The organism is Burkholderia puraquae (genome assembly GCF_002099195.1).
GTDB lineage: Bacteria > Pseudomonadota > Gammaproteobacteria > Burkholderiales > Burkholderiaceae > Burkholderia > Burkholderia puraquae.
In genome coordinates, this window is the sequence record NZ_NBYX01000004.1 from 284,214 (window position 1) to 340,477 (window position 56,264).

The 56,264-nt window shown below is 67.2% G+C and carries 54 protein-coding genes and 2 pseudogenes (2 of these 56 cut by a window edge); 15 read left to right on the plus strand and 41 right to left on the minus strand.

All coding sequences use genetic code 11. The features are described from left to right. The 3 genes from B7G54_RS10650 to B7G54_RS10665 form a co-directional block, all read right to left on the minus strand. Window positions 1-1,369 carry the 5' portion of an MFS transporter gene (locus B7G54_RS10650; RefSeq protein ID WP_085039062.1) on the minus strand. 95 nt of this gene lie to the left of the window's left edge, so only the first 1,369 of its 1,464 coding nucleotides appear in the window; it begins with the start codon at window positions 1,367-1,369; its stop codon lies beyond the left edge, outside the window. 382 nt (window positions 1,370-1,751) lie between these two features. Then, window positions 1,752-2,360 (minus strand): peptide chain release factor H, encoded by a 609-nt coding sequence (gene prfH, locus B7G54_RS10660; RefSeq protein WP_341866375.1) that lies wholly within the window; start codon window positions 2,358-2,360, stop codon window positions 1,752-1,754. After that, on the minus strand, window positions 2,360-3,508 hold the full coding sequence (locus B7G54_RS10665; RefSeq protein ID WP_085039065.1) for an RNA ligase RtcB family protein: 1,149 nt from the start codon (window positions 3,506-3,508) through the stop codon (window positions 2,360-2,362). Before B7G54_RS10665 ends, prfH begins: the two co-directional genes overlap by 1 nt. A 733-nt stretch (window positions 3,509-4,241) precedes the next feature. Between B7G54_RS10665 and B7G54_RS10675 the strand changes: the two genes are divergently transcribed. Next, window positions 4,242-5,111 (plus strand): RNA ligase family protein, encoded by an 870-nt coding sequence (locus tag B7G54_RS10675; protein ID WP_085039066.1) that lies wholly within the window; start codon window positions 4,242-4,244, stop codon window positions 5,109-5,111. A 41-nt stretch (window positions 5,112-5,152) separates the two neighbouring features. After that, the gene (locus B7G54_RS10680) at window positions 5,153-6,286 is read left to right on the plus strand and encodes an AAA family ATPase (RefSeq protein ID WP_085039067.1); all 1,134 of its coding nucleotides are present in this window, start codon (window positions 5,153-5,155) and stop codon (window positions 6,284-6,286) included. A 60-nt stretch (window positions 6,287-6,346) separates the two neighbouring features. Here B7G54_RS10680 and B7G54_RS10685 read toward each other — a convergent pair whose 3' ends face one another. Both B7G54_RS10685 and B7G54_RS10690 read right to left on the minus strand, forming a co-directional pair. Further along, window positions 6,347-7,030 carry a hypothetical protein gene (locus B7G54_RS10685; RefSeq protein ID WP_085039068.1) on the minus strand — a complete coding sequence of 228 codons (684 nt, stop codon included), beginning with the start codon at window positions 7,028-7,030 and terminating at the stop codon, window positions 6,347-6,349. A gap of 14 nt (window positions 7,031-7,044) precedes the next feature. After that, window positions 7,045-7,677, minus strand: coding sequence for a 5-formyltetrahydrofolate cyclo-ligase (locus B7G54_RS10690; RefSeq protein ID WP_085039069.1), 633 nt, complete (start codon window positions 7,675-7,677; stop codon window positions 7,045-7,047). 164 nt (window positions 7,678-7,841) lie between these two features. Between B7G54_RS10690 and B7G54_RS38070 the strand changes: the two are divergent. From B7G54_RS38070 to B7G54_RS10710, 5 genes and pseudogenes are all read left to right on the plus strand, one after another. Further along, window positions 7,842-7,991 (plus strand): annotated as a pseudogene (locus tag B7G54_RS38070) (MFS transporter); the annotation flags it as partial. Between the two features lie 277 nt (window positions 7,992-8,268). Further along, on the plus strand, window positions 8,269-9,369 hold the full coding sequence (locus tag B7G54_RS10700) for an NAD(P)H-dependent flavin oxidoreductase (RefSeq protein ID WP_085039071.1): 1,101 nt from the start codon (window positions 8,269-8,271) through the stop codon (window positions 9,367-9,369). Between the two features lie 195 nt (window positions 9,370-9,564). Further along, on the plus strand, window positions 9,565-9,936 hold the full coding sequence (locus tag B7G54_RS10705) for a GFA family protein (RefSeq protein ID WP_085039072.1): 372 nt from the start codon (window positions 9,565-9,567) through the stop codon (window positions 9,934-9,936). Further along, window positions 9,933-10,061 (plus strand): hypothetical protein, encoded by a 129-nt coding sequence (locus B7G54_RS39985; protein WP_279628065.1) that lies wholly within the window; start codon window positions 9,933-9,935, stop codon window positions 10,059-10,061. Before B7G54_RS10705 ends, B7G54_RS39985 begins: the two co-directional genes overlap by 4 nt. Before the next feature lie 102 nt (window positions 10,062-10,163). After that, complete coding sequence (locus B7G54_RS10710) at window positions 10,164-10,619, plus strand: MarR family winged helix-turn-helix transcriptional regulator (protein ID WP_085039073.1); 456 nt, start codon at window positions 10,164-10,166, stop codon at window positions 10,617-10,619. Window positions 10,620-10,667: 48 nt separating this feature from the next. Here the strand turns inward: B7G54_RS10710 and B7G54_RS10715 are convergent, their stop codons facing one another. The 8 genes from B7G54_RS10715 to B7G54_RS10750 all read right to left on the minus strand — a co-directional run bounded on the left by B7G54_RS10715 (window position 10,668) and on the right by B7G54_RS10750 (window position 15,232). Beyond that, window positions 10,668-11,390, minus strand: coding sequence for a GNAT family N-acetyltransferase (locus tag B7G54_RS10715; protein WP_085039074.1), 723 nt, complete (start codon window positions 11,388-11,390; stop codon window positions 10,668-10,670). A gap of 462 nt (window positions 11,391-11,852) precedes the next feature. Continuing rightward, window positions 11,853-12,188, minus strand: a complete 336-nt coding sequence (locus tag B7G54_RS10720) for a DUF4148 domain-containing protein (protein ID WP_085039075.1) — start codon at window positions 12,186-12,188, stop codon at window positions 11,853-11,855. 66 nt (window positions 12,189-12,254) lie between these two features. Then, complete coding sequence (locus B7G54_RS10725; RefSeq protein WP_085039200.1) at window positions 12,255-12,674, minus strand: organic hydroperoxide resistance protein; 420 nt, start codon at window positions 12,672-12,674, stop codon at window positions 12,255-12,257. A 349-nt stretch (window positions 12,675-13,023) separates the two neighbouring features. After that, the gene (locus tag B7G54_RS10730) at window positions 13,024-13,266 is read right to left on the minus strand and encodes a hypothetical protein (protein ID WP_085039076.1); all 243 of its coding nucleotides are present in this window, start codon (window positions 13,264-13,266) and stop codon (window positions 13,024-13,026) included. Between the two features lie 141 nt (window positions 13,267-13,407). After that, a complete protein-coding gene (locus B7G54_RS10735) occupies window positions 13,408-13,971 on the minus strand; it encodes an Hsp20/alpha crystallin family protein (RefSeq protein WP_085039077.1) in 564 nt (187 codons plus the stop codon). Window positions 13,972-14,021: 50 nt separating this feature from the next. Beyond that, on the minus strand, window positions 14,022-14,243 hold the full coding sequence (locus B7G54_RS10740) for a hypothetical protein (protein ID WP_244289319.1): 222 nt from the start codon (window positions 14,241-14,243) through the stop codon (window positions 14,022-14,024). A gap of 125 nt (window positions 14,244-14,368) precedes the next feature. Continuing rightward, window positions 14,369-14,776 (minus strand): Hsp20/alpha crystallin family protein, encoded by a 408-nt coding sequence (locus B7G54_RS10745; protein WP_085039078.1) that lies wholly within the window; start codon window positions 14,774-14,776, stop codon window positions 14,369-14,371. A gap of 15 nt (window positions 14,777-14,791) precedes the next feature. Next, window positions 14,792-15,232, minus strand: coding sequence for an Hsp20/alpha crystallin family protein (locus B7G54_RS10750; RefSeq protein WP_085039079.1), 441 nt, complete (start codon window positions 15,230-15,232; stop codon window positions 14,792-14,794). 251 nt (window positions 15,233-15,483) lie between these two features. Between B7G54_RS10750 and B7G54_RS10755 the strand changes: the two genes are divergently transcribed. Then, entirely contained in the window at window positions 15,484-15,867 is a 384-nt protein-coding gene (locus B7G54_RS10755) for a hypothetical protein (RefSeq protein WP_085039080.1), read from the plus strand. Between the two features lie 106 nt (window positions 15,868-15,973). After that, window positions 15,974-16,351, plus strand: a complete 378-nt coding sequence (locus B7G54_RS10760) for a hypothetical protein (protein ID WP_244289320.1) — start codon at window positions 15,974-15,976, stop codon at window positions 16,349-16,351. 463 nt (window positions 16,352-16,814) lie between these two features. Here B7G54_RS10760 and B7G54_RS10765 read toward each other — a convergent pair whose 3' ends face one another. Genes B7G54_RS10765 through B7G54_RS10775 form a run of 3 tightly spaced genes read right to left on the minus strand, consistent with a single transcriptional unit; the run spans window position 16,815 to window position 18,461 of the window. Next, window positions 16,815-17,378, minus strand: a complete 564-nt coding sequence (locus B7G54_RS10765; RefSeq protein WP_085039081.1) for a shikimate kinase — start codon at window positions 17,376-17,378, stop codon at window positions 16,815-16,817. Next, entirely contained in the window at window positions 17,375-18,022 is a 648-nt protein-coding gene (locus B7G54_RS10770) for a hypothetical protein (RefSeq protein WP_085039082.1), read from the minus strand. Before B7G54_RS10770 ends, B7G54_RS10765 begins: the two co-directional genes overlap by 4 nt. Window positions 18,023-18,050: 28 nt before the next feature. Continuing rightward, complete coding sequence (locus B7G54_RS10775) at window positions 18,051-18,461, minus strand: acyl-CoA thioesterase (RefSeq protein ID WP_021159585.1); 411 nt, start codon at window positions 18,459-18,461, stop codon at window positions 18,051-18,053. 381 nt (window positions 18,462-18,842) lie between these two features. Here B7G54_RS10775 and B7G54_RS10780 point away from each other — a divergent pair, with 381 nt between their 5' ends. Beyond that, the gene (locus B7G54_RS10780) at window positions 18,843-19,955 is read left to right on the plus strand and encodes a 3-deoxy-7-phosphoheptulonate synthase (protein WP_085039083.1); all 1,113 of its coding nucleotides are present in this window, start codon (window positions 18,843-18,845) and stop codon (window positions 19,953-19,955) included. Window positions 19,956-19,974: 19 nt separating this feature from the next. Here B7G54_RS10780 and B7G54_RS10785 read toward each other — a convergent pair whose 3' ends face one another. Next, the gene (locus B7G54_RS10785; protein WP_085039084.1) at window positions 19,975-21,342 is read right to left on the minus strand and encodes a glutamate--cysteine ligase; all 1,368 of its coding nucleotides are present in this window, start codon (window positions 21,340-21,342) and stop codon (window positions 19,975-19,977) included. A 109-nt stretch (window positions 21,343-21,451) separates the two neighbouring features. Continuing rightward, a complete protein-coding gene (locus B7G54_RS10790; protein WP_085039085.1) occupies window positions 21,452-22,288 on the minus strand; it encodes an AraC family transcriptional regulator in 837 nt (278 codons plus the stop codon). Window positions 22,289-22,442: 154 nt separating this feature from the next. On the opposite strand from B7G54_RS10790, the gene B7G54_RS10795 reads away from it, so the two are divergent. The 5 genes from B7G54_RS10795 to B7G54_RS10815 all read left to right on the plus strand — a co-directional run bounded on the left by B7G54_RS10795 (window position 22,443) and on the right by B7G54_RS10815 (window position 28,115). Next, the gene (locus tag B7G54_RS10795) at window positions 22,443-23,891 is read left to right on the plus strand and encodes an efflux transporter outer membrane subunit (RefSeq protein ID WP_244289321.1); all 1,449 of its coding nucleotides are present in this window, start codon (window positions 22,443-22,445) and stop codon (window positions 23,889-23,891) included. A gap of 9 nt (window positions 23,892-23,900) precedes the next feature. Next, complete coding sequence (locus B7G54_RS10800) at window positions 23,901-25,268, plus strand: HlyD/EmrA/EmrK family protein (RefSeq protein ID WP_085039087.1); 1,368 nt, start codon at window positions 23,901-23,903, stop codon at window positions 25,266-25,268. Further along, on the plus strand, window positions 25,265-26,803 hold the full coding sequence (locus B7G54_RS10805; protein WP_085039088.1) for a DHA2 family efflux MFS transporter permease subunit: 1,539 nt from the start codon (window positions 25,265-25,267) through the stop codon (window positions 26,801-26,803). Before B7G54_RS10800 ends, B7G54_RS10805 begins: the two co-directional genes overlap by 4 nt. Before the next feature lie 59 nt (window positions 26,804-26,862). Further along, window positions 26,863-27,294 carry a hypothetical protein gene (locus B7G54_RS10810; RefSeq protein ID WP_085039202.1) on the plus strand — a complete coding sequence of 144 codons (432 nt, stop codon included), beginning with the start codon at window positions 26,863-26,865 and terminating at the stop codon, window positions 27,292-27,294. 86 nt (window positions 27,295-27,380) lie between these two features. Beyond that, window positions 27,381-28,115: an autoinducer binding domain-containing protein gene (locus B7G54_RS10815; protein ID WP_106408959.1), complete on the plus strand. Its 735-nt coding sequence runs from the start codon at window positions 27,381-27,383 to the stop codon at window positions 28,113-28,115. Here the strand turns inward: B7G54_RS10815 and B7G54_RS10820 are convergent. The 23 genes and pseudogenes from B7G54_RS10820 to B7G54_RS10930 all read right to left on the minus strand — a co-directional run. Continuing rightward, a complete protein-coding gene (locus B7G54_RS10820; RefSeq protein WP_085039090.1) occupies window positions 28,038-28,820 on the minus strand; it encodes a glutamine amidotransferase in 783 nt (260 codons plus the stop codon). The genes B7G54_RS10815 and B7G54_RS10820 overlap by 78 nt on opposite strands. A gap of 55 nt (window positions 28,821-28,875) precedes the next feature. Beyond that, window positions 28,876-29,520, minus strand: coding sequence for a glutathione S-transferase family protein (locus tag B7G54_RS10825; RefSeq protein ID WP_085039091.1), 645 nt, complete (start codon window positions 29,518-29,520; stop codon window positions 28,876-28,878). Next, the gene (metC, locus tag B7G54_RS10830; protein ID WP_106408960.1) at window positions 29,514-30,698 is read right to left on the minus strand and encodes a cystathionine beta-lyase; all 1,185 of its coding nucleotides are present in this window, start codon (window positions 30,696-30,698) and stop codon (window positions 29,514-29,516) included. The genes B7G54_RS10825 and metC overlap by 7 nt, the downstream gene beginning before the upstream one ends. A gap of 59 nt (window positions 30,699-30,757) precedes the next feature. Then, complete coding sequence (locus B7G54_RS10835; RefSeq protein ID WP_085039093.1) at window positions 30,758-31,411, minus strand: pyridoxine/pyridoxamine 5'-phosphate oxidase; 654 nt, start codon at window positions 31,409-31,411, stop codon at window positions 30,758-30,760. A gap of 8 nt (window positions 31,412-31,419) precedes the next feature. After that, entirely contained in the window at window positions 31,420-32,322 is a 903-nt protein-coding gene (locus tag B7G54_RS10840) for an HpcH/HpaI aldolase/citrate lyase family protein (RefSeq protein ID WP_085039094.1), read from the minus strand. 49 nt (window positions 32,323-32,371) lie between these two features. Continuing rightward, on the minus strand, window positions 32,372-33,511 hold the full coding sequence (locus B7G54_RS10845; protein WP_085039095.1) for an acyl-CoA dehydrogenase family protein: 1,140 nt from the start codon (window positions 33,509-33,511) through the stop codon (window positions 32,372-32,374). Window positions 33,512-33,714: 203 nt separating this feature from the next. Further along, window positions 33,715-33,939: pseudogene (locus B7G54_RS10850) on the minus strand (helix-turn-helix domain-containing protein); the annotation flags it as partial. A 260-nt stretch (window positions 33,940-34,199) separates the two neighbouring features. Then, entirely contained in the window at window positions 34,200-37,388 is a 3,189-nt protein-coding gene (locus B7G54_RS10855; RefSeq protein ID WP_085039096.1) for a multidrug efflux RND transporter permease subunit, read from the minus strand. Between the two features lie 21 nt (window positions 37,389-37,409). Next, window positions 37,410-38,771: a TldD/PmbA family protein gene (locus tag B7G54_RS10860; protein WP_085039097.1), complete on the minus strand. Its 1,362-nt coding sequence runs from the start codon at window positions 38,769-38,771 to the stop codon at window positions 37,410-37,412. Beyond that, on the minus strand, window positions 38,771-40,222 hold the full coding sequence (locus tag B7G54_RS10865) for a TldD/PmbA family protein (RefSeq protein WP_085039098.1): 1,452 nt from the start codon (window positions 40,220-40,222) through the stop codon (window positions 38,771-38,773). The genes B7G54_RS10860 and B7G54_RS10865 overlap by 1 nt, the downstream gene beginning before the upstream one ends. After that, window positions 40,215-41,858: an ABC transporter ATP-binding protein gene (locus B7G54_RS10870; RefSeq protein ID WP_085039099.1), complete on the minus strand. Its 1,644-nt coding sequence runs from the start codon at window positions 41,856-41,858 to the stop codon at window positions 40,215-40,217. The genes B7G54_RS10865 and B7G54_RS10870 overlap by 8 nt, the downstream gene beginning before the upstream one ends. Further along, window positions 41,858-42,970, minus strand: a complete 1,113-nt coding sequence (locus tag B7G54_RS10875; RefSeq protein ID WP_085039100.1) for an ABC transporter permease — start codon at window positions 42,968-42,970, stop codon at window positions 41,858-41,860. The genes B7G54_RS10870 and B7G54_RS10875 overlap by 1 nt, the downstream gene beginning before the upstream one ends. Beyond that, the gene (locus B7G54_RS10880; RefSeq protein ID WP_085039101.1) at window positions 42,924-43,976 is read right to left on the minus strand and encodes a microcin C ABC transporter permease YejB; all 1,053 of its coding nucleotides are present in this window, start codon (window positions 43,974-43,976) and stop codon (window positions 42,924-42,926) included. The genes B7G54_RS10875 and B7G54_RS10880 overlap by 47 nt, the downstream gene beginning before the upstream one ends. Window positions 43,977-43,988: 12 nt before the next feature. Further along, the gene (locus tag B7G54_RS10885; protein ID WP_425266472.1) at window positions 43,989-45,854 is read right to left on the minus strand and encodes an extracellular solute-binding protein; all 1,866 of its coding nucleotides are present in this window, start codon (window positions 45,852-45,854) and stop codon (window positions 43,989-43,991) included. 296 nt (window positions 45,855-46,150) lie between these two features. Continuing rightward, window positions 46,151-48,943, minus strand: coding sequence for a TonB-dependent receptor (locus tag B7G54_RS10890; RefSeq protein ID WP_085039103.1), 2,793 nt, complete (start codon window positions 48,941-48,943; stop codon window positions 46,151-46,153). A gap of 336 nt (window positions 48,944-49,279) precedes the next feature. Then, a complete protein-coding gene (locus B7G54_RS10895; RefSeq protein ID WP_085039104.1) occupies window positions 49,280-49,855 on the minus strand; it encodes a helix-turn-helix domain-containing protein in 576 nt (191 codons plus the stop codon). A gap of 302 nt (window positions 49,856-50,157) precedes the next feature. Then, a complete protein-coding gene (locus B7G54_RS10900; RefSeq protein ID WP_085039105.1) occupies window positions 50,158-51,348 on the minus strand; it encodes a tetratricopeptide repeat protein in 1,191 nt (396 codons plus the stop codon). Between the two features lie 16 nt (window positions 51,349-51,364). Continuing rightward, window positions 51,365-51,796, minus strand: coding sequence for an ExbD/TolR family protein (locus tag B7G54_RS10905; protein ID WP_085039106.1), 432 nt, complete (start codon window positions 51,794-51,796; stop codon window positions 51,365-51,367). A 225-nt stretch (window positions 51,797-52,021) separates the two neighbouring features. Further along, the gene (locus B7G54_RS10910; protein ID WP_085039107.1) at window positions 52,022-52,444 is read right to left on the minus strand and encodes an ExbD/TolR family protein; all 423 of its coding nucleotides are present in this window, start codon (window positions 52,442-52,444) and stop codon (window positions 52,022-52,024) included. Between the two features lie 20 nt (window positions 52,445-52,464). Continuing rightward, window positions 52,465-53,379: a MotA/TolQ/ExbB proton channel family protein gene (locus B7G54_RS10915; protein ID WP_085039108.1), complete on the minus strand. Its 915-nt coding sequence runs from the start codon at window positions 53,377-53,379 to the stop codon at window positions 52,465-52,467. A gap of 86 nt (window positions 53,380-53,465) precedes the next feature. Continuing rightward, entirely contained in the window at window positions 53,466-54,164 is a 699-nt protein-coding gene (locus B7G54_RS10920) for an energy transducer TonB (protein ID WP_085039204.1), read from the minus strand. An 825-nt stretch (window positions 54,165-54,989) separates the two neighbouring features. Further along, window positions 54,990-55,475, minus strand: coding sequence for an aminoacyl-tRNA deacylase (locus B7G54_RS10925; protein ID WP_046545780.1), 486 nt, complete (start codon window positions 55,473-55,475; stop codon window positions 54,990-54,992). 111 nt (window positions 55,476-55,586) lie between these two features. Then, on the minus strand, window positions 55,587-56,264 hold the 3' portion of the coding sequence (locus tag B7G54_RS10930; RefSeq protein ID WP_085039109.1) for a cysteine synthase A. The gene runs 312 nt beyond the window's last position; only the last 678 of its 990 coding nucleotides appear in the window; its start codon lies off the right edge, out of view — the gene reads right to left on this strand; its stop codon occupies window positions 55,587-55,589.

The following is a 56,264-nucleotide window of genomic DNA, read 5'->3' on the forward strand; positions in this document are numbered from 1 at the left end:
CGCCAAACATCGCACCCGCGCCGTAACGGCCGAGCACCGGCAGCAACACGAACGGCAGCGCACCGCTGACGATCCGCGACAGCGCATAGGTAGTGCCGATCGCCGTCGAACGCACGCGCGCCGGAAAAATCTCCGCCTGGTACACGTGATACGCATTGCTGAACACGTTCGACGCGCAGGTCGTCAGGAACCCGAAGCCGACGATCAGCAGCGTATGCCCCGAGTACGCGAAGCACAGCCCGAACACGGCAATCGACAGGATCGACACGATCACGAGCGTGCGGCGTTCGATCCAGTTGAGCAGCGGTATCGACAGCAGCGAGCCGACCGGATAGCCGATGAACGACAGCGCAATGAACAGCGTACTGTCCGTCACGTCGAAGCCACGGCTCTTCACGACCGTACTGGCCAGCGTACCGAAGCCGTAATAGCCGAAGCCCTGGAACAGGTGAAAGATCGCGAGCATCAGGTAGCGCGCGCCGTACGGCTCGCGCCGCAGCAGCGCGATACGCTCGCCGAGACCAAGCGGCCGTTGCGGCTCGACCGGTTCCGCGAATTGCTCGGGCACGCGCACGCCGGTGCCTTCCGCGAAGCGCCGCAACGCCGCGTGCGCATCAGCCGTGCGACCCTGCGCGAGCAGCCAGCGCGGGCTCTCCGGCAACCGGTGCTGGACGAGCAGCACATACACGGCGCCGAGGCTGCCGATCGCGAGAATGATGCGCCAGCCGGCCACGCCGCCCACATGCAGCGGGTTGAGCCAAAGCGCGAGGAAGCCGACGAGCGGCACCGCGACATAGGAAGTCGTATAGGCCCAAGCGGCGAGCCGCCCGCGCTTTTCCTTCGGCAGGATCTCGGACAGGAAGCTGTCGGCGACCGGATAGATCGCACCGACGCCGATGCCGGTCAGGAACCGGCACGCGACGAGCATGTCGGCGTTCACCGAAAACGCGCCGACCAGCGAGAACGCGCTGTACCACGTGAGCGTCAGCAGGAACGCCTTGCGCCGGCCGATGCGGTCGGCGAGGCTGCCGAGGCACATCGCGCCGACGAACATGCCGATGAATGCCGATGCCAGCAGCAGCTTGAAATCGGTGCTCTGCCGGCTCAGCCCGTATTCGTTCTGCAACGCGGAACCGATCGTGCTGACGAGGAAGATCTCGTACATGTCGAAAAACAGCCCGACGCCGATCACCCAGACGACGAACCGGTGCAATGCGCCAACGGGCAGGTCGTCCATGAAATCGCCGAGCGTGATGCGGCGGGCGGGAAGGGCCGACGCATCGGTGCCGACGCCGGCGGCCGCGGCCGACGCTCGTGCGGACGCGGGTCCGCCCGCGTTGCCGCCGAGATCGAGGGAATGGCTGTTCATCGTGTCTCCTGATTATCGATACGCCGTGGCGCGGGGCCCGGCCGTTCGCGACCGGCGCGAGGCACCCGGTCGCACGACGTGGCGGCAGGCACCGCAACGCCCTTGAAAGGGCCGGATAGGTGGCCTGTACCGATCGTTCGACACATGGTGGGCAAATCCGCGGCACGTGATAATTGCGGATGTTTCAAGCGTCCTTTCCTGCGCAGAAAGGGTGCGGGACACGCGGCGGCCGGCATGGGTGCGGCAGGCCCGTGCAGCCTGCGTGGCGCGCGGTAATGCACCGGAACCGGTTGCGCTTTCGCGCAACCGGCAGGCCGGGAAAACCATGAGGCCGGTTGCATGGCCGCCGGCGCAACAACCGCCGGCAGCCACGCCGTCGCGCTCAGTCAGCCGGCACGAACGCCGCCCCGTAAAACACGCGCACGGGGTTGCCGCGCTCCAGCGCAAAGTGCTGCATCCGCCGCTGCCGTCGCGCATCGGAGGCGTGCCGGTCGGCTTCCTGCTGCAGTCGAACCTGCAGTAACTGCAGCGCCAGACGCCTGTTCGCGTGCTGGCTGCGCTCGCTTTCCACGCGCACCGACAGGCCGGTCGCGACATGGGTGGCACGAATCGCGGAGCTCGTCTTGTTCACATGCTGGCCGCCCGGCCCGCGTGCGCGCATCGCTTCGAACCGAACGTCGCCATCCGGCAGCGGCTGCGCGTCGGCACAGCGCGTGACGCCGATGAACCAGTTCTTGCGTGGATGGCGCAACCGGTATGGGCTCGCGCAAATCCATTGCAGCGTGCCCGTCCAGCGGCCCGCGAGCGCCTGCGCAGCGGCGCCGTCGAGATCGAGCAGCGCCGAGCGCAGCGTGCCGGGCCGTTCGCCCGGCTGCACATCGAGTACCGTGACGACGACGCGCTGCGCGTCGGCTTCCGCCTGCAGGCGCCGCAACGCATTGGCCGCGGCAAGCTGGCACTCCAGCGGGCCGTGCGCCGAAGAAATCTGCATCAGCATCGGCCAGCCTCCCCGGACGTCTTGTAGGTCAGCACGGGCGCAAGCCGCGCCAGCCTGCGCAGCAGGCCGGCCGCTTCGAGCGCGTCGACGACGCTGTCGATCGGCTTGTAGGCCTGCGGGGCTTCTTCGTACAGCAGTTCGCGATCTTCGCAGATCACGTGGCTGCCGAGCGGCGTGCGCGTGAGCTGCGACGGCGTGAAGCGCCGTTCGAGGCGCCCCTTGCAATCGCCGCGCGCCCACTTGCGGCCCGCACCGTGCGCCAGCGACGCAAGGCTGGCCGCATCGTCGGGCCGCACCGGTGCGACGAGGTAGCTGTAGTCGCCGCGTGACCCGGGAATGACGACCGGCCCCGCGTCGGCCGGTGTCGCGCCTTTGCGATGCAGCCAGCCCGGCTCGCCGTCGACGCTCGCACGGCTCACCAGGTTGTGGTTCACGTCGAGCACGCACCGGCCATCGGTGCGCCAGCGCGCCAGCATGCGCCGCGCGATCAGGTCGCGATTCGCGATCGCGTAGCGCAACGCCGCATCGTGACGCGCGAGGTACGCCGTGCACGCGGGATCCGTGTCGTCGAGGCCGTTGTAGCCGTGCTCGCGCATGTGCTGCTCGAGGATCGACTGGCCGAAGCCGCGCGACCCGCTGTGCACGAGCAGCAGCAGGCGGTCGCGATCGAGACCGAGTGCCTGGACGGCATCGGCGTCGTACACCGCGTCGATCCGCTGCGCCTCGGCGAAATGATTGCCGCTGCCGATCGTGCCGAGCGACACCGCGAACGCGTGATCCGCGAAACCGGCGGCCGCAATGCGCGGCTGCCAGCTTGCATCGGGCGTGGCGTCGATCGAGCCGAGCCGGCTCGCGAGCTTCGACGCGCTGACGCGCCGCGCATCGAGCGCGGTTTGCCACAGCGCCATCCCGCAGCCGATATCGCCGCCGATCAGCGCCGGATACAGCCGGCCCGTCGAGAAGAACGCGGCGCCCACCGGGTAGCCGCGTCCGGGGTGAAGATCGGGCATGCCGGCGACACGCCGCATGCCGGGGAGGGTGGCAGCGTGTTCGAGCTGCCGGATTGCCTCACCTTCGATCCAGGTGGTGGCGCAAGCGCACAGCGTGATGCGCTCGGCCAGGTATTGCATGGAATTGCCCATGGAGGTTTCCGTTCGATGAAAAGGAAGAACGGCGGGCCATGGCGCAGGCAGCGCACACATGCGCTGCCCGACATCGGAAGTCGGGAAGAGGGCGGCACGACCGGATCGGAACGACCCGGCTCATCGCCGTGACGGCGATAGGGTGTGCTGCGTGGCGTGAACGATGAAACGAACGGACGCGAAAAACCCGAACTACGACCCGCGACGGGAGGAGTGCTGGCGTGACGTCATGTTTTCTTCTCCTTGCGAGTGTGGGGTTGATCGGAATGGCGGCGACTCTAGCATGCACGCGACAGGTGCAGCAAGCGGGTAGCGCGGCGTTGCCGATCGAATCATCGCTCGATGTGGCGAAAAACACACACATAGGAATCCGGATCATTTCCGTATCGAAGGCATGCGCGGCACGCCACAGCAGGCATTCGGCGCATGCAGGCCATCGCAACGGATGCATCCAGCCGCGCTTGACAGCGCAAAAGCCGTTTCGTAGCATCCGCCTGCTTCATCCCTGAACCCTCATCGAATCGGTGATCCAAGTGCCCGCAAACATTCGTCCCTTCGCCTGATACGCCGACGACTGCCGTCCCGGCCGCGTGTCGTCCTGCCCGTTTCCGTCTGCCTCGCGGCGCCGGAATACTGATCGCAGGCATGCGCCCGGACACGCACTGACACCGCAACGCACACCCCATCGTTCGTTCACGTCGTCGGCTTTTTCCCTTGTTTCCGGAGAAAGACCATGACGCTGGATTTTCGCGCTTACGCGCAATCGCTCGACCTCGCCCGCTACCCGCGCACGCCGCACCTCGAAGGCTCGCGCCTGCAGGACGGCGACGAAGGTCACGACCACGTTCCCTATCGCACCCTCGCGGGCGCCCAACTCGTCGTCGAGGAAAAGCTCGACGGGGCGAACACGGGCATCAGCTTCAGCCCGGCGGGCGAACTGCTGCTGCAGTCGCGCGGCCATTATCTGGCCGGCGGCGGCCGCGAGCGGCAGTTCGGTTTCGTGAAGACCTGGGCAGCCGCCCATGCGGGCTGGCTGCTCGACCGCCTCGGCGATCGCTACGTGATGTACGGCGAGACGATGAGCAAGAAGCACGCGGTGTTCTACGACGCACTGCCGCATCACTTCTTCGAGTTCGACGTGTTCGACCGCGCGACGGGCCGTTTCCTGTCGACGCCCGCGCGTCGCGCGCTGCTTGCCGACGGGCCCGTGCTGTCGGTGCCCGTCCTGTACGAAGGCGTCGCGCCGGCGCGGCTCGCCGACCTGAAGGCGCTGCTCGGCCCGTCGCTCGCGAAGACGCCGGACTGGCGTCGCGCGTTCGAGGAAACGGTGCGGCGGCAGGGGCTCGACCTCGCGCGTGCATGGCAGCAGTGCGACAAGTCGGAGCGCTCCGAAGGGCTCTACGTGAAGGTCGAGACGGGCGACACGACGACCGCGCGCCTGAAGTGGGTGCGCCACGATTTCGTGCAGGCCATTCTCGAATCGGCGCGCCATCACTCGGAGCAGCCGTTCATCCCGAACCTGCTCGCGCCGGGTGTCGACCTGTATGCGCCGCGCCCGACGGTCACGTGGGGATCGATCCCCGCTGCGCACCCGAACACATGAATGCGGAACGGCCGTGCGCCGTTTCGAGAGGAGTCTTGATCATGAAGTACGAACAACTGCAGGCACTCGTGCCCGCGCCCGGCCGGCAGCCGGACTATCGCGCGTGCCTCGCGGCGTTTCCCGCGCTCGAACACGCGAAGACGACACCGCAGGAGCCCGCGCACCACGGCGAAGGCGACGTGTGGACGCATACGACGATGGTGATCGATGCGCTGCTCGCGCTGCCCGAGTACCAGGCCGCGTCGCGCGCCGACCAGGAAATCGTGTTCCTGGCCGCGCTGCTGCACGACATCGCGAAGGCCGGCACGACGGTCGTCGATCCCGTGACCGGTGCAATCGGCCATCCCGGCCACTCGCGCAAGGGTGCGATCGATGCGCGTATCGCGCTGTGGGATGCCGGCGTGCCGTTCGCGGTGCGCGAGGCGATCTGCCGGATGATCGCCGTGCACCAGGTGCCGTTCTTCGCGATGAGCGGCTCGCGCCGCGGCACGCCCGAGTTCATCGCGCGCGAGCTGTCGTGGCAGGTCAGCCTGCCGCTGCTGTGCCTGCTCGCCGAAGCCGATATTCGCGGGCGCATCTGCGCCGATACGCAGCGCGTGCTCGACAACATCGAACTGTTGCGCGAACTGGCGAGGGAAGAGGGCTGTTACGGCCAGCCGCGCGCGTTCGCCGACGCGCACACGGCGCTCAGCTACTTTCGCGGCGCGGACGTGCATCCCGACTATCCGCTGTTCCGCACGCCGGGCTCGCAGGTCGTCGTGATGTCGGGGCTACCCGCGTCGGGCAAGAACACGTGGGTCGCGCGGCATCATCCGGATCTGCCGGTCGTGTCGTTCGACGATGCGCGCGATGCATTGGGATTGCGTCATGGTCAGAACGAGGGCGCCGTCGCGCACCATGCGGTCGACGCTGCAAAGGCGCTGTTGCGAGAGCAGCGGCCGTTCGTATGGAACGCGACGAACCTGTCGCCGCTGATGCGCAAGAAGACGCTCGACCTGCTGTTTGCGTACGGCGCCGACGTGACGCTCGTCTACCTCGAACGGCCGCGCGCGGAACTGTTGCGCCGCAACGCGCGGCGCGACACGTCGCTGACGAACCGCGCGCTCGAGGCGATGCTGCTGCGCTGGGATCTGCCGCTGCCCACCGAAGCGCACGCGGTGCGGTACGAAGTCTGATGCGACAACGTCACAACACGAGCCGGTACGCCGCAAATCACCGCGGCGTACCGGCTCGCTTCATTTCAGCGCGGGGTTCTGCTGCGTCGCACAGGCGCGCAGTGCCGTGACGAGATCGGTCTTGCCGAGCTTCTCGAACAGATCGGCTATCTCCATCTGCGCGACCGGATCGCCTTCGCGCGCCGCGCGCCAGCGCAGCGACGCGATCATCCCGTTCATGCCCTCGCCGGGCGTTTCCCCGTCGTAGCCCGACATCGCCTGCAAGACATCCGCGAGCTTGTTGTAGCCGGCCGGCACGTGATGAACGAGCAGCCATGCAATCGCCGGCTGCGCGCCTTCCCAATCCTCGTCGTCGAGCGAACTGCTCGCCAGGCGCGCGGCCGCACGCCACGAACCGAGCGACGCGGCCTTCGCGTACGCCTTGTCGGCTTCGCGGCCGCGCGGCGACGGCGCCGCGTCGAACGCAGCCTGGGCTTCGGCCGACGGCGGCGGCAACGCGAGCGTCGGGCATTGGAACGCGCCTGCATCGGGTGCGTTGCCGGGCAGGCCCGCCCAGCGCACCTGATCCTTCAATGCGCGATCGAGCGTGGGCCGCACGTCGCTTTCCTTCATCGACGCGAATACCCAATCGGTACGGACATGGCGCGCGGCGTCCCAGTCGCTTTCGGCGACGGCCTGTTGCGCGAATGCGAGACAGGCGGCGAGAAAGCCGATCCGGAACATCGTGGGGGCACGGGATTTCATCGTGGAGTCCGGCCTCAACTCGCCACGATGATGAATGTGGTGATCGCGATCGGGAGCAGCGCGAGACCGAGCAGGCCCAGTGCGCCGTCCGCCGCCATCGCGATCGGCGACAACGCCAGCTTGGCGCCGCGGCCGACAGCCGTCAGCTTGTCCGTCACCCTGACCTCATACGGACGATTGAATGCCTGCGGAACCGACGCAGGCGTGACGTCGTTCGGCAGATAGCGCTTGCCGCTGATCTTGCCTTCCGACTCCAGGTAGGCACCGTCCTTCTTGAAACCGTCCGCGAGCGCGCGCTCGCGCACATCGGAGCCGGTCGGCGCATCCGAGTAGTCCAGCCTCATCGTGTACTGACCGGTGATCTCGTCGCCGTGCGCCTCGAAATCGTTGAACGCCGTATGAATCTTAGGGCGATAGGGCGCGTTGAGCACCGTCGCAAGGCTCGGTGGCATCTCGAAGATGTAGTGATACTTCTTGCCGAGCACGACGAGTTGCTTGCCGTCCGCGGTAATCAGGAAGGTCGACAAGGTTTCGTCGTATTTCGAATCCTTCATCCACGCCTTGGTGACGGGACCGAAATTGGCGCAGCCGGCGAGCATGCCGGACGCTGCCACGGCGGGCAGCGCGAGAAACGTTCTTCTTTTCATGAGTGCTGGTTGGATGTTGTTCGTTATTCAGCGGAACCGCTTGAATGTCGGGCGCTGCGTTCGATGAACGCGGCACCGTGACGGCCGATCATGCGGTTTCTTCGCCTGCGCATTGTAGGGCCAAAACGGCAAACGCAGTATCCCCCGGCAAATGCTCGGCTACCTACCTGCCGGCCGCGCAGTTCAGCGGGCAGGTGGTCGGCCCGGTGATCGGCGGGCAGATCGGCGTCGCGCTGGGGCTGCATTCGGTGTTCTTCATGACGGGTGCGCTGCTGGCGGCCTGCGCGGGGCTCGCGCATTGGGCGCGCGGCCGATACCGGCTGGCCGGCGGATCGCGGGCTGGCGTAGGATGGGCGCAGTTGCGGGCACCGCGCAGGAGAACGACGGCAACGCTCGCCTTCGCCGCGCGGTGCGATTGCCGTCGTGGCAGGCACCGCACCGCACGGCTGCCCATCGCTTTCGACATGGCTTTCACGTGACCGGTCGCGCGCAACGCACGACAAGCGCGCACCGATCCGAACCCGACCCACGCGCTTCGGCCCGCATGCGGCCGAAGCATTTCGATGACGGATCTTGCAGGAGGCAAGCGACATGAATCAATCCCCCGACAAGCGGACGCTGTTGCGCACGCTTGGCATCCGCGCCCCGATCGTCCAGGCGCCGATGGCCGGCGTCAGCACGCCGGCGCTGGCGGCCGCCGTGTCGAATGCGGGCGGGCTCGGCTCGCTCGGCGTGGGCGCGACGAACGCCGACGGCGCCCGCAAGATGATCCGCGACACGCGCGCGCTCACCGACCGGCCGTTCAACATCAACGTGTTCTGCCACCAGCCGGCGCACGCCGACGCGGCCGTCGAACATGCGTGGCTCGAATGGCTCGCGCCGGTGTTCCGCGAATACGGCGCGACGCCGCCCGCATCGCTGTCGGAGATCTATACGAGCTTCATTGCCGACGACGCGATGCAGGCGCTGCTCGTCGAAGAAAAACCGGCCGTCGTGAGCTTCCATTTCGGGCTGCCGTCCGCGGACGTGATCACCGCACTGAAGCGCGCGGGCATCACGCTGTTCGCGGCCGCGACGAACCTCGACGAGGCACGGCAGATCGCCGCCGCCGGCATCGACGCGATCGTCGCGCAGGGCATCGAAGCGGGCGGGCACCGCGGCGTATTCGATTCGACCGCGCATGACGATCGCCTCGGCACGTTCGCGCTCACGCGCCTGATCGTGCGCGAGTGCGCGCTGCCGGTGATCGCCGCCGGCGGCATCATGGACGGCGAGGGCATCGCCGCCGCGCTCGCGCTCGGCGCGCAGGCCGCCCAGCTCGGCACCGCGTTCGTCGCATGCCCGGAGACGTCGATCGACGACGGTTATCGCCGCGCCATTCTTGGCGATGCCGCCCGCCGCACGACGTTCACGGCCGCGATTTCCGGCCGCATCGCACGCGGCATTGCGAACCGGCTGACCGCGCTCGGCGACGACCCGCACGCGCCGGCCACGCCCGCATACCCGATCGCGTACGACGCCGGCAAGGCGCTGCATGCGGCCGCGAAGGCGAAGGGGGAATTCGGCTACGGCGCGCAGTGGGCCGGGCAGGCGGCACCGCTCGTGCGGCCGCTGCCGGCTGCCGAGCTGTTCGCCGCGCTCGAGCGCGAAACGCGGGCGGCGATCGAGCGGATGCAGCACGTGCTGGATTGACCGGAAGATCCGCGGGCGGCGAGCCGCAGGTACGCGTCGGCGATCGGTGAACGCGTCCCGGTTGCCGCACCGATACTTTGCCGTCCGCCGTCGATTTGCAATGTTCTGTATCTGCACGAACCACGGATACATCGCGATACAACGCAGCGTCGGGCGTCCGCTATAAAGCAGGCATGACCGCTTCCGGAGTCCATCATGTCTGCAACCTGGTACAAAGGGTCCTGCCATTGCGGGGTCGTCAAATTCGAAGTCAGAACGGCCGTTACGCCGGCGACGCGCTGCAACTGCAGCATGTGCCGCCGGCGCGGCGCGCTGATGAGCCCGATGTTCGCCGCAAGCGAACTGAAGATCGTCGAGGGCGAGGGCGCGCTGACGTGCTACCAATTCAACACGCGCACGGCCCGTCACTATTTCTGCAGCCATTGCGGCATCTATCCGTTCCATCAGACACGCAAGGACCCCGCATGCTGGCGCGTCAATCTCGGGTGTCTCGACGGTGTCGATCCGTATGCGCTCGACGCGACGGTCGCCGACGGCGCGAGCCTCTCGGTCGTGGAGGACGCATGAAACGCTGGCTGATGATCCTGCTGTTTGCCGCAGGCGGGCTCGCGACCGAAATCGCGCATCCGGTGCAATGCACGCTGCTGTCGGTCAGCCGCACGCAGGCCGGCAAACGCCGCAGGGCGGACTGACGGCGCGCCGGTTCATCGAGACCGATTATCATGCTTCCGATAAGATCGCACGCGATATATAATGCGTCTATCTGCGACCGTTCGCGTCGCTGGAGGAAGTCCATGAAACCGACCGAAGCCCCATCCGCCGCTGCGCCGAAGCTGTCCGAGTTCCTGTGCTTTGCGATTTACTCGACGAACCTCGCGTTCGGCAAGGCGTACAAGCCGATCCTCGAAGAGCTCGGCCTCACGTATACGCAATACATCACGATCATTGCGCTGTGGGAGCAGGACAACCAGACGGTCGGCCAGCTCGGCGAGAAGCTGTTCCTCGAATCCAATACGCTGACGCCGATCCTGAAGAAGCTCGAGGCGATGGGCTACCTGGAGCGGCACCGCGATCCGTCGGACGAACGCCAGGTGCTCGTCAGCCTGACGAAGAGCGGCCGCCGTGTGCGCGAGAAGGGGCTCGACATGAATCTGGTCGAAGCCACCGGGTTGAAGCCGGATGAATTCGCGAAGATGCAGAAGGCGATCGTCACGCTGCGCGGCAACCTGATCCGGTCGACCGACGAATAAACGCACGCACCACCGGCGGCCGGCACGAGCATCGCGCCGGCCGCGTCGTCATGCGTGCGCGTCGCCCAGCACCAGCAGGTGCATCTCGCGACGAACGACGAAGCCGAGTGCGAGATAGCGCTCGATCGCGACCTGGTTCGACGTGAGGACGTGGAGGAAAGGTGTGTCCGCGCGCGCATCGATCTCCGCAATCAACGATCGAATCAGACGCGCCGCAAGCCCTTGCCGCCGGAACGCGGCATCCACGCAGACGGCGCTGATCTCGGTATGCCCGTCGACCTGCATCCGCTCGCCGGCCATCGCGGCCAGCCTGCCTTCGCTGCGGATGCCGATGTAATGGCCGAGTTCGTAGGTGCGCGGGCCGAACGGGCCGGGCTGCGCGGCCGTGGTCAGCGCGAGCATCTCCGGCACGTCGGCTTCGGCGAGCGTGACGTGGCGCGATTCAGGTACCGGTGCCGGGTCGAGCGTCCCTTGCCAGACCATCTGCAACAGGTTCGCGCGCCGGATCACGGACAATCCCTCCGGCAGCTCGATCTCGTCCGGCGTGACCAGCGCCGCCGGCCCGTGCGCGGCGATCAGTGCGTGCAACGCGTCGAACGATGGCGCGCTCGTGTCCTCGATCGCGGCGAACGGCGCGATGGCCGCCGGAAACCGCCAGGCGCGGTCGTTGCCGAGCGCAAAGCGGCGCTGCCTGCCCGTCAGCGCGTTCCACACCACATGGTCGAGCGGGTGCGCACTGCCTGTCGCGTTTCCGGTCGTTGCATCGGACATCGGCTGCTCCTCGATTGACGGTTTCGATTGCACAGCATAGACCGGGATCGGACGGGAAGGGCGCGCCGCCTTCACGGCACGTCCGGCCGTAGCCCGCGCGACCGCCGCCACCGCTGCGGATCCACCCATATCGGGAACGACAGGATCACCGCCAGCCCGTTCCCCGATCCCGGCCGTCACCTCGACCGGCCCGCCGCGACACTCGGCGATTCGAACGCGCTCGGGTATGGGTACCGGTTCGGGCTGCCGCGGCTGCTGTCTCTTCTTGCGTACTCGCTGGCCGCAAGAGCCGGCAGCCACATCGACGCTCTGCGCTATCGAATCCCAAACTGACGCAAGCACGTCGTGCATGTCAACCTGCAACGCAGCTTTCGGCCGAAGGTCGACGAGGAACGCGCGTGCTCGCACGCCCCCGTTTGCCACACGTTGCCCGGATTTTCGGACGCTTCCGGCGCGCCATGCTCAATGACCGAAGTAGATCGAGCGCCCGGCCGTGCGAACCGCGCTGCGGCCGCCCGACTGCGTCGCACCGCCGGCGTCGCTGCCGTAACCGGACGCCTGCGACTCGACCGCAACGGCAACCGCATCGTTGTCGTGGACCCGGCGCAGCGCAGCCTGGAGATTGTCCGGATAGTTCGGGTCGTTGGGCCGGTTCGGCAGGTAGCCGGCCTGCTGCAGCGCGGCCAGTTCCGCACGCACCTGCGCACGCGTCACGGTGGCTTCGCTGGCGAACGCCGGTGCGGCAACAGCGGCCGAAACAGCGACGAGAAGGGCGGCGATCAGTCGGGTATTCATCATTCACCTCAAAAAAAGAGCAGGAATCGGGTATTCGGCAAGGCGGCGCCAGGCCGCCTGATGCAACGTTCAAGCGATACGGATGTCGACGTCGATGTTGCCGCGCGTCGCCTTCGAATACGGGCAGGTCTGGTGCGCGGCATCGACGATGCGCTGCGCGACGTCGCGATCGAGCCCCGGCACGCTCACGTTCAGACGGGCTTGCAGGAAGTACGCGTTGCCGGCGGTGCCGAGATCCACTTCGGCGTCGACTGCCAGATCGGCCGGCAGCGTCACCTTCGCGGCACGCGCCGCAAGCTGCATCGCGCCGATGAAGCAGGCCGACCAGCCGGCCGCGAACAGTTGTTCCGGATTGGTTCCGGTGCCGGCGCTGCCCGGCGACGACAACTGGATGTCGAGGCGGCAGTCGGAACTGCGGGCCGTGCCGTCGCGGCCGCCCGAAGTCGTATGCGTCTTGCCGGTGTACAGCACTTTTTCGATCTTGCTCATCATTTGCTCCGTCAGTTGGCTGGTTTGTCTCAGATGCGATTCGATCGCATGCGATGAAGTTTCGTCGAGACGACCGCTCACGTAAAGCGCATTCGATTATATCGCATGCGATATTTTGTATTCCAATGTATCTGGAACGCGTACGGCTTCGCCGGACAAGGCTTTCCGGCGATCCAACCCTGATATTCGAGGTGCACGAATTCGGGCAGGGCGGGCGAAAACGGCCCCGGAAATGGCTGGCTGCCCCGCGGGGCGGCCGATTGGTCACGCCGGGTCGATCTCGGCGATCTCGGCGATCTCGGCGATCTCGGCGATCACGACGATCACGACGAGGATCACGGCCGGCGTGCTAGATCCGTCGGACATACCGCTCTGAAACGACTGAGCGTTGCTGGATCCATGCAACGGCAAGCTCCAGCGCTTCATCGCGTGCCTCCTGGGCGTTGGCGAAGTCTCCATCGACGCCGAGCGTGCGTGTTTCGCCGGCCCGGTCGGTAACGATGGCCGCTGCTGCATAGCGGCCCTTTCCGGTGGCGGTTACCACCGGCCGGACCTCGCAGCCGTGATACTCCATGACGTTGTCCGTTTGCATACGACACCTCCTGAAGCGCGTTGCGCCCGAAGCGAGCCGTCACGCAAAGAAGCGCCCGCGAACCTGTGTCGTCGAGACACACCGCGGTGATGGCGCGTACCGTCTGGTATCAGCCCGCCACGGGATTTTTCCGTGCTTGCCCTAGCCGATATCGATCGTGCGACTCGCGCTCTGCGCCGGCTCCGATTTCGGCACGGTCAACGTGAGTACACCGTTGTCGAACTTTGCCAACGTATGGTCGGGATCGGCGTTTTCCGGCATCGGGATCGTGCGCATGAAGCTTCCATGGGCGCGCTCCAGCCGGTAGCAGCCGCTTTCCTCGCTGCGCACATCCTGCTTTTTCTCTCCGCGCAGCACGATTGCCCCATCCTCGACGCTCACCTTCAGGTCTTCGCGCTCCATCCCGGGCAGTTCGACCGTCACGCGTAGCACCGGCCCTTCATCGACGACGTCGATGCGCGGCTGGAAGCGCGATGAACTGAAGTCGCCAAACCATCGTTCGAGCGCGCCACGGCCCGCAAACGGGTCATGAAAGAAGTCCTCCACTGCGCGCCATGGTTCACGTGAGAACAGCCGCGGCATGTCAGGCCACGAGGCCCGCCACGGTTCGCTTGCCGGCGGGCTTTCCTGGCCTTCCGCATCCGACTTGCGGGCCGCTCCGCGAAGGAACTTGAAGGGGTTCCACTTTTTCAGATCGGTGTTCATAGCGTCCTCCGATTCAGCTTCAATCTGTTGCGAGCGTGGCCGCCAGACCATCAGGTAGCGGGCACGCCCTGAGCGCCGACTGCTCCCGGCACGCCGCGATCGATCAGTGTCATCGCGCACTCGATCGCGTCGCGCTGTGCTTCGGCAGCGCTCGTCCCGCGTTCGCTGAAGCACGGCAGCTGCCGGTCGGCCAACACCTCACCGCTCCGTTCGATCCGCACAATGGCGATGTGGCCGTCCGGAGCGGACACGCGTGCCACGATCTGGCGCACGGGGATCGTGCGGACGTGGATGCGTGTCCTTTCCAAGACGCCAGCGTCATATCAGGCCTCGGGCTCCCTGTTCCTGTTTCGCGGCAACGGAGACGCTCGCGCTGCCACCTGCCGCTGCTGGCGCGTCAGTTGGTCTTGATTTCGATGCGTCGTGGGCGCGCCTCGTCGCGGCGCGGGATTGTCAGCTTCAGCACCCCGTCCTGGAGGCTCGCCTCGATCTTTGACGTATCGAAGTCTGGTGACAGCGTGAACGTTCGGGCGAAGTGCGGTTGGCGGACCTCGGCATGCTGCAGCCGCAGATTTTCCGGCGTTGGCACCACCGCCTCGGCCTCGATCGAGAGGCTGCTGTCGTGAACCTTGACGTCCAGCTTGTCCTTCGTCACGCCGGGAAGATCTGCCCACAACGTGACGCCCTGGCTGTCCTCGTATATGTCGACGGCCGGGGTGAGCGTGATTCGGCGCGTGGCCTGTTCAGTGTCTCGACGTGCTACGCCGGACTGGTCGCGTTCAGCCAGTTGGGTCATGTCGGTCATGATCGGCTCCTCAGGTTACTGGACAGTAATGGCGCGTGGCTTGGACGACTCGCGCTTGCCGACACTGATCGACAGGCAGCCATTTTCGTAGCGCGCCTGGACCTTGTCGGGATCAGCGGTGTCGGGCAGCTCGATGACGCGCCGGAAGGTGCCGACAAAGCGCTCCTGCGCATAGGTGCGCGTCTCGCTTCCAGCCTCGGGCTGTGTCGATTTGCGTTCGCCGCTGATGGTCAGCAGGCCCTTGTCGATCGATACGTCGAGTTCGGTGGCGTTGATGCCCGGGGCGAATGCGACGATCTCGATCGACTCGTTAGTCGCACCGATGTTGATCTGAGGAAAGGCGCCGAGCCGGCCGGCGCGGATGCTGGACGGGAAACCGCCGAAGAGCTGGGCCATCTGCTGCTGCAGGCGGTCGAACTCGCCGAAGAGGTCGGTTCCGAAGTAAAGATCGCTCACGATCGTATCCTCCTTGGGTACAGCCGGGAGGCGAACGGGCCTACGCGCTCCAGTTCGCCTGCCAGACTGTTGGCAAACAAATCGAAACACGCAGCGCGCGGAATGAAGCGACCCGCGCGTCTGCCTGAGCGAAACCTAAGATAGGAACTCTGCGGAAAATTTCAAGGGGCGACAGCCGTTTTTTTGCACTTGAAATTTTTGCGCCGGATCCTATCATCGCGGCGAATCGGGACTGCGTTACGGAGGACCCCATGGAATTCGACACGGACTGGCTCACGCTTGGCAGGCATCGTATCCGGCTGCGCTCGACGAAGGGCTTTCCGACCGAGACGATGCGCACCGTCGCAGAGGTCGTCCGGCTCGCGATCGACAACAACATGAGCGCGCGGGCGCGACTCGTCGAGGTCGTCTGCCGGCAAGAAAAGACCTACGACGTGCTGGTCGGTACGACGATGGCGGAGGACAAGGTTTGTGCACCGCAACTTGAAGCCGCGGTGGCGGTTGTGCTGGGCCTGTTGCCTGACCAGATCAACTTCACGGTCACCCCCGTCACGCAAAAGGAGGTCGATCTGCACTTTGGCGTGTACGAGCGGATGCTGTCGGAGAAGCTGGGTACGACACCGCCGATCCGATGATCGATCGGTTCGGCGCCGCGCCGTGCGGGCGGCACCGGTTCCCGCCTCCTGCCATGCGGGCGTGGGGCGGGCACGGCGGCGCCGGTCGCGGAATGGGAGCACCATCGTGAAAGTATGTTCATATGGACTACTCGCTGCGGCCACCCTGGCCGCGGGCGCCTTGCCCGCAGCGGTGGTGGCTGTTGCGCCGCTGCCGCGGGCATTGCCGGTACGGCAGGACATCTGGATCACCGGCACGATCCAGCGGGGCAACGGGCAGTTCGCTCCGGGGGACTATACGACGATCCAGCTGGATCGCCCGGCCGCGTCACCGTGCAGCGACAAGGTCGTGACCGACATCCTGCTCGGTCAGACCGGCACCACCGAACACTTACTGCTGTTGCCCTATCTGAACCAGCGGGTCGCCGTGAGAGGGCGCATCACCTGCCCGGACTCCGGGATCCAGTTTGCACCGGTGCCGGACTTCGTGTTTCCAATCTACTGATCCGACGGGAGCGCTTCGAAGGCGCATGCACGACCGTGCGCGGCATCCGTTTTCTGCGCGGTTCCGGTCCGCCCGCTCGGGCGGATGTCGTCGCGGTCGCCCGCGATGGCCAACAGTACATCGAGGCCCTCGACTTTTTCGCGCCGGTTTTTATATTTTGCGTTGCCAGCCCGTCTTGCGATGACGGGCAAACGGCATATGCCCGTGGTGTGCGCCGCTCGTGTCGCGTTCGCGTCGGTGCCGTAATGGGGCCGCTCAGATTAGCGCAAGAGAAATCAGACGTTACTGCTCGAGATCGTAAAAATGATGCGACTATCCGGATAACTTTTCTTATCACAACACTACGATTTTAAATCTAAACTCGCCGCTTCGAAAACGCACCTGATGCCCAAAGTCCGGGCCGCCTCCATGCGTCTCACCGTCGATTCGAGGGCAGGGAAGCGAGCGCACGTTGCGCGCGCTCTCAATCCGCCACGTTGATCCGTGCCCGCAGCACGGTCAACACGTCGGCCGTCGTGCGAGCGACACCCTGCGAAGTCGTATCGACGAGCGCATGCGCGCATTCGCGATACAGCGGGTCGCGCATGCGGTACAACGCGGCGAGCGTTTGCCGCGGGTCGGCCACCTGCAGCAACGGCCGGCGCGTGTCGTCGCGCGTGCGGCGCCACAGCGCATCCGGATCCGCATGCAGGTAGATCACGCAGCCGCGCTCGCGCAAGCGCGCGCGGCTGCGCGGATTCAGTACCGCGCCCCCGCCGGTCGCCACGACGACGTTCGGGCGCTGCGTCAGTTCGTCGAGGATTTGCGTTTCGAGCAGACGAAAGCCGCCTTCGCCGACCCTGTCGAACAGCACCGCGACCGAGCGGCCGGTGCGCCGCTCGATCTCTTCGTCGCCATCGGCAAACGTCCAGCCGAGCGATGCCGCGAGCGCGCGGCCGAGCGTCGATTTGCCCGCACCCATCATGCCGACCAGGAACGCGCGGGCGGGCAGGGCGCGCGCATCGGCCGCCGCGACGACTGCGCTCATAGCCGCCGCGCGAGCGGCCAGCCGGCCCGCGTCGCCGCACAGATTCGCCGCGCGCGTACCGCGTCCGACAGCGTGTCGAGCGCGGCGCCGGTGGCTGCGTCGTCGGCGTCGAGCAGTGCGCCGAGCACCTGCCCGTCCGGATTGCCGCCCGCGATGTGGTCGGCCGCATCCGCCGCGATGGCTTGCGGCGTGCGCACGGTCGCCGCATCGCGCTCGGGCCGCCGCCACCCGTTGCGCAGGTCGCGCCACCGCATGACCAGGCCGCAGAACAGCCCACCGCCCGGCACGGCTGCGTCGTCACGCGGCGGCGCCGTGTCGCCGGGCGTCGCGCACTGTGTGACCCAGCTCGCGAACTCGAGCAGCGACGCGTCGTGAGCGAGCGTCGCCGCGTCGAGCGCGACGGTCACGCCGGCATCCCGCAACCGGCCGAGCAGCGGCCGCACGCCGTCGTGCACGCCACCGCACGGCTGCAGCAGCACCTCGAGTTCGTCCTCGTGGCGGCTGACGAGCGCACGGTGCCGCTCGAGCGCGGCCGGCTCGAGCAACGCCTGCGCGGCATGCCGGACGATGACGATCGCGCGATCGTCGCGGCGCTCGACGATTGCCCCGATCCGGCGCCGGGCGCGCGCCACCACGGCGCTCACGTGTCGCTCCCGGAATGGCGCGCGCGCATCACAGCGAACCCTGGAATTCGAGCACGCGTGCCTTGAACTCGTCGGGTACGGCCTGCGTCGTGTTGTTCGCGTAATCGAACATCACGTGCGTCGACATCCCGCGCGCGACGATGGTCTGGTCATCGCGCTCCATCAGGTGTTCGAGATCGAAGCTCTTGCTGCCGAAACGCACGATGCTCGACCGGATCGTCAGGTTGTCGCCGAATTGCGCTGGTGCGAGGTACTCGCACTGCGTCTTCACCATGATGTGCGGCAGCTTCTCGCTCCGCGGCAGGCCGAGGAGATCGAACATGTAGCAGAGGTACGAATGCTGCAGATAGTCGTAATAGACGGGACTGCTCACATGCCCCATCGAATCCGTATCGCGATACTTGACGTGAATGGGCGTTTCGTAATGGCGTTTCGACATGGTGATTCTCCGCAATGACTGGTTCATTTATATATTTGATCCTGATTGGCCTGTCAGGAATTTGAAAATTAATCGAACCCCTATCGGGACGCCACTATCAGAACGAATAGCGAACGGCTGCGGAAGGTCACTCGCGCTACTGTCACAACCCGGAACTTTGCTCCGGAATTCGCTATTGGAAATCGAATTTCCAGCCCGCACGGCATCCCAAAAACAGGCAAGACCCATACCTTAATTTCCGACGGCCTCGCTTATTTCTGTCATTCATAAGGTTATGAATTAAAAACTGGCAACTATGTTAGTTGCGCACGGAAAGAGCCATTCCATACAGTCGCGTTGTAGTAAAAAATCCCCCGAATTATCGACAGGAGGGCAGTCCCCATGCATGAAAATACCTGGACGACGGACCGTGACGCCGTGCTGCACCTGCCGTCCCCCGCGGATCTGGCCGGCGCGCTGCAGCCTGCGTTGCGCGCGTCGCGCACGGTTCATACGGCTCGCCGCGCGATCGTCGACGTGCTGAACGGCAAGGACGACCGTCTCGTGGTCATCGCCGGCCCGTGCTCGGTGCACGACCCGGCCGCGGCGCGCGACTATGCGGCGCGGCTCGCGCTGCAACGCGCGCGATTCGCGGACGAGCTGGAAATCGTGATGCGCGTGTACTTCGAGAAGCCGCGCACGACGGTCGGCTGGAAAGGGCTCATCAACGACCCGCAGCTGGACGGCAGCGAACGGATCGATGCGGGGCTGCAGATGGCCCGCGCGCTGCTGTGCGACATCAACGGGGCGGAGATGCCGGCGGCGACCGAGTTTCTCGATCCGCTGTCGCCGCGCTACCTGGCCGACCTCGTCGCATGGGGTGCAATCGGCGCCCGCACCGTGGAATCGCAGGTGCATCGCGAGCTGGCGTCGTCGCTGCCGATCCCGATCGGCTTCAAGAACGGCACCGACGGCAACGTCCAGGTGGCCGTCGATGCGATGTGTGCGGCCGCGCGAGCGCATCGCTTCCTGTCGGTCGATGCGGGCGGCCGGTTATGCGCGACGGCATCGTCCGGCAATCCGCATACGCACGTCGTACTGCGCGGCGGGCGCGAACCGAATTTCGACGCGGCCGCCGTGAATGCCGCCTGCGAACGCATGGCGGCCGCGCACTGCGCACCGCGCGTGATGATCGACGTCAGCCACGGCAACAGCCGCCGCCAGTTCCGCAATCAACTGGGCGTCGGCACGGCCGTCGCCACGCAGGTCGCGGCCGGCGATACGCGCATCGTCGGCGTGCTGATCGAGTCGAACCTGATCGAAGGGCGCCAGGATCTCGTGCCCGGCATGCCGCTGCGCTACGGGCAGAGCATCACCGACGCGTGCCTGTCGTTTGCCGATACCACGCAACTGCTCGAGACGCTCGCGTACGCGGTTCGTGCGCGGCGGCGAGGCCATGCGCCGGCGCCGGACATCGAATTCACGCACGAACCGCTGCTCGCGTGCTGCGCGTGAGCGGCCCGGCGCAGCACGGTCAGATTTCGGCTTCGTCATAGATCCGCGTCGCGTCGCCGGCCCAGGCGTCGCGATAGCGGGCGAGCCAGTGCTCGGCCTGGGTCGGCGCACCGGCGACGATCTCGTCGAGCGGCGCGAGATAGATGGATTCGTCGCGGCCGGCTGCATCCCGGCGCGCCCGCGCGCGCAGGCCGCGATGCGCAATCGCCAGCGCATCGGCCGCGAACGCGCGCAACGGGCGGCCGTCGGCCGACGCGCCGAGCCCGAAACGCGGCACGTCGCGCCGCAAGGTCAGCAACGCGCCGCGGTCGATCGCGGCGGCCAGCGTCTCGGCCTCCGACAGCGCGGCCGGATCGTACAGCAGGCCGGTCCAGAACGCGGATAGCGCAACCATCATCGCGGGCGAGCCCGCATCGGCGCCGCGCATCTCGAGATAGCGTTTCAGCCGCACTTCGGTGAAGACCGTCGTCAGATGGTCCGTGAAATCGCCGAGCGTCGGCGTGTCGCCCTCGAGATGCGGAACGCGGCGTCGCATGAAATCGCGGAACGTCCATCCGGTCGCATCCGCGTAGCGATCGCCGCGCCGCACGAAATACATCGGCACGTTGTCGAGCAGCCAGCTCACGTAGCGCTCGAAACCGAAGCTGCGCGACAGGAACAGCGCAGGCGCCCCGCAGCGATCCTCGTCGGTGTCGAGCCACGTGTGTGCACGCGTCGACAGCAGGCCGGTCGGCCGGCCTTCGGAGAACGGCGAATTCGCGAACAGCGCGGTTGCAACCGGCTGCAGCGCGAGCGATACGCGCAGCTTGCGCGCCATGTCGCTTTCCGACGCGAAATCGAGGTTGACCTGAACGGTACAGGTGCGCTGCATCATGTCGAGCCCGCGCGTCCCGACGCGCGGCATATAGCGCTGCATGATCCCGTAGCGCTGCTTCGGCATCCACGGCAGCGCCGCACGCGCAAGGTGAGGGTGAAAACCCAGCGGCGCGCAGCGCAGTCCGAGCGGGTCGCACGCGTCGCGGGCCGCGGCGAGGTGCGCATGCAGTTCGGCGTGCGTGTCGTGCAGCGTATCGAGCGGCGCGCCCGACAGTTCGAGCTGGCCGGCCGGCTCGAGCGAGATCGCGGCGCCGTCGCGCTGGATCACGCCGACGGTCCGTCCGGCATCGACGATCGGCGTGCCATCGCCTTGCAGCCGCGCAAGCACCGCGGCGATCCCTGACGGCCCGTCGTAAGGCGCAGCGGCGTGCGTCGCACGCGCGACGACGAACTTCTCGTGCTCGGTTCCGATCCGGAACTGCGCGGCCGGCTTGCAGCCGGCGGCCAGATGATCGACGAGCTGCTGCTCGGAGACGATCGGCGTGTGGTCCGACCCAACGGCATTCGACATCGACACCCTCCACAAGTCACATTGAGCGACCGACCGGCCGGTCGCACGGCGACTATAGCGATGTCGATGCGGGCGCTGTACTGGCAGGGGTGATAGGTGCGGGGCTGTCCTACGGCTGCTTGCGCTTCGCGAAGTAATGCGCGGGCGAATCGCCGAACGCGCGGCGAAACATCGCGATGAAATTGCTCGGCGTCGCGTAGCCCAGCGCGTCGGCGATGTTGGCGATGCTGTCGCCGTTCGCGAGACGTTCGAGCGCATGCGTCAGGCGCGCCTGCTGACGCCATTGCGCGAAGCTCGTGCCGGTTTCCGCGACGAACAGGCGGCTCAGCGTGCGGGCGGACAGCCCGGCCCATTCGGCCCACGCTTCGAGCGTGCGGCTGTCGTGCGGCTGCCCGAGGATCGCGTTGGCGATGCGCAGCAGCCGCCGGTCGCGCGGCATCGGCAGGTGCAGCGGTTCGTGCGGTGCACGGCGCATCTCGTCGAGCAGCACGATGCTGATGCGCGCCTGCTCGATGTCGAGCCGGTCCTGGTCGGCCCACGACACCGCGCGCCGCACGAGCGCGCGCATCAGCTCGGTGATTGCGATCACGCACGGCTGGCCCGGCATCCGCCGGCTCGCCGCCGGTGCGATCACGACACTCCAGCCGCTCAACGCACCGCTGATGCTGACCTTGTGCTGCTCGCCCGGCGGAATCCAGCCCGCGCGATGCGGCGGCAACAGCCACGAACCGTGCGGCGTGCGCACGTGCGCGAACCCGCTTTCCACGCAGAACACCTGGCCGCGCAGATGGCTGTGCCAGTCGACCTCGCGAGTGCCGAGCCGGTACGTGTTGCTGCCGTCGTCCTCGCCCCAGACGGCGATCAGCGACGGGCCGTCCTCACGTTCGCTCGGATCGGCGTCGGCGCGCTGGGCGGTACGCGGTGGAGAAATGTCTCGGATGGGCATGGCCGGAATTCATTATTTTTTGTCTAAACAACATTATCAGCTTTATCCGGGGGCGTCCAACAATGCATATCGTGTTCAATCCGATACGAAGCAGAGGAATGCGATGCATGCAGCACTTGCTCCCTGGGCACGCGATGCCGGCGCACTGCGCGTCATGTCGCGAATCGCCGTCGCCGCGGCGCTCGTCGTGCTCGGCGCATGCGCGAGCCGCGACGGGCTCGCGCCGGCCGGCACGCTGCGCGGCGCCGATACGCTTGCCGCATCGCGCAGCCTCGCGCAGGTGCCGGCCGCCGACTGGCCGGCTGCCGACTGGTGGCGCGCGCTGAACGATGCGCAACTGAGCGCGCTGATCGACGAGGCACTCGCCGGCAACCCCGATCTCGCGACCGCCGATGCGCGCGCACGCGAAGCGCAGGCGCTGGTGATCGAGGCGCAGGCCGCACGGCTGCCGCACCTCGTCGGCCGGGCGAGCGCGAAGGCCGAGCGGCTGTCCGGCACCCAGTTTTCTTCGGGCGAGGGCGGCGGCTTCTTCAGCCACACGCGCGAGATCAATCTCGGCCTGAGCTGGGACCTCGATCTGTGGGGCGGCCGCCGTGCCGCGTGGGAAGCCGCACTCGGCGAAGCGCGTGCCGCGCGCATCGATGCGCAGGCTGCACGCGTGCTGCTGTCGGTCAACGTCGCACGCGCCTACGTGAATCTCGCGTACGCATTCGATCAGCAGGACGTCGCGCAGGCCGAATACGAGCGCGCCGACGAAGCGCTCACGCTCACGCGCCAGCGCGTCACGAAAGGCATCGACAACGTTGCGCAACAGCGCCAGGCGGAAAGCGAAGTCGCGGCCGCCACGCGCGAGCAGGCACGCACGGCGCAGGCGATCGACAGCGCGCGCATCGCGCTGGCGATCCTGCTCGGCGCGGGCCCCGATCGCGGCCTCGCGCTCGTGCGGCCCGCGCCGCTGCCGGCCGCCGCGCTCGCGGTGCCGGCCGACCTGCCGGCCGCGCTGCTCGGCCGGCGCGCCGACCTCGTCGCCGCGCGCTGGCGAGTCGAGGCGGCCAGCCGCAACGTCGCGGCCGCCCGTGCGGATTTCCTGCCCAACGTCAGTCTCACCGCGCTGATCGGGCTCGCAACGCGCGGCGGCGCCTCGTTGTTCCAGGCCGCGTCGCGCACCTACAACGCCAGCCCGGCCGTAAGCCTGCCGATCTTCGACGGCGGCGAACGGCGCGGCGTGCTGCGCAGGCGCGACGCGCAATACGACCTCGCGGTCGCCGGCTACAACAAGACGCTGATCGGTGCGATCGGCGAGGTGGCCGACGACCTGCACCGGCTGCATTCGCTTGCCGTGCAGACCGATGCGCAGCAGCGTGCATTCGACTCCGCGACCGACGCGTGGCGGCTCGCGGACGCGCGCTACCGGGCCGGCGTCGGCAGCTACCTCGACGCGCTCGTCGTGCGCCAGCAACTGCTGATCGCGAGCCGCGAGGTCGCCGTGCTGCGCGCGCAGCGCGCGGACCAGTCGCTGCAGCTCGTCGCCGCGCTCGGCGGCGGCTTTCGCGCCGAGCCGGACGACGTCGCGCTCGCCGCCACTCCTTCCCAACGTCCTTGATATCGAACCATGAGCAGCGACAACTCCCTGCAGACTCCCGCGCGGCCGGCCGCCGCCGATCCCGCCAGCGCCCGCCAGCAGCCGGCGGCCGACCACACCGCTGCGCCGCGCGCGCCAGGCGGGCCGGACGCCCGCACGCAACCGGCGCCGGGCGGCGCCGCGCCCGCGACGCCGCCACCGCCCGCGCGGCGCAAGCATCTGGTGCGCGCGCTCGTCGCCGTGTTCGCGCTCGGCATCATCGGCTGGGGCATCTGGTACGTGATCGTCGGACGCTGGTACGAATCCACCGACAACGCGTACGCGCAAGGCAACGTCGTCGAGCTGACGCCGCAGGTAACGGGCACCGTCGTGTCGATCGACGCGGACGACGGCAATCTCGTCCGCGCCGGCACGCCGCTCGTCCGTCTCGACCCGAGCGATGCGCAGATCACGCTCGCGACCGCGCAGGCCGATCTCGCCGCAACGGTCCGCAAGGTGCGCGGCCTGTACAGCAACGAGCGCGGGCTGGCGAACAGCATCGACGGCGCACGCGCCGAACTCGACACGCGACGCACCGCGCTCGACAAGGCGAAGGCCGACTACAGCCGTCGCGAGGATCTCGGCCGCTCCGGCGCGATTTCACGCGAGGAACTCGCGCATGCACGCGACACGCTGACGTCCGCGCAAAGCGCGTACGCGGCCGCGCAAAGCGCGCTCGCGACGTTGAGCGAGCAGCACCAGACAAGCAAGGCGCTGATCGACGACACCGCAGTCGCCTCGCACCCGGACGTGCAGGCCGCAGCCGAACGGCTGCGGGCCGCCTACCTCGCGCATGCCCGCACCGACGTCGTCACGCCCGTCACCGGCTATGTCGCGAAGCGGACGGTACAGGTCGGGCAGCGCGTGTCGCCCGGCGTGCCGCTGCTGGCGGTCGTGCCGTTGCGCGAGCTGTGGGTCGACGCGAACTTCACCGAGAAGCAGCTCGAACACATGCGTATCGGGCAGCCGGTCGAACTGACCGCCGACCTGTACGGCGACGCGGTGCGCTATACCGGCCGCGTGCAGAGCCTCGGCGTCGGCACCGGCAGCGCGTTCTCGCTGCTGCCCGCACAGAACGCAACGGGCAACTGGATCAAGATCGTGCAGCGGCTGCCGGTCCGCATCGAACTGACGGATCCGGCGCAGCTCGACGCGCATCCGCTGCGCATCGGCCTGTCGATGCACGCACGCGTCGACCAGCACGACCGCAGCGGCGCGATGCTGTCGCATCGCGAGCAGCGCGCGCCGGTATTCCGCACCGACGTGTACCGTGACGAGCTCGCGCGTGCCGACAGCCTGATCGCCGATGTCATCCATGCGAACCTGCCGGCGGCAGTGCGTGCGGAGGCGGTGCGATGAGCGGCCCGATGGCGGCCGCCGACAGCGGCTTTCGTCCGTCGAGTGTCGGGCTGACGACCTTCGGCCTCGCGCTCGCGGTTTTCATGCAGGTGCTCGACGGCACCGTCGCGAACGTGTCGTTGCCGACCATCGCCGGCAACTTCGGCGTGAGCACGACGCAGAGCGCGTGGGTCGTGACGACGTTCTCGGTCAGCAATGCGATCGCGCTGCCGCTGACCGGGTTTCTCGTCAAGCGCATCGGGCAGGTGCGGCTGTTCGTGTGGGCGACGCTCGCGTTCACGTTCGCGTCGCTCCTGTGCGGCCTTGCGCAAAACCTGCCGCAGCTCGTCGCGTTCCGCGCGCTGCAGGGCCTGGTGGCCGGGCCGATGATCCCGACCACGCAGGCACTGATGTTGTCGATCTACCCGCCGCAGCGGCGCGGCTTCGCGCTGTCGATGATCGCGATGGTCACCGTCGTCGCGCCGATCGCGGGGCCTGTGTTCGGCGGCTGGGTCACCGAGCATTACTCGTGGCGCTGGGCGTTCCTGATCAATCTGCCGATCGGCGTATTCGCCGCGATGTGCGTGTTCGCGCAAATGCGTGCACGCGTCGAGACGACCGTTGCCGCACGCGTCGACTATGTCGGCCTCGCCGCGCTGATCGTCGGCGTCGGTGCGCTTCAGATCGTGCTCGACAAGGGCAACGAAGCCGACTGGTTCAACTCGACGTTCATCGTCGTGATGTCGGTGGTCGCCGCGTTCGGCATCGCGCTGTTCCTGATCTGGGAGCTCAACGAGCCGAATCCGATCGTGAACCTGCGGCTCTTCGCGCATCGCAACTTCGCGGCCGGCACACTGACGCTCGTGCTCGCGTATTCGGCGTTCTTCGCGGTCAACGTGATCGTGCCGCAGTGGCTGCAGCGCACGCTCGGCTACACGTCGTTCTGGGCCGGGCTCGCCGTCGCACCGATGGGCGTGATCCCGGTGCTGATGACGCCGTTCATGGGCAAGTACGCGCCGCGCTTCAACATGCGCGTGCTCGTGTGCTGCGCATTCGCGATCCTCGGCACGTCGTCGTTCCTGCGCGCGGGCTTCGTGCCCGACATCGACTTCACGCATATCGCGCTGATCCAGCTGCTGCAGGGCCTCGGCCTCGCGCTGTTCATCATGCCGATCAACAGCATCCTGCTGTCCGACCTGAAGCCGGACGAGATCGCCGCCGGCTCCGGCCTGTCCACTTTCCTGCGCACGCTCGGCGCGAGCTTCGCCGTGTCGATCACGTCGTTCCTGTGGGACCGGCGCGCGATCCTGCACCACGCGCAGCTCAGCGAGCACGTGAGCGCGTTCGATCCGGCCGTGCGGGCCGAAGTCGCGCGGCTCGGCGGCGGCGATCCGCAACGCGCGGCGACGCTGCTGGGCAACCTGGTCGACGCGCAGGCGTACCAGATCTCGTTCAACGACGTTTCGTTCGCGCTCGGCTGCGTGTATCTCGCCGTGATCGCGGTGGTCTGGCTCGCCCGTCCGCCGTTCGGCCCCGGCGCCGCCGCGAAACGATGATGCGGGTGCTGCGCGGCCCGTTCCGACCCATGCTGTTCAATTCGATGGAGATTGACCCGATGCCTACCCACCACGCTGGCGCCATGCCGCCCGACCTGGCGGCGCTCGCCGTGTTCGACGTCACGGAATTTCCGTTCGTCGTCGTGCGCAACGACGCGATCGCGTCCACCGGCTACGCGCAGCGCTGGCTCGACGACATGCACGCGCTGATGCGGCACGGCGAGCCGTTTGTCATGATCTTTCCGCCGGCTCGCCCGGACGAAGCGCACGACGACCGCAAGGAACGCGGCATGTGGCTCAAGCAGAACCGCGCCGCGCTCGCCGCCGTCTGCCGTGCGCTCATCACGATCGAACCGGACCCAACCGAGCGTGAAGCGGCCATCGCGAACGCGTCCGGCATCGAAAAGGCGTTCGGCATTCCGTTCGACGTGACGGCTTCGCTCGACGACGCGAAGCAGGCCGGCCGGCGACGCCTGGCTGAGGCGGTCTAGCGCGGCCCGTTCGCGCGCAACGTCTCGAACCGGTTGCGCAAGTCCGCCTGAATGCAGATTCCAACTAAATGAACGGGGTGGCTTGTATGAATGGACTGGAATGTTTGAAATGGTTGGTACCCGGCGACACGGACGCGTCATGGCAGAGAATGACCGACGCGGCCGCCGGAATGGGGTTCGACAAGGTCGTGCTGATCGTGTTGCCGTTTACCGGCGCGTCGTTCGATCTCGCGCGCAAATGGAGCAGCGGTGTGCCCGGCTGGACGGCGTTGTATCGGCAACGCCAGTTCGACCGCGTCGATCCGATGCTGCGGCATTGCTTCCGTTCGGCGCTGCCGCTCGTCTGGGACGACGCACTGTTCGCGCTGCCGGAGCAGCGGCCGTGTTACGAAGCGGCGGCCGCGTACGGCATGCGCAGCGGCGTCGTGCTACCGGTGCGCGGCGCGAAGGGGGAGGTCGGCATGCTGTTGTGCGCGAGCACGGACGAGCTTGCCGCCACGCGCGAGCACTGCGACCGTCATCTCGCGGCGCTGACGCTGCTGCGCGACGTCGCGTGCGAAGCGATCGCCGGCACACGTTGCCATGCGCCACCCGACAGCGTGCCGCGGCTCAGCCGGCGGGAAGTCGAATGCCTGCGCTGGCACGCGGCCGGCAAGACGTCGTGGGAAATCGGCCACATCCTGAACGTGACCGAGTCGTGCATCAATTTCCACTTCATGAACATCCGCCGCAAGTTCAACGTGTCACGTCGGCATGAAGCCGTGCTGCGTGCAGTCGAGTGGGGGTTGATCAGCATCTCCGACGTGACGGTGCCGACCTGATGCGGGTGCATCGTCGAGCCAGCGGTCGAGAAACGCGCTGAGCCACGCGGCCGTCGCGCGGTCGTGCCGCCGGCCTTCGCGTGCCTGCGTCGCGAGGTCCTGCGCACCGGGCGCCGACAGCTTGTGCGCGGCGGCCGTGCTCCAGCGACGCATCATCGGATAGCTCACTTCCGGATGGAACTGGACGCCATACGCGCGCGGCCCGTAGCGGACGGCCTGGTTCTCGAAGTGCTCGCCGGTCGCGAGGATCTCGAGCCCGGCGACACGCTCGAAGCCCTCGCGATGCCACTGGTAGACATGCGACGGCCACGACCCGAGCCGCCGGCCGGCGGGCGTCGCGGCGATCGGCCAATAGCCGATTTCCGCGCGTCCGTCCCGATGCGCGCTCACGCGGCCGCCCAGGTGGCGGATCATCATCTGCGCACCGAGGCAGACACCGAGAAAGGGCGCGGCCTCGCGCAGCGGCACGCCGATCCAGTCGATCTCGTCCTGAATCCAGCGCTCGCCGTCGTTGGCGCTCATCGGGCCGCCGAACACCACGGCGCCCGCATGGTCGGCCAGCGTCGCCGGCAACGGATCGCCGAGCGGTGGGCGGCGAATGTCGAGCGGATGGCCGCGGGCGGCAAGCAGCCGGCCGATCCGGCCAGGGCTCGACTGTTCGCGATGCAGGACGATCAGGATCGGACGAAGGGCGGAGTGCGTCATGTCGTGTCGATAGGGTCGTGAAGTGGTGCGGTCGTGAGGGTCGTCACGCAGGAAGTCAGCCCGGCTGGCCACGCAACGCGTCGAACGACACCATCACCTGTTCGCGATACGCGGGCCGTCGGCACAGGCGGGCGTACCAGGCCTCGACGTGCGGCAACGGCGGCCGCTCGACGTCGAGCGAGAAATAGCGGAACAGCGTCGCGCCGGCCGGAATGTCGGCCAGGCCCGGCGTCGCACCGCCGAGGAACGGCTGCGTCGACAGCAGCCGGTCGAGCAGCGTGAAGTGCGTCGCGCTGCGCGCGGCCTTGTCGCGCACGAGCGCATCGTCGCGCCGCTCCGGCGGCGTTCGCACGAGCGCCCAGAACAGCCCGGTCATCACGTCGGGTTCGAGCGCGGTCTGCGACCAGTCCATCCAGCGCTCCGCGCGCGAGCGGGCGAACGCGTCGCGGCACCAGAACGGATTGTTCGGCACGCGCGCCGCGAGATAGCGCAGGATCGTATGCGACTCCCACACGATGTCGCCGTCCCAGTCGATCACCGGAATCCGGCAGGTCGGATTCAGCGCCGCGAACGCGGGCGTCTGCAGCGAACCGTGTTCGCCGCCGGCCGCGATGTGCCGGTAAGGCACGCCCAGCTCGCCGATCAGCCACAACACCTTCTGCACGTTGAACGACGTGCGGCGGCCCCAGACGGTCAGCATCGCACGGCATCCTCGCAAGCGACGGCCTGCTGCGCGCACGCCGCATAGCGATCGAGTCCGGCCGCGAGATCGGCGATCAGGTCGTCCGGATCCTCGAGGCCGATATGCACGCGCACGCCACGGCTGTCAGCCGGCCAGCGTGTCGCGAGGCCGTGCGCGTCCAGCTCGAACGGCAGCGCGAGGCTCTCGTAGCCGCCCCACGAATAGCCGAGCCCGAACAGCGCGAGATGGTCGAGAAACGCTTCGACCGCGTGCGGCGGCGCCGGCTGCAGCACGATCGAGAACAAACCCGACGCCCCCCGAAAATCGCGGCGCCACAGTGCATGTCCGTCGTCGCCGGGCAGCGCCGGATACAGCACGCGCTGCACTTCGGGGCGCGTTGCAAGCCAGGTCGCGACCGCAAGCGCATTGCGCTGGTGCTGCCGCAGCCGCACACCGAGCGTGCGCAACCCGCGCAGCGCGAGATAGACGTCGTCGGGGCCCGCGCACAGCCCGAGATCGCCGTGCAGTTGCTTCAACGCGGGCCATGCGCGTTCGCTGGCCGATACGGTGCCGAGCATCGCGTCGGAATGCCCGACCAGATACTTGGTGCCGGCCTGGATCGACAGGTCGATGCCGAATGCGTGCGGCTGAAAGAAGAGCGGCGTGGCCCAGCTGTTGTCCGCGACGACCAGCGCGCCGTGCGCCTGCGCGAGCCGGACCAGCGCGGGGATATCGTGCATGTCGAACGTGTAGGAGCCCGGCACTTCGACGTACAGCGCGCGCGTGTTCGCCCGGAATGCGGCCGCGACAGGCGTGCTGCCGTCGTACCAGGTCGTCTCGACGCCGAGCCGCGCGAGCACGCCTTCGCACGCATGGCGCACCGGGCCGTAGACCGATGCGGTCATCAGCAGGTGATCGCCGGGCTTCAGGCACGACAGCAGCGCGAGCGTGCACGCGGACAGCCCCGACGGACACAGCACCGCACCGGCGCCGCCTTCGAGGCTCGTCACCGCGCGCTCGAGCGCGTCGGTCGTCGGCGTGCCGCGGCGGCCGTAGATATACGGCTGCGTGCGGTTCAGCAGATCGGACACCGTCGGGCTGAGCACGGTCGACGCGTGGTAGACGGGCGGATTGACAAAGCCGTGCCAGGCCGCGCTGTCGCGGCCCGCGTGCATGAGCCGCGTGTCTTCGTGCATCCGGCCGTCGATTCGGTCATGCAGGGTGCCGCCCGATTGCGACGGATGTGCGGCTGACTTCAAGGCCATAGCGCGCACCGTTCCCAGCGCTGACCGGCACGGCGGTACGCCTGCCGCGCGAAGCGGCGCGCGCTGTCGGCACGCCAGAATTCGGCTTCGTCCGGCGCGAGCGCGTACAGATGCCAGTCGTCCGACACGAGGGCCGGGTCGGCGCCCAGCCGCGCGAGCTGCGCGTCGATCGCGCGGGTCAGGTCGGCGGGATCGTCGAGCCGTTCGCTTTGCCGGCCTGCCAGGATGCTCGCGCGCGAGCGCTCGGGGCGGCCCGCGAAATCCGCGCGGCCTTCGGCGGCCGGCAGCCGCTCGACCGGGCCGCTCAGGCGGACCTGGCTCGCGATCGCCGGCCAATAGAACGTCAGCGCGGCGAACGGCTGGTTTTCGATCTGGCGCCCCTTGGGGCTGCGCGCGCTCGCCGCAAAATGCCAGCCGCGCGCGTCGACGTTCAGCAGTACGACAGAGCGTGCATCGGGCCGTCCGTCCGGGCGGACTGTCGACAGCGTCATCACCTGCGGTTCGACGGCGCCCGCGGTAACGGCCTCGTCGAGCCAGCGTTCGAATTGCGCTTGCGGCGTGTCGGGCCAGTCCTCTGCCGGTACGTGCGGCGCTGCATGTGCGAGGGTTTTCAGCGCCTTCAGGCGCGTTGCGATCGTATCCATGGCGGGCCTCAGGCGATGCCGAATTGCGTCGCGCGGGCGATCAGACGATGCGCGGCGAGATAGTCGGGGACTTCCGCGAGGAAACCGTCGACGACGGCCGCGGCCACGCGGCGGCCACCGGACTCGCGCCGTGCGGTGTCGAACGCGCCGATCACGCGGCGGGCGAGGGCGACTTCGTCGGCCGTCGGCGTCAGCACGCGATTGACGACCGGCACGAACTGCGCGTTGACGATCGCCTTGGCCTGGTATCCCAGGCCGCGCGACACGCGCATGTCGAGCTCCGCGCCTTCGTTGTCGGCATAGCTGTACGGGCAGTCGATCGCGGTAACGCCGACCGCCGCGCATTCGACGCGAAAGCGCGATCGCACGTAGTCGAGCTCGCGGCCCGCGCGGGTGCGTTCGGCGCCCATGTCGGCCACCATGTCCTCGGTCGCGACGAGCACGGCCGACACGCGCGGGCTCGAACGTGCAATCGCCATCGTGTTCACGAGCCCGAGCGTCGTCTCGACGTTCGGCACCAGTTCGGTCGAGCCGGGCGCGATATCGTATTCGCGCTCGAAACGCGTGACGGCTTCGTCGAGCGCGACGACCTGCTCGGGCGTCGAGACGTACGACATCATCACGATGTCCGGCCGGCCGCGCATCGCGGCGCGCAGGTCGTCGATGCCGCCCGCATCGAGCGGGTTCACGCGCACGGACGCGAGGATGCCGGCATCGCGCCAGCCCGCGAGCACGCGCTCGCTGAGTTCGCGCGCGGCCGGACGCCGGTCCGGCGGCGTAAAGGTTTCGAGTTCCTGGATCAAAACGTCCGCACCGCTCGCGGCGCCGTCGACGAGCGCATCGTGATCGGCGCCGGCGAGGAACAGCCAGGAGCGGCGCAGGCGGGAGGGGCGTCGGTGGGTCGTTGTCATGCGTGGATTCCTGTAAGGCGCGTGGTGCGCGTATCGATGGCGCGGGCGTTCAGCCGGCGCGCATCATCTGGTTGAAGATGTTCTTGCGATGCATTTCCTCGGTGCCGCCGACGCTCATGAAGCCCAATGCGTCCGACGCGAATGCGGCCACCGGCCCGGCCTGGTAGCCGAGACTGCCGTACAGCCGCACGAGGCCGAGCGCGCCGTCGACGAGATCCTGCGCGCCGACCAGCTTCGCGATCGAGCAGGTCATCAGCGCTTGCGGGTGGTCCGTCAGCAACTGCGCGAGCGCGCCGCGCGCGAGCCACGTGCCGCGCTCGATGCCGATCTGCAGGTCGACGAGACGGCCCTGCACGTACTGGTGCGCGTCGATCGTGCTGTCGAAGCTGCGCCGGTCGCGGCAATAGCCGATCGCGTCGCGCAGATACGGCGCCGTCACCTGCGCGGCGACGAGGCCGTAATAGAGGCGGCCGAGCGAAATGATGTCGATCAGGTTGCCGAGCCCGGCGCCCGGTTCGCCCAGCAGCTGGCCACGCGTGATCGGGCAGTCGTCGAAATGCAGCGCGCCGGTCGGCAGGTCGTCGAGGCCGAGCTTGCGGTCGGGCTCGGCGACCGTCATGCCCGGCTGGTCGCGATCGACGATCACGAGCGCGGTATTGCGTCGGCCGGGCGTCTCGATGCGCGTGACGACGAGGATGAAGCGCGCGAGCGGCGCGTGCGCGATGTTGAATTTGCTGCCGGTCAGCCGATAGCCGTCGCCGTGCTCGACCAGTTTCGTCGCAATGCTGCGCACGTCGGTGCCGGTGCCCGGTTCGGCGATCGCCGTCGCGCTCAGTTCGCCGCGCAGGATCGCGCCGAAATAGCGGTCCTGCTGGCTTGCCGTGCCGTAACGTTCGAGCGCGCGCACCATGCCGGCCTGCGCGATCACCGACAGCAGCAGCGCCGGACGGCGGATCGACGATGCGAGCCCCTCGAGCGCCGCAGAAAAGTGCCACCAGCCGTGGCCGTCGCCGCCGTACGTCTCCGGCACGATCATGTCCCACAGTCCTTCCTGACCAAGCCGGGCCCAGCCGGCTTCATCGAATCCGGCAGGCGCGCGGGCGTCGCGCTCCGCGGCGGCGATCTCCGTGCCGATGTCGCGAAAGCGCGCGAGCGTCGCATGCTGTTCCTGCGTCCAGTCAAATGGCATCTGTCGTGTCTCCGGTCGAAGCGGCGCGGCCTCGGACGGCGCGCCAGCGATGCCGACAAGAGTACGGGGGCATGGACGGGGGAGGTACTGGCAGTAGTGGTAGTTGCCGGGTGACGTGTCGCGGCGGGGGCGGGTGGGGTGGTGGCGGAGCCTCGCGGGGTGCGGCCGGTTGCACGCATCGCGGGCGCTCGTGGTCAGGCCGTCATGCTATCCAATCGGTTGTTGCTGGGCTTCGCGCGCCGTTGCGACACGAGACCTTGCGGCCCGTGATCACGCAAGCGGCCGACCAGTCGCCGGATCTGCCGCGTCGTCAGCCCGAGTCGTTCGGCTGCACGGCCGGGCTTCAAGCCCATATCCACCACAGCCTGGATCACCTTCAGACGGTCGAGTTCTCGCATGTTCAATGTCACCAGTGCCGTTCGGTACATCGCCGACTCCATGATCTGACCGGGAGCCGGCAAGCTTACCGAGGTCCAAACACGACATTTCTAAATGGCTAGAACACGACATTTCTAAAAAGCTACTACAACACAAACTGTCGATAATGTTGATTATGTCAAATACGATATTTCGCCCGCAGACGATCGGCCCGTGAATTTTGACCTGCCTCGCTTCCCAGTTCGGCAGGCTTTTCTTGTCGCCGTGTCCAACTAGACTAGCGGCATGATGATGATGCCGGGTTGCGGCCTCATGGCGAGCGATGCGTGCCGCTCGGATCAGCAGGCAGATCGTCTTGTACTGTCTTGGTCCATCTCGTCACCGACACACGCCGTCCGCGTCGCCCAACCGACGCCACGACCCGAAACGCCACCGGCGCGAACACAAGCCCGAACACCGTCGCCGCCAGCACGCCTCCGAACGCGCCCGTGCCGATCGACCGCCGGCTTTCCGCGCCCGCGCCCGTCGCCAGCATGAGCGGCACGACGCCGAGCAGGAACGCCATCGACGTCATCACGATCGGCCGGAATCGCGCCGCGGCCGCGTCGACCACCGCCTGCCGCAACGGCACGCCGTGCCCGGCCAGGTCGCGCGCGTACTGCACGATCAGGATCGCGTTCTTCGCCGCCAGCCCGACCACGGTGATCATCCCGACCTTGAAGTACACGTCGTTCGGCATGCCGCGCGCGAGCGCCGCCGCGATCGCGCCGATCATGCCGAGCGGCACGATCGTCAGCACGGACAGCGGAATCGTCCAGCTTTCGTACAGCGCAGCCAGCGCCATGAAGACCGCGAGCACCGACATCCCGACCAGCAGCGGCGTCTGCCGCGCGGCGACCTGCTCCTCGCGCGCCGCATCGACCCAGTCGAAGCCGATCCCGGCCGGCAGCGCACCGGCAAGCCGCTCCATCTCCGCCATCGCCGCGCCGGAACTGGTGCCGGTCGCCGCCCGGCCGCTGATGTCGAGCGACGGATAGCCGTTGTACCGGTTCAGCATCACCGGCCCGATCGTCCAGTGCGGCGCGGCGATGGCCGACAGCGGCACCATGTCGCCCGTGCGGTTCGGTACGGTCAGCGCCATCAGTTGCGCATCGGTTGCGCGTGCGACCGGATCGGCCTCGATGATCACCCGCCGCATCCGGCCCGACGCCGGAAAGTCGTTGATGTAGTTCGAGCCGAACGTGCCGCCCAGCAGCCCCGCGATCCGCTCGAACGGCACGCCGAGCGCATACGCCTTCGCGCGATCGACATCGAGTTCGATGCGCGGCGCGTCCGGCAGGTCCTCGAAATGCACGGCGGAGAGCAAAGGATCCGCCTTCGCACGTTCGGCAAGCTGCTCGCGCGCCGCTTTCAACGCGTCGAGCCCGACCCCGCCGCGATCCTCGAGCCGGAACGTGAAGCCGTCGGAATGCCCAATGCCGCGCACCGAAGGCGGTAGCGCCGCCTCGACGTCGCCGTCGAGGATCGCGCCGAACCGCCCGTTGAGCCGGTCGCGCAACGCCATCGCGTCGACGTCGCGCTGCGCCCAGTCCTTCAGTTCCACGAACGCCATCCCGACGTTCTGCCCGCTGCCCGCGAAACTCCAGCCGATCACGCTCGTCACGTTCGCAATCGCCGGCTCGCCGTGCAGGATCGCCTCCACCCGCTCGACGACCGCGAGCGTGCGCGCCTGCGTGGCGCCGGCCGGCAACTGGATCATCACCTGCAATTGCCCCTGGTCCTCGGTCGGCAGGAAGCCGCCCGGCATCATCCAGTACAGCAGCCCGCATCCGATCACGAGCGCCGCATAGACGGCCACGACCATGCCGGTGCGGCGCACGGCAAACACGGCAACGCGGCGATAACCGGTTTCGGCGCGCGCGAAGGCCGCACCGAACCGGTCGGCCAGACGCGCGCCGATGCCGCGACGCCGCGCACGGCTGGCGCCGCCATCGTGTCGCGCGACCGGCTTCAGCAAGTTCGCACACAGCGCGGGCGTGAGCGACAGCGCCATGAACGACGACACCAGCATCGACGCGATCATCGCGACTGCGAACTGCCGGTAAATGCCGCCGACGCTGCCCGGGAAAAATGCCATCGGCACGAACACGGCGGTCAGCACCGCGGTCACGCCGACGATCGCCCCGCCGATCCGCTTCATGGCCCGGCGCGTGGCATCGCGCGGTGACACGCCCTCCTCCATCACGCGGTGCACGCTCTCGACGACGACGATCGCATCGTCGACCAGGATGCCGATCGCCAACACGAGGCCGAACATCGTGAACACGTTGATCGACAGCCCGAACACCCACATCGCGACGAACGCGCCCATCAGCGTGACCGGAATCACGACGGTCGGCACCAGCGTGTAGCGCAGGTCGCGCAGGAACAGCCACATCACGCAGAACACCAGCACGACGGCCTCGACGAGCGTCAGCAGGACTTCGTGGATCGCGATCTTGACGAAACGCGCGCCGTCGAACGGAATCTCGACCGCGACGCCCGGCGGCAGCGTCCGCGACAGCTCGGCGAGCCGCGCGCGGATCGCGTTCGACGTTTCGAGCGCGTTGCCGCGCGGGCCGAGCTGGATGCCGACCGTCGCGGCGGGCCGGCCGTTCAGCCGCGAATAGAACGAATAGTCGTCGCGGCCGATCTCGACGCGCGCGACGTCGGCCACACGCACTACCGAGCCGTCCTGTTTCGACTTCAGCACGATCCGGCCGAACTCCTCGGGCGACGTGAGCTGGCCCTTGACCACGACCGTCGCGGTGAGCTGCTGGCCGCGCACGAACGGCGCATCGCCGATCGCGCCGGCCGTGACCGTCGCATTCTGTGCGCTGATCGCCGAGATCACGTCATCGGCGCCGAGATCGTATTCGCGCAACTTGACCGGATCGAGCCAGACCCGCAGCGCCTCGTCGGCATCCCACAGCTCGGCCGCACCGACACCCGGCGCACGCTTCAGTTCGCGCAGTACGTAACGGTTCAGGTAATCGCCGAGCTGCGCGGAATCCCGCGTGCCGTCGGTCGATGTCAGCGTGACGAGCATCAGGAACGTGTTCGCCGCCTTGAACACGCCGATCCCCTGCTGGACGACCTGCTGCGGCAGCCGCGGCTCGACCTGCTTCAAGCGGTTGTTGACGTCGACGAGCGCGATGTCCGGATCGGTGCTCGGCGAAAACGTCACGTCGATCTCGAGGTTGCCGTGGCCGTCGCTGCTCGTCTCGTAGTACAGCAGCCCGTCGGCGCCGTCGAGGCTTTCCTCGATGATGCTGCCGACGTCGGCATCGACCGTCTCGGTCGACGCGCCCGGGTACGACGCGGTGATCACGACCCGCGGCGGCGCCAGGCGCGGATACTGCGCGATCGGCAGCTGCGGAATGGCCAGCACGCCCGCGACGACGATCGCGAGCGCCACGATCCACGCAAAGACGGGACGGTCGATGAAGAACGACGGCATCGGCGAGTGTCGGCGAATGCGCTACAGCGTGAGTTCGAACGAGCGCGCAAGCAGCCCCGGCAGCTGCGCGCCTCCGGTGGCGCGCTCGCCGTACGTGTCGTCGCTCGCGAGCAGTGCAGGCGCCGCACCGAGCTGCTCGAGCTCCGACCCGAACAGCCGGTAGACGCTGTCGTCGAACCGCATCGCGTCGACCGGCGCGACGATTCGTCCGCCTTCGACCCAGAACGTCGCGAACCGCGTCATCCCGGTCATCCGGCACGCGATCGGATCCGAGAAGTTCAGGTACCAGAGGTTGCCGACGTAGAGCCCGGTATCGAGCGCGGCCAACACGTCGGCCTCGGCGAGCGTGCCGCCCGCGATCGTCAGCGATTGCGGCGATTCGCCGTTGTCCGCACCGTTCGGCGCGCGTCCGTGCTCGCGCGCGGTGCGTGCGCACACGAGTTGCCCGGCGCCCCGCCCTTCGACGACGAGCGGCACGCTGTCGCGCCGGTAGCCGTCTGCGTTGAACGCCGGCGCGATACCCAGCGAGAAATCCTCGGTGATCGACACGCGCGGATCGAGCGCGACTTCACCGGCGTACAGGCGATGCAGCGGGCTGCGGGCGCTCGCCAGCGCGCGCGCCGAAAAGCCGCTCCAGCCGAGCAGGCTCGTCATTTCGTGGACGGCGTCCGGCGCGAAATACGCGCGGTAGCGCCCGGGCGCAAGCGCCTTCGGCGTGCGGCCGAGCACGGGCAGCCGCGCGGCGGCCGCGTCGACCCGGGCCGCGAACGCTGCATCGCTCCAGTCGTCGCCCGCATAGGCGGTCTTGATCGCGCGCCCGCTCGGGTCGTACAGCGACCAGCTGAAGTTAAAATTCTCGACCTCGTACCAACCGCGGCTGCCGGTCGACGACGCAAAGCCGCGCGCCAGCGTACCGCCCGCGTAAAAGCCGACGAAGTCGAGCCCGCGCGCACATTCGGCGACGATGCGCGCGAGCCCGTCCGCATCCGGCAGGCGCCCGGTACGCCGCGTTTCCTGCAGCCACGACGAGGTATCGAACAGCAGGTGCGGGTCGTCCGGCGCATCGCGCAGGCCGTCGCGCAGCACGGCCAGCGCGGCCGCCAGTTCGGGCAAGTCGGCCGCCGGATCGCCGCAGACGGTCAGCGCCGAGTGCGCTTGCCGCGCCCCATCGACGAGCCGCACGGACAGCCGCCCCTGCGTGACGCGCCCGGTCTGGCGGATCCTGCCGCCATTGAAGCGGATGAAGTCGGACGTTTCGTTGGAGAAGCCGAGCAGCACGGTTTCGGCCGGCGCCGTCAGCCGTTGCGCGTCATCGGCGAGCCGGGTGAAATGCGCGTGCCAGTCGATACCGGCGCGGCGTGCCATCGGATCGAATCCCGTCATCACGCCCCTCCGAATACGTCGACGCCGGCGAACACGCAGGCCGGCGCGGCGTGACCGACACGGATGATCTGCGCGGGCTCGCCCTTCCCGCAGTAAGGCGTGCCGTAGATGCCGAACGTGCTCGCATCGCCGACCGCGCGCAGGCTGCGCCAGAACTGTGCGGAGATGCCGCGATAGTTCGGGCGCTTGACGACCTGCGTGAGCCGGCCGTTCTCGATCAGTTGCCCGAATTCGCAGCCGAACTGGAATTTGTTGCGGTGGTCGTCGATCGACCAGGACGTGTTGGTGCGCATCAGGATCCCGTGCTCGGTGCCCGCGACCAGCGCCTCGAGCGACTGGTCGCCGGGTTCGACGTTCAGGTTCGCCATCCGGTCGATCGGCGCGCGATTCCAGCTCGACGCGCGCGAGTTGGCAACGCCCGGCAGGCCCGCGCGCTGCTGCGACAGCGCCCCGCCGAGCAGCCGTTCGAGCACGCCATGCCGAATCAGGTATTGCTTGCGCGCCGGCGTGCCGTCGTCGTCGAACGCGTAGGACGCGGCTTCGGCAGCCGACTCCGGATCGAACGTGACGTTCAGCAGCGGCGAGCCGTACTGGTAATGGCCGACCATCTCCGGCCTGACGAAGCTCGATCCGGCGAAGTTGCGCTCGTCGCCGAGAATCCGGTCGAGTTCGAGCGGATGGCCGATCGACTCGTGGATCTGCAGCATCATCTGGTCCGGCATCAGCAGCAGGTCGCGCGTGCCGGTCGGGCAGTTCGGCGCGGCGAGCAACTGCAGCGCCTCGTCGGCGACGCGCGCGCCGGCGCCGTCGAAGCCGTAGCGCGCCAGCACGTCGATGCCGCCCTGCGCCAGCGTGCCCGATTGACCGAGCGAGCGCGTCTGCGTGTCGCCATCGCCGTGGGCGACGGCCTGCAGTTCGGGCATCAGGAAGCGGAACCGCTGGTCGACCCGCACCCCGTCGCTCGTCACGTAACACTGCTCGGTGTGCACGATCATCACGCTCGCCGCGCGCTCGACGATGCGCGCGCCGAGGTTCGCCGCCGCGCATTCGTGCGCGAGACGCTCGATCCATTCCGCGCGCGACGGCAGCGCCGCGTCGACATCGGGCGATGCATACGTGCCGCTCGCCTGCGGACGCGCGGCCTGGCGATGATCGACCAGCGCCCACGGCGCACTTGCTCGTGCCCGCGCGGTTGCAATATCGAGCGCCGCCTGCAGCCCGGCCGGGGACAAGTCGGGCGTCGCCGCATAACCCGCGCCCGCGCCGGCCCAGGCCGTCAGCATCGCGCCGCGCTCGCGCGTGCGCGAGAACGGCTGCGCGACGTCGTTGCGCACCGCATGTTCGTCGATCGTCTCGTCGACGATGCGCAGCGACCAGAAATCGGCATCGCTGCGCAACGCCTGCGCCGCGTGCACGGCTCGGGCGCCCGGCGCCCGGTTCTCGTCAATCATCGGTTCTCTCTTGCCTCTCCTGCGGGCCGCGCGCCGGCGCCAGCATGGACGACGCGAGCAGCGCCCGCGTATACGGATGGGACGGCGCGTGCAGCACGTCGAGCGTCTCGCCTTCCTCGACCACGCGCCCCGCCTTCATCACGATGACCCGGTGGGCCATCGCGCGCATCACCGCCAGATCGTGCGTGATGAACAGGTAGCTGAGTTTGTACTTCTTTTGCAGATTCGTCAGCAGATTCAACACCTGCTTCTGGATCGACACGTCGAGCGCGCTCGTCGGCTCGTCGAGCACCAGCAGTTCCGGCTCCACCGCCAGCGCCCGCGCGATCGCGATCCGCTGCCGCTGCCCGCCGGAAAACTCGTGCGGATAGCGCAGCATCGCCTCGGCCGGCAGCCCGACCTCCTGCAACAGCGCGGCAATCCGCGCCCGCCGCGCGTCGCCGCTCACCTGCGGCCGGTGCACGCCCAGCCCTTCGCCGACGATCTGCTCGACCGTCATGCGCGGCGAAAGCGAGCCGAACGGATCCTGGAACACCACCTGCATGCGCCCGTACAGCGTGCGGCGGCCCTGCGTCGTGCGCAGCGACGCCAGCGGCATGCCGTCGACCTCGATCCCGCCCGACGCCGGCCGCTGCAGGCCGAGCACCGCCGACGCGAGCGTCGATTTCCCCGAGCCCGACTCGCCGACGATCCCGAGCGTCTCGCCACGTTTGAGGCTCAGTTGCACGTCGTGCACGGCCCGGAACGTCGTCTTGCCGAGCACCGAACGCCAGCCCTTTGCCGCGATGCGATAGTCGACGGCCAGATGCTGCACGTCGAGGATCGTCTGCGCGCCCGCGGCAACCGGCTCGACCGCCCGTTGCGGCGCACTGTCGAGCAGCCGGCGCGTATACGGATGCTGCGGCGCCGCGAACAGTGCGGCGGTCGTGCTGGTCTCCACCAGCACGCCCTTCTCCATCACGGCCACGCGCTGCGCGAAGCGCCGCACGAGGTTCAGGTCGTGCGTGATCAGCAGCACGGCCATCCCCCGCGCGGCGGCCTCCTGCTCCTGCAGCTCGATCAGCAGGTCGACGATCTGCTGGCGCACCGTCACGTCGAGCGCGGTCGTCGGCTCGTCCGCGAGCAGCAGCCGCGGCCGGCACGCCAGCGCCATCGCGATCATCGCGCGTTGCCGCTGCCCGCCCGACAGCTGATGCGGGAAACTGTCGATGCGCCGCTCCGGCTCCGGAATCCCGGTGCGCCGCAGCAGCGCGATCCCGCGCTCGCGCGCGTCGCCCGGGCGCAGCCCCTCGTGCAGCCGCAGGCTCTCGGCGATCTGCTTGCCGATCGTATAGAGCGGATTGAGCGCCGTCATCGGCTCCTGGAACACCATCGCGATATCGGCACCGCGGATCCCGCGCATCTGCTGCTCGGTCTTCGCGAGCAGATCCTCGCCGTCGAACAGCATCCGCCCCGACAGCGTCGCCTGTTGCGCGAGCCGCAGGATCGACAGTGCGGTCACGCTCTTGCCCGACCCCGACTCGCCGACGAGCGCCACGCGCTCGCCACGGCCGATCGACAGGCTCAGGTCCTGCACGGCCGCGCTCGCGCCGAAATGCGCGGAAAACCCGTCGATCTGCAGCAACGGTCTCGTCATCACCGCCCCCCGCCGAATGCCGAGCCGCGCGTGCGCGTGTCGAGCGCGTTGCGCAGCGCATCGCCCATGAACGTGAGCAGCAGCAGCGTCACCACCAGCGCCGCGAACGCGGCGATCGAGATCCACCACGCATCCAGGTTGTTCTTGCCCTCCTGCAACAGCTCGCCAAGGCTCGGTGCCGGCGGCGGCACGCCAAGGCCCAGGAAGTCGAGGCTCGTCAGCGACAGGATCGCCGCGCTCATCCGGAACGGCAGGAACGTGATCACCGGCGTGAGACTGTTCGGCAGCACGTGGCGCCACATGATCTGTGCGTTCGTCAGCCCCATCGTGCGCGCCGCTTTCACATAGTCGAGCGCGCGGTTGCGCAGGAATTCGGCGCGTACGTAGTCGGACAGCACGAGCCAGCCGAACATCGACAGCAGGATGAACAGCAGCCACAGCGACGGCGTGAAGATCGACGCGAAGATGATCAGCAGGTACAGGTCCGGCAGCGCGCTCCAGATCTCGATCAGGCGCTGCCCGACCAGGTCGGTGCGGCCGCCGTAGAAGCCTTGCAACGCGCCCGTCAGCACGCCGACCAGCACGCCCGATACGGTCAGCGCGAACGCCATCAGCACCGACAGCCGGAACCCGTACAGCAGCCGCGCGAGCACGTCGCGCCCGAACTGGTCGGTGCCGAGCCAGTTGTTCGACGACGGCGGCGCCGGATACGGCCGCGACGCGAAATAGTCGATCGTGTCGTAGCGATAGCGATTCGGCGGATAGATCGCGAAATTGCCGTGCGACTCGATCTTCGTGCGGATGTACGGGTCGAGGTAGTTCGTCATCGCAGGAAAGTCGCCGCCGAACGCGGTCTCCGGATAGTCCTTCGCGATCGGAAAGTAATAGTGTCCGTCGTAGCGCACGATCAGCGGCCGGTCGTTCGACAGCAGGTCCGCGCCCAGGCTGAGCGCGAACAGCGCCGTGAAGATCACGAGGCTCCAGTAGCCGAGCGGCTGCGCGCGAAAGCGCTGCCACGTGCGCCGCCACGGCGACGGCGAGGCCGCGCACGCGGCGCATGCCTGGTCAGTGGTCCAGGCGGTTGAACTGGATACGGGGGTCGACGAGGACATAGCAGATATCCGCGATGAGTTTGGTCAGCAGGCCGATCAGCGTGAACAGGAACAGCGAACCGAGTACGACCGGATAGTCGCGGCGGATCACCGAGTCGTACGACAGTTGCCCCATGCCGTCGAGCGAGAACAGCGTCTCGATCAGCAGGTTGCCGTTCAGGAACGCGCCGACGAACGCGGCCGGCAGCCCGGTGAGCAACGGGATCGCCGCGTTGCGCAGCACGTGCTTCCACAGCACGTCGCGCTCCGGCGCGCCCTTCGCGCGTGCGGTCAGCACGTACTGCCGGCCGATTTCCTCGAGGAACGTGTTCTTCGTCAGGATCGTGACGATCGCGAAATTGCCGATGACCGACGCCGTCACCGGCATCGCGATGTGCCACAGATAGTCGAGTGCCTTGCCGAACAGCGTCAGGTCGTCGAAGTTGTCCGACGTGAGCCCGCGCATCGGGAACACCTGCCAGAACGTGCCGCCGCCGAACAGCATCAGCAGCAGCACGCCGAGCACGAAGCCCGGCACCGCGTAGCCGGCCAGCACCAGCACGCTCGTCACGGTGTCGAACCGCGACCCGTTGCGCACCGCCTTCGCGATGCCGAGCGGCACCGATACCAGGTACGTGAGGATCACCGTCCACATCCCGAGCGTGATCGACACCGGCAGCTTCGAACGGATCACCGCCCACACGCTGCGGTGCGCGAAATAGGACTGGCCGAGATCGAACCTCGCATAGTTTTTCAGCATCAGCACGTAGCGCTCGAGTGGCGGCCGGTCGAAGCCGAACTGCTTGCGGATCTGCTCGATCTGCTGCGGATCGACGCCCTGGCTGCCGTGGTAGCCGCCGCCTCCGCCGCCCGCCTCCCCGCCGCGCGCGCTGCCGTGGCGCAACTGCGCGAGCACCTGTTCGACCGGGCCGCCCGGCACGAACTGCGTGACCGCGAACGTGATCGTCACCACCCCGATCAGCGTCGGGATCATCAGCAGCAATCGCCTGAGTATGTATGCCAGCATCGTCGTTCCCCTTCAGGCAGCCGGTGCGGGTTTCGCCGCCGGCCGCTTCACGTACCAGTAGTCGATGATCCAGTCCTCGTACTGATAGGAGTCCGGCACGATCGACGGGTGGCCGAGCGTCGCCTTGTATGCGATCCGAGCATTCGGCAGGTAGTACTGCGGGATCAGCGCGTACAAGTTGATCAGCACGCGATCGAGCGCGTGCGTGGCCGTCTCGAGATCGTCGAGCGTGTTGGCCGCGAGCGCCGCGCGGATCAGCGCATCGACGGCCTTCGACTTCACGCCCGGATAGTTCTCGGAGCCCGGCTGCGACGCGGCCGCGCTGCCGAAGCGGCGCGTCAGCTCCGCCCCCGGGATCGTCACCGGCAGGTAGATGTACGTCGTCATGTCGTACTCGAAGTTGTCGAGGCGCTTCAGGTAGACCGCGCTGTCGATCTCGCGCAGGAATGCGTGGATGCCGAGCATCGCGAGCGCCTGCGTGTACGGCAGGATCAGGCGGTCCATGCCGGGCTGGTCGTCGATGATCTCGATCGTCATCGGCGTGCCGTTCGCGTCGCGCAGCGCGCCGTCTCGGTAATGCCAGCCGGCCTGCGCGAGCAGGTCGCGCGCCTGCTTCAGGTTCGCGCGCAGCGAGTCGGGCGGCAGCGTCGACGGCTGCTGGACCATCGGGCCGAACACCTCGGGCGGCAGCGTCGAGCGGAACGGCTCGAGCAGCGCGAGCTCCTTCTCGCTCGGCATGCCGGATGCCGCGAACGGGCTCGCCTCCCAGAAACTGTGGGTCCGGCGGTATTGCCCGTAGAACATCATCCGGCTCATCCAGTCGAAATCGAACGCCAGCGCGAGCGCGTGCCGCACCCGCACGTCCCGGAACATCGGCCTGCGCATGTTCATCAGGAAGCCCTGCATCTGCGCGGGGCCGTCGGGAAACTCGCCGCGCTTCAGCATGCCGTTGCGAAAATTCTTGCCGACGTACTTGCGCGCCCATTGCGTCGCGCTGTATTCCATGCGCGCGTCGATGTCGCCGGCCTTGAATGCCTCGAGCGCGGTGTACTGGTCCAGGTACAGCTTGAACGACACGTGCGCGAAGCGGAACATGCCGCGTCGCGACGGCAGGTTCGCCGCCCAGTAATGCGGGTTGCGCACGTAGCTGATCTGCTTGTCGTTCTTGCGCTGGTCGATCAGGTATGCGCCGCTCGCGATCGGCGGCACGTTCGCGATCTGGTCGAACGGCGGTCGCGTGCCGTCCGGGCGCTGCCCCCACTTCGGCGAGAACACCGGCAGGTCGCCCGCGATCAGTGCGGCGTCGCGCTCCGCGTGCTTGAACTCGAAGCGCACCGTGTGGCCGTCGACGATCACCGCGCGCCGGATGATCGAGAACTGCGCGTTGTACAGCGGCGAGGCCTGCGGGCTCGTCAGCGTGTCGAACGAATATTTGACGTCGGCCGCGGTGATCGGGTCGCCGTTCGAGAAGCGTGCGGCCGGGTTGAGGCGGAACGTCGCCGACAGCCCGTCGGGCGCGACGTCGACGTCGTCGGCGATCAGCGCGTATTCGGATGCGAGCTCGTCCCAGCTGCGCTGCATCAGCGTGTCGAACATCAGGTTCTTGATGTCCGGTGCGGGCGCGCCGCGCACGAGGAACGGGTTCAGCGAATCGTAGCTCTGCGCTTCGTCGTAGTTTTCGAAATCGAGCGTGCCGCTGTCCGGCGCATCCGCATTCGCGTAATCGAAATGCGTGAAGCCCGGCGGATACTTCGGATGGTCGTATTGCGAGATCGCCGGCACGGCGAGCGCGGCCTGCGGCATGACACCGCCCGACACGAGCCACGCAGCGCACGCGAGCAGCGCGGCACGCATGGCAACGCGCATTCGCGCGTGCATGCGCTTCAGGTGCGAGTGGCGCGGCACGCGTGCCCGTCGCCCATTCAACAGTCTCATGGTCGGTCTGTCCGGAAGCGTGCGGGCGCGATGCCGGCGCACGGTCGATGCCTGTGCGGGACGCCGCATGCCGGCCGTGTCCCGCGGATGATTCGTACTATTCACGATTGGATAAGCTGCGCCGCTGCGCGTCCCGGTTGCGGGCCGGCGTGGCACCAGGCGAAAAAAGGCCGCTCCAAAATGGGGGTAGTGGACGTGGAGCGGCCGGTCTAAAGCCCTTCAGTGCGTCGCGATCACCCTCAGAACTTGTACGTCGCGCCGATCTGCGCGAACCGGCCGATGTACGAATACACCGACGTGTCGTACCCGCTCTGGCTCAGCGTGCCGTTCGCGAAGATCGGGTCGTACGGCGGCGTGCGGTTGAAGAGGTTGTCGATGCCGCCGTAGATCGTCCAGTTCTTGAAGCCCGTGTACGTCACCATCAGGTTGAACTGGCTGTACGACCCGACCTTGCTCGGCTCGGGCATCAGGTTCTGCGCGTACGGGCCCGTGAACTGCCACGTCAGCGCCGCATCGAACTTCCGGTAGTTCCAGTCCAGCGTCGTGTTGCCGCGCCAGCGCGGGAAGCTGCCGCCGAACGGCTGCGTGATCGTGAAGTTGTTGCCCGCGCCGTTGACCGGCGCGGCGCCCGGGAAGCCGATCTTGTAGCTGTTGACGTAAGCCCAGTCGCCCGACAGCGTAATCGTGCCCCAGCCCTTCAGCGGCAGGCCCTGGCGGAACGTGCCTTCGAAGCCGTTCGTGTCGAGGTAGCCGAGGTTCTGGTACGGAATCACCTTGTACAGCAGCTGGCCGGTCGCCGGGTCGGTCACGACCTGCGACGGCTTGCCCTGGCCGATCACATTGTCGATGCGGATCTTGTACCAGTCGAAGCCGAGGTCGGTGTAACGGCTCGGCGAGACCTGGAAGCCGATATTGAGGTTGCGCGTGCGTTCCGGCGCGAGGTTCGGGTTGCCGACGGTGATCGACGTGTAGTTCTGGCCGGTGGTCGGATCGACCTGGATGCCGAGCGTCTGCGACTTGCTGTCCTCGACGAAGGTCGGCGCGCGGAAGCCGCGGTTGTACGACGTATATAATGTGAGCGCCTTGATCGGCTGGTACCGCAACGCGAAGCGCGGCGAGAAAGCGCCGCCCACGTCGGTGTAGTGATCGTAGCGGCCTGCCTGGCTGAACGTCAGGTTCTCGATGATCGGTATGTTGATCTGGTAATAGATGGCCGCGACGTTGCGCTGGCCATCCACTGTCTCGAGGTCCGGTGTGATGACGGCCCCGCTCAGGTACTCGGAACCCGGCGTCAGCGTTTCGCTCTGGTGCGTGAACTGCGCGCCGAAGCCGATGCCGACGTCGCCGGCCGGCAGATGGAACAGGTTCGGCGTCGACAGCGTCGCATCGATCGTGTCGAGCTTCGAGATGCCGAGGTTGTTCGCTTCCTGGAACAGCCCGTTGAACGCGTTCGGCGTCGCGGCCGGGTTCGCGAAATTCAGCGTGCCGTTCTGGTAGATGTTGTTCAGCGCATTCACGTTCAGCTGGTTCGTGAACACGTTCGACACCGTGCTCTGCGAGTGGCTGACCGACGTCGCCCAGTCCCAGTCGCCGTACGGCAGCGTGAACGAGCCCTTGATGCCGGCGGCCGCCCGCCAGTAGTTGGCCCAGGTCTTTTGCGCGACCGTGTTCGGAAACGCATAGGTGAGCGGCGTGGCCGCGCCCGTCGTGTTGTACGGGTTGCTGGTCGGTACCGTGTAGTTGAACGGCGACAGCAGCTTCGTCTGCGGATTCCAGACGAGCGCCGGGTTCTGCGAGTTGCCGATCACGTTGTTCCACAGGCCGTCGTTGGTCGTGGTCGTGTTGTAGCTCTCGAGGAAATCCGCGAATGCGGTCGTCTTGTCGTCGATCTTGAAGTCACCATGGAGCTTCGCGTTCAGGCGCTCGGTCATCGGCAGGATCGACGTGCTTTCCGCCGTGTTGTACCCGCAGATGGTGCCCGGCAACCCGGCCGACAGCGAATTCGACGCGGCCGGATGAACCGAGCCACCGAACGGGCAGCCGCCGTTCAGCGCCTGCGCACTGCCGTCGGGCATGTTCCAGTAGGACGGCGCGAGCAGCGAGAAGCCGCCCGGCTTGCCCGTGAAGTCCTGGTTGCGCGTGGAGTCACGGTCGGCCAGCGTGAAGCCGTTCGACTTGTAGTAGCTGAGCGCGGCCGTCACGTTGAAGCGGTCGGCGTTCAGGTCGCCGAAGCCGCCGAGCACGCCGAACTTCATCGTGCCGTCGCCGTTGCCGGCGTTGATCGCGCTGCCGAGGCTGCCGTCGAGCTGCAGGCCGCGGAAATTGTGTTTCGTGATGATGTTGACGACACCGCCGATCGCGTCCGAACCGTACTGCGACACGGCGCCCGTCTTCACGATTTCGATCCGCTCGATGTCGTTGAGCGGGATCGTGTTGAGGTCGAAGAACGAATCGACGCTGTTCGAGAAGAATGCGTACGGTGCGACACGCTGGCCGTCGACCAACACGAGCGTGTACTTCTCCGAGAGGCCGCGCAGTGCAATGCCGGCCGCGCCGGCCGCGAAGTTGCCCGATTGCCCTTCGCCCCAGCTGTTCGCCGAGTTGGCTGCCGCGTCGCGCAGGAAGTCGGCGACGGTCACCGCGCCGCTGGCCTGGATTTCCTTCGGCGTGATCGTCTGCACCTGCTGGAAGCCGGTCTTGTCGGCCTGCCGGATCAGCGAACCCGTTACTTCGAACCGCTTGATCTGCGCGACCTTGCCCTGCCCGTCCGCACCGGGTACGGCAGGCGTCGCCTCGGCTGCCGCGCCGGCCGACGCATCGGGCGCTGCGGTGCTCGCGGCAGCGGCGGCACCCGATGTGCCGCCCGCCTGTGCAACGGTCACGGGCGTGCCGCTCGCGACCGCATCCGCGATCGCGACGGCGCCCGGCGCCGGCTGGCTCTGGGCGAACGCCGGCGGCGCCAGTGCGGCCGTCAGCGCCAGTTCCGCCCAGACTATCCTCTTGATGGCCAACGCCAAAACGCTCTGCTTCATCTTGTTCCCTCTCGCTCGTAGTAAGACCCCACCTGCTGTGCGCCGGAACCTTGTGAATTCCTTGCGCGTCCTGGGTGCCCGTGTACCGGAACCCGCGATTGCCACGCTTTCGACTGCCACGACTCGAACGGATCGGCCTCGGGGCACCCGCACCATCCAGCGTCACCGTCGTTTTCTATTTTGTTTCGACATGCTAAACACCTACATTGAGCGCATTGCTTGCTTCTTCCCGATTCGACGAGCAGCGGGTTGCGTACAACGCGAACCTGTATGCGCGCCGTGCTGCGCACCCCCTGCCTTCGATCGGGTACTTCTCCTTCGTGCCGGCCGCCCTCGCTAGAACAGCCTGGGCGTGCCGACCCAGACGATCACCGCCTCTTCGTCGGCCGTGTTGCGCCACGCATGCGGCATCGTCGATTCGTAATGCGCGGTATCGCCCTCGTTCAGCGTGAACGTGCAATCCTCGAGCGTCAGCGCCACCTGCCCGCGCAACACGTAGACGAACTCCTCGCCCGCATGCGTCGTCATCTCGGAAGGCAACTGCCCCGCCGGCATCCGGACGAGAATCGCATCGAGCTTGCGGCCGTCCACTAGATTCGTCAGCCTCGCGAACCGGCTGGCCGAGTTCGTGAACTGGAAATACTGCAGCGCGTTGCCGCGGCATACCGAACGCGCTTCCGTCGGCGTGTCGATGAAGTACTGCATCGTCACGCCCAGCGCCTTTGCGATCCGGACCAGCGACGTGATCGACGGCGTCGCCCGCCCGCGCTCGACCTGCGACAGGAACGGCTTCGAAATGCCGGCGATCGTCGACGTTTCGTCGAGCGTGAGTTTCAGGCGCTGGCGCAGCGCCCGTATCTTGTTGCCTAGCGACACGGCGACGAGCACCGACTCATCAGGGGGCAAAACCATGGAAAGACGGACCCTCGCAGTCGAAATCGGTTTGATGTCGTCAAGCCTCGACCGATGCCGTAACGCGACCGGCCCGGCGCGATACCCCGCTGCACGCTGTCGCGGCGTGCAAGCCACGCGCGGCGCGGCACGGTACCCGCGTCGCGCGGCCACGCAGCCCTCACGCATTTCATTCGGTTTACTAATTAACAAGGCCACCCCTTTCCATCGTCTGACCTGCCCGTCGCGCCTCGGTACCATCGCGGCGGCACACCGCTTGCCGACCGCGCCCGCGCTGCGCGCCGTCGCACCTTTCCGTGGCGTTACCGGGATGCCACCACCGTCCAGAGCCGTGCCAGGTCACCGGAACCGTCGGTCCCCTTGACCGTGCGCAGCACCTGGACCGCGCGCGCCTTCTGGCCTGCTACGTAATACGCCTCGCCGAGCCGCAGCCGTGCCGCATCGGGATGCTCGAGCCCGCCCTTCGCGATCGCCTGCTCCATCATCGGCAGCCCCTGCTGCGCATGGCCCTCGAAGACGAGGTTCATGCCGGCGTCGATCGGTGCCGCCGGCGTCGCGGTGTCGCCGCCCGGTTGCGCGCGCTTTGCGGCGAGCGCCTGCAGCCGCTTCTCGCGATCCGCCTGCGCGTCCTTGCCGAGTACACCGGACGCGAACCCCTGGTCGATCACCTGCTTGCCTTCGGCGGGCGACCCCGCAACCAGTGCGAGCTGCGTCATCTCCATGTACGCGTTGGCGGTCGCGAGCGAGCCCGTCGCCCGGCGCAAACGGTAGATGTCGAGGTCGAGCGACGGCAGATACCCTGGATTGCCGCGAATGGCCGTGACCATTTCGTCCCAGTACGCGGGGCTCGGGTGGTAGGCCACCAGCAGCCCGAGCGCGCTGCGGTACGCGTTGCCGTCCTTCACTTTCTGCGCACAGGTCGCAAGCATCTGCAACTGTCCTTCATCCGGTGCGTGCCCGCCATTCGCCTGCGCGTCGGTACTCGCTTTCAACTGGCTCACGAGCGGTGCGCAATCGTTCGACAGGTAGTACGACTGCGTGAGCAGCGTGCGCATTTCCGGATCCGAGCCGCCTGTCTTCAGGTAGCGCTGTGCAATCCGGATCGCCAGCGGGTAGTTCTTCTGCTGGAAGTAGATGCCGGCCAGCGCTGCCGTCGTCCGCTGCTCGTCCTCGCCCGACAGCCGCCCCGAGTTCAGCACCGTTTCGTAGGCCTGCGCGGCCGTGCCTGAGTCACCGGCCGCCATCGCTGCCGCGCCGCGCATCTCTTCCACCACGGTGGTTTCGTACGGCGTCCGGTTCGGCACGGCGGCCGCCTGGGCGATCTTGCCCAGCGCGTCGCGATACTTGTGCGCCCGGTACAGTTCCTGTGCGGCCGCCAACGGTTTCGCCACGTCCGGCCGCAGTGCGTCCGCCGGCAACGCCGGGCGTCCGAGCATGCCGGCCGCACCGAGCGCCGTCACCGCCATCATCCGTTTCCATCGTCGCTGGTTCATCGGCTCGTCCGTGTCGTCATTGCATGAACTGTTCGTTACCGATCAGGCCGATCTTGGTCGCGCCCACGCGTTGCGCGGACGCGAGTATGGCGGCCACGTCCTTGTACGGCACCAGCTTGTTGGGGCGCAGATGGATCTCCGCCTGCACGGGTTCCGCCGCCACCTGGGTCAGTTTCGCCTCGAGCGCCGAACGGTCCGGCACCGGCGCACCGTTCCACGTCGTCGTGCCGTCGAAGTCGATGTCGATCTGCACGATTTCCGGCGGCGTGGCCGGCGGCGGCGGATTACCCACCGGCAGGTCCATCTTCACCGAATGCATCTGAATCGGGATCGTGATGATCAGCATGATCAGCAACACCAGCATCACGTCGATCAGCGGCGTGGTGTTGATATCGACCATCACTTCCGGTTCGGCGTTGCTCCCGCCCGAAGGCACATTCATTCCCATCGTCGACTCCTGTCGATCCACGTTAGCGCTTTAGCGCTTACGCTGGTCCCATGCTTCGCGGTCGATCCACGTTAGCGCTTCAGCACTTACGTGGATCCCATGCTTTGCGGCCGACCAGCGCCAACGCATCAGCACTTACACCGATCCCAAGCCTCTCGCTCGGCCAGCGTCAGCGCTTCATCACTTCCCGCCAGCCCCCTGTTCCACCACGATTCCCTTGCACGACTATCCACCGCGCGCAGGCGGCTCCGTAATGAACGACAGTTTCGCGATCCCCGCGCGCTCGCACATCGTGACCACCCGGCCGATGAACTCGTAGCGCGTGTTCTGGTCACCCCGCACGTGGACGCTTGGCTGCGGCTGCTGCTGCGACACGTCCTTCAGCTTCGCGAGCAGCGTCTGTGCATCCACCCGTTGCTCGCCCCAGAAGAAATCGCCGTCGCGGTTCACCGCGATCTCGATGCTCTTCGGCGTCGTCTGCAGCGGCTGCACCGTCTCCTTCGGCAACTGAAGCTGGATCGTGTGCGTCACGACCGGAATCGTGATCAGGAAGATGATCAGCAACACCAGCATCACGTCGACGAGCGGCGTCGTGTTGATGTTGGCGATCACCTCGTCGCTCTCGTCCTGCCCGACGTTCATGGCCATCGCGCGCCTCCGTCAGCCGATCAGTTCGCAAGCGACGCGGCGGCCGGCGCCGACGACGCGCGCACCGGCCGCCGATTGCCGGCCAGCAGCACCGTGTGCAGTTGCGCGCCGAAGTTGCGGACCCGCTCCATCACCGACTTGTTGCGCCGGACCAGGAAGTTGTAGCCGAGCACCGCCGGCACCGCGACGGCGAGGCCGATCGCGGTCATGATGAGCGCCTCGCCCACCGGGCCCGCGACCTTGTCGATCGATGCCTGGCCGGCGATACCGATGGCCGTCAGCGCGTGATAAATCCCCCAGACCGTGCCGAACAGCCCGACGAACGGCGCCGTGGAGCCCACCGTGGCCAGGAATGCGAGCCCGTCCTGCATCCGGTTCGACACGTTCGTGATCGAGCGCTCGACCGATACGTCGATCCACGTGTTGCGGTCCACCGCTTCCAGCAGCGCGTCTTCATGGTGCTCGCCGGCTTCGATCGCCGTTTCGGCGATGAACCGGAACGGCGACGCCTCGTCGAGCAATTTGGCACCCTCGGCCAGCGACGGCGCGCTCCAGAGCTGCGCGTCCGCCAGTTTCGCGCGGCGATTCGCGCGCAACTGCTCCAGGAACTTCGTGATCATGATGTACCAGCTTCCCATCGACATGATCACCAGCAGGATCAGCACGAAACGGGCGACGAAGTCGCCGTTCTTCCATAGCGCGCCGAGCCCGTACGGATTCTCGACCGCTTCCGTCGTGGCCGGTGCGGGCGGCGGAGCCGGCTCGGCGGCGGCCGGAGCCTGGGCCGGGGCGGCCGACGGCGCCGCGGACTGCGCCGATGTGCCGGCCGCGCCGCTTGCCTGCGCGTGGGCGAGCTGCGGCGCAACGAACCCGTCGATTGCGGCGACGGACATCAGGATGCTTGCCGCCAGCGCGGCCAGTGAACGCTTCGTCATACCCCACTCCAGTTATTTCGGTGAACTTATTACACCAGTTCGAGATGGTTTTCCCCGGCCCGGTTCGCGCCGGGCCGCCCACTGCATCAATTCAGATTGAACGAGAACGGTACCTGGACCCGCACCGACTGGCCCTGCGCGACGCACTTGAATCGCTTCACGGTGTTGTAGGCAGCGCGATCGAGGATCGGGTCCGCCGACTGCGCCACGCGCTCGTTCGTGATGTTCCCTTCCGCATCCACGACGAATTCGATCGTCACGTCGCCCGTGATGTTGTTTTCCTGCGCCTCCTTCGGATACTGGATCGACGCGCGAAGCGTGTCCGAATTCGGGCAGACGACACCCACGTCATGGCTGACGGGCTTGGCCGGCGCCGGCGGTGCCACGACCGGCGCCTGCACGGCCGGCGCGGACGGTACCGGGGCCGACTGGTGCGTGATCGTCGCCTGCGGCGGCGCCTGCACCGGCACTTCCGGCGGCGGGACGAACGGCGGCGGCGGCGGCGCGAATTTCGGCGGCGGGAGTTTGACCACGGGCATCGGCGGCGGCGGCGGCGGCTTGACCGGCTCGATGATGCGGGTTTCGATCGGGTGCTGGATCACCTGCACGACTTTCGTCGCAAGGCCATTGAGCAGCGCGTAGATCAGCACGGCATGCAGCACCAGGACAACCCCGATGCCGCCGAACCGGCGTACCGGATTCTGTTGCTTCTTGCCGAACTCTCGCGGGCGGCCCAGCGTAGCCAGTCCGCTGTTCGACGTAGCCAGACGTTCTTCGACTTTCATGCCCACCATCCATCCCCCAAGCGATTCGCCCAGTTTCGGATTGCTGCCGGCGGTGAAGCCAGGTCGGCATCGCCACCGCATCAACCCGAATATTTCAATTCAAATTCAATTAGCAATCCAAATTGAAAGAATTCAATTCGAATTCCAATTCGTTCGTTTTCAAGGAATCGTTCCGGCCGGCGCGGCCCGGAGTATCACCGGGAAACCACGCGCCTGCACGGTCAGGCAATTGTCAGCTGAGCGGGTGGCACCTTACACTTCGTAGACGATTCGCCGTTCGTTACACGGTGATGTCATCGGCGCCGCTCACTTGGGTGCAGAAGATAGCAAGGAAAAAATTTTGACGTCAAACTTTATTTGATGCCCGAATACAAAGTTTGGAGGGGTTATTCAAATAATATTCCGGTAAGCACAAATCAAACTTTTATTATTGGAACGGTAATTGAATTGTATGGATATATGCAAAACCGGATATTGGGCTGCTTCAGCATAAATATCGGCGTATTTCGTGCGCTGCACCAAAACAGGTCACTCGGGAAGCGACCCGCAGGATGCGTCCCCTCGCCTCGTCAACGCCTGCATCGGTCGCGCGATGCGCTGATCGACCGCCTCGAACTGGTGGACATCGCCGTCTCAAAGCGCCCAACGCACCGTCGATACCCGAACAGTTAATCCGGAATACGATGCAAATTCAAGGCCGTCTCGCCGATCCGAATACCAGGATAAATATTTCGCATATCGAATTAACTATCCGACGGCCTACCCCTTGACACTGCACACAACCCTGTCACGCATGCACCGACAGGTGCCCGTGCACCGCGTGCGTCATGAATGCATGCCCTGCATCTTGTGCGAGAAATGCGCGCGCTCGGCCGTCTCCATCAGCGTCAGGAATTCATCCTGCATCATGTGGATCAGTGCTTCGTGGTCGCCGGCCTCGAAATAGACTTCCGGCTGCTGCGCGAGACGTTCCTCGAGAAACGTCTTCATCCCGTACGCCATGCACACCGGCGGCAACGCGCCCATGTCGCAATCCTTGAACAGCTCGCGCAGTTCGACTTCCCGGGCGAGCACGAGATGGCGCCCCGTCTTCACCCAGAGATCCGACAGGCGCACGGCGTGCGTGGTCGGCAATACGGCGGCGACGTAGCCTTCGTCGTCTTCGAGGAGCACGGTTTTCGCGAGGCGATCGCCGGGAATGTGCGCGGCGGCGGCCGTCTCCATGCTTGTATGGCTATAGGGGTGGTACACCACTTCGTACCGCGATGACTTCTGGCGCAGGCAATCCTGCAGGGTGGCTGACACAGGCATGGCACACCTCGTCTGGGCGAATCGGGCGAACGGCGTTCGCACCGGATTCGTTCAGCATAGGTCGCATTCGGTCGGATGGAAATCCTCACCTCTCCCGCGCCTCATCCGAGCTCAGCTCCCGGGTCCAGCCCCCGGGTCCAGTCCCTTTTCGCGTAGCCATTCCCGATTGAAAAGCCGCGTGCGATAGATGTCTCCACGGTCGCACAGCAAGGTCACGATTGTGTGCCCCGGCCCCATCCGGCGGGCCAGCCAGGCCGCCGCCGCGACGTTGATGCCGCTCGATCCGCCGACGTACAGCCCTTCCTCGCGCAGCAGCCGGTAGACCATCGTCACGCACTGCTGATCGTCGATCCGCACGGCGTCGTCGATCGGCGTGCCCGCAAGGTTCTCGGTGACGCGCGTCGACCCGATGCCTTCGGTGATCGAGCTGCCTTCCGCGCCGAGGTCACCCGTTTTCACGTAACCATAGAGCCCGCTGCCGTGCGGATCGGCCAGCACGATCCGGACGTCCGGATTCTGCTCTTTCAGATAACGGCTCACGCCCGCCAGCGTGCCGCCCGTGCCGGTCGCGCAGACGAACGCATCGATCGTGCCCGCCGTATCGCGCCAGATCTCGGGCCCGGTCGTCTCGTAGTGCGCCTGACGATTGACGACGTTGTCGAACTGATTGGCCCACACGGCGTCGTCGAGTTCGTCCGCGAGCCGTCCGGCAATCTTCTGATAGTTGTTCGGGTCACGGTAGGGTGCCGCCGGCACCGGACGCACCTCGGCGCCGAGCGTGCGCAGGAT

Coding starts and splice junctions, on each gene's coding strand:
- B7G54_RS10805 (WP_085039088.1), top strand. CDS start 25,265: ATGAGCGGCCCGATGGCGGCCGCCGACAGCGGCTTTCGTCCGTCGAGT.
- B7G54_RS10775 (WP_021159585.1), bottom strand. CDS start 18,461: ATGTCGAAACGCCATTACGAAACGCCCATTCACGTCAAGTATCGCGAT.
- B7G54_RS10890 (WP_085039103.1), bottom strand. CDS start 48,943: ATGAAGCAGAGCGTTTTGGCGTTGGCCATCAAGAGGATAGTCTGGGCG.
- B7G54_RS10865 (WP_085039098.1), bottom strand. CDS start 40,222: ATGATTGACGAGAACCGGGCGCCGGGCGCCCGAGCCGTGCACGCGGCG.
- prfH (WP_341866375.1), bottom strand. CDS start 2,360: ATGCAGATTTCTTCGGCGCACGGCCCGCTGGAGTGCCAGCTTGCCGCG.
- B7G54_RS39985 (WP_279628065.1), top strand. CDS start 9,933: ATGAAACGCTGGCTGATGATCCTGCTGTTTGCCGCAGGCGGGCTCGCG.
- B7G54_RS10905 (WP_085039106.1), bottom strand. CDS start 51,796: ATGGGAATGAATGTGCCTTCGGGCGGGAGCAACGCCGAACCGGAAGTG.
- B7G54_RS10730 (WP_085039076.1), bottom strand. CDS start 13,266: ATGCAAACGGACAACGTCATGGAGTATCACGGCTGCGAGGTCCGGCCG.
- B7G54_RS10825 (WP_085039091.1), bottom strand. CDS start 29,520: ATGCTGACCGTCTGGGGCCGCCGCACGTCGTTCAACGTGCAGAAGGTG.
- B7G54_RS10870 (WP_085039099.1), bottom strand. CDS start 41,858: ATGACGAGACCGTTGCTGCAGATCGACGGGTTTTCCGCGCATTTCGGC.
- B7G54_RS10690 (WP_085039069.1), bottom strand. CDS start 7,677: ATGAAAAGAAGAACGTTTCTCGCGCTGCCCGCCGTGGCAGCGTCCGGC.
- B7G54_RS10785 (WP_085039084.1), bottom strand. CDS start 21,342: ATGTCGAATGCCGTTGGGTCGGACCACACGCCGATCGTCTCCGAGCAG.
- B7G54_RS10735 (WP_085039077.1), bottom strand. CDS start 13,971: ATGAACACCGATCTGAAAAAGTGGAACCCCTTCAAGTTCCTTCGCGGA.
- metC (WP_106408960.1), bottom strand. CDS start 30,698: ATGCACGAAGACACGCGGCTCATGCACGCGGGCCGCGACAGCGCGGCC.
- B7G54_RS10790 (WP_085039085.1), bottom strand. CDS start 22,288: ATGCCCATCCGAGACATTTCTCCACCGCGTACCGCCCAGCGCGCCGAC.
- B7G54_RS10915 (WP_085039108.1), bottom strand. CDS start 53,379: ATGACGAAGCGTTCACTGGCCGCGCTGGCGGCAAGCATCCTGATGTCC.
- B7G54_RS10800 (WP_085039087.1), top strand. CDS start 23,901: ATGAGCAGCGACAACTCCCTGCAGACTCCCGCGCGGCCGGCCGCCGCC.
- B7G54_RS10765 (WP_085039081.1), bottom strand. CDS start 17,378: ATGAGCGCAGTCGTCGCGGCGGCCGATGCGCGCGCCCTGCCCGCCCGC.
- B7G54_RS10675 (WP_085039066.1), top strand. CDS start 4,242: ATGACGCTGGATTTTCGCGCTTACGCGCAATCGCTCGACCTCGCCCGC.
- B7G54_RS10875 (WP_085039100.1), bottom strand. CDS start 42,970: ATGTCCTCGTCGACCCCCGTATCCAGTTCAACCGCCTGGACCACTGAC.
- B7G54_RS10755 (WP_085039080.1), top strand. CDS start 15,484: ATGGAATTCGACACGGACTGGCTCACGCTTGGCAGGCATCGTATCCGG.
- B7G54_RS10715 (WP_085039074.1), bottom strand. CDS start 11,390: ATGTCCGATGCAACGACCGGAAACGCGACAGGCAGTGCGCACCCGCTC.
- B7G54_RS10895 (WP_085039104.1), bottom strand. CDS start 49,855: ATGGTTTTGCCCCCTGATGAGTCGGTGCTCGTCGCCGTGTCGCTAGGC.
- B7G54_RS10720 (WP_085039075.1), bottom strand. CDS start 12,188: ATGATGAATACCCGACTGATCGCCGCCCTTCTCGTCGCTGTTTCGGCC.
- B7G54_RS10860 (WP_085039097.1), bottom strand. CDS start 38,771: ATGACGGGATTCGATCCGATGGCACGCCGCGCCGGTATCGACTGGCAC.
- B7G54_RS10835 (WP_085039093.1), bottom strand. CDS start 31,411: ATGGATACGATCGCAACGCGCCTGAAGGCGCTGAAAACCCTCGCACAT.
- B7G54_RS10725 (WP_085039200.1), bottom strand. CDS start 12,674: ATGAGCAAGATCGAAAAAGTGCTGTACACCGGCAAGACGCATACGACT.
- B7G54_RS10710 (WP_085039073.1), top strand. CDS start 10,164: ATGAAACCGACCGAAGCCCCATCCGCCGCTGCGCCGAAGCTGTCCGAG.
- B7G54_RS10845 (WP_085039095.1), bottom strand. CDS start 33,511: ATGCCATTTGACTGGACGCAGGAACAGCATGCGACGCTCGCGCGCTTT.
- B7G54_RS10810 (WP_085039202.1), top strand. CDS start 26,863: ATGCCTACCCACCACGCTGGCGCCATGCCGCCCGACCTGGCGGCGCTC.
- B7G54_RS10920 (WP_085039204.1), bottom strand. CDS start 54,164: ATGAAAGTCGAAGAACGTCTGGCTACGTCGAACAGCGGACTGGCTACG.
- B7G54_RS10885 (WP_425266472.1), bottom strand. CDS start 45,854: ATGCACGCGCGAATGCGCGTTGCCATGCGTGCCGCGCTGCTCGCGTGC.
- B7G54_RS10840 (WP_085039094.1), bottom strand. CDS start 32,322: ATGACAACGACCCACCGACGCCCCTCCCGCCTGCGCCGCTCCTGGCTG.
- B7G54_RS10910 (WP_085039107.1), bottom strand. CDS start 52,444: ATGGCCATGAACGTCGGGCAGGACGAGAGCGACGAGGTGATCGCCAAC.
- B7G54_RS10855 (WP_085039096.1), bottom strand. CDS start 37,388: ATGCCGTCGTTCTTCATCGACCGTCCCGTCTTTGCGTGGATCGTGGCG.
- B7G54_RS10900 (WP_085039105.1), bottom strand. CDS start 51,348: ATGAACCAGCGACGATGGAAACGGATGATGGCGGTGACGGCGCTCGGT.
- B7G54_RS10815 (WP_106408959.1), top strand. CDS start 27,381: ATGAATGGACTGGAATGTTTGAAATGGTTGGTACCCGGCGACACGGAC.
- B7G54_RS10745 (WP_085039078.1), bottom strand. CDS start 14,776: ATGACCGACATGACCCAACTGGCTGAACGCGACCAGTCCGGCGTAGCA.
- B7G54_RS10795 (WP_244289321.1), top strand. CDS start 22,443: ATGTCGCGAATCGCCGTCGCCGCGGCGCTCGTCGTGCTCGGCGCATGC.
- B7G54_RS10700 (WP_085039071.1), top strand. CDS start 8,269: ATGAATCAATCCCCCGACAAGCGGACGCTGTTGCGCACGCTTGGCATC.
- B7G54_RS10665 (WP_085039065.1), bottom strand. CDS start 3,508: ATGGGCAATTCCATGCAATACCTGGCCGAGCGCATCACGCTGTGCGCT.
- B7G54_RS10820 (WP_085039090.1), bottom strand. CDS start 28,820: ATGACGCACTCCGCCCTTCGTCCGATCCTGATCGTCCTGCATCGCGAA.
- B7G54_RS10925 (WP_046545780.1), bottom strand. CDS start 55,475: ATGCCTGTGTCAGCCACCCTGCAGGATTGCCTGCGCCAGAAGTCATCG.
- B7G54_RS10685 (WP_085039068.1), bottom strand. CDS start 7,030: ATGAAATCCCGTGCCCCCACGATGTTCCGGATCGGCTTTCTCGCCGCC.
- B7G54_RS10705 (WP_085039072.1), top strand. CDS start 9,565: ATGTCTGCAACCTGGTACAAAGGGTCCTGCCATTGCGGGGTCGTCAAA.
- B7G54_RS10880 (WP_085039101.1), bottom strand. CDS start 43,976: ATGCTGGCATACATACTCAGGCGATTGCTGCTGATGATCCCGACGCTG.
- B7G54_RS10680 (WP_085039067.1), top strand. CDS start 5,153: ATGAAGTACGAACAACTGCAGGCACTCGTGCCCGCGCCCGGCCGGCAG.
- B7G54_RS10780 (WP_085039083.1), top strand. CDS start 18,843: ATGCATGAAAATACCTGGACGACGGACCGTGACGCCGTGCTGCACCTG.